Below are 57,671 nucleotides of genomic sequence, written 5' to 3' on the forward strand. Positions count from 1 at the left end.
CCTCGCCACCCTCACCGGCCACACCGGCTCCGTCTTCGGCGTCGCCTTCTCCCCCGACGGACACCACCTCGCCTCCGCGAGCGCCGACCGCACGGTCGCACTGTGGGACGTACGCCGCCACAGACTCCTCGCCACCCTCACCGGCCACACCGGCTCCGTCTTCGGCGTCGCCTTCTCCCCCGACGGACACCACCTCGCCTCCGCGAGCGCCGACCGCACGGTCAGACTCTGGGACGTACGCCGCCGCACACTCCTCACTGTCCTGACGGGACATCAGGACTTCGTGAACACCGTCGCTTTCAGTCCGGACGGCACGGCACTGGCGGCCGGCGGTGACGATCTGACGGTGCGGCTGTGGGACGTCGCGGACCGGGACGTCCGCGCGGTGCTCCGCGGCCACACGGGTTCGGTGCGCGGTGTGGCGTACAGCGAGGACGGGCGGACGCTGGCGAGCAGCGGCAATGACGGGACGGTGCGTCTCTGGGACACCGCGCACCACCGGCTCACCGCCACCCTCACCGGCCACAGCGGCGCGGTGCGGGCGGTCGCCTTCGGTCCGGAGGACCCGGGGGGCGGAGGGAGCGCTCAGGCGCTGGCGAGCAGCGGCAGTGACGGGACGGTGCGTCTCTGGGACACCGCGCACCACCGGCTCACCGCCACCCTCACCGGCCACAGCGGCGCGGTCTGGGGCGTCGTCTTCGACCCGCGGACGCACACGGTGGTGAGCAGCAGCAATGACGGCACCGTGCGGCTGTGGAACACCGACGTGAAGGCCGTTTCCCAGGACGTTTCCCGTTTCCTGTCGCACCGGGAGACAGCCGGCACCTCGACAGCGACCGGCTTCACGACCCAGTCTCGAAGGGCCGGACCGAACCCGGACAGCCGGAAGCCGGACGGAAGATGAACGGGGATCAGCAATGCGCAACCGATGGAGAGCGGCAGTCGCGGCGGCGGCCGTCGGACTGTCGCTCATCGCCTGGCCGGCGGGGCGGCCCGCACAGGCGGCGGCTCCGAGGACGGCAGCCGCCGAAGGGTGCGACGTCCTCGCACCCGGTGCCTCGGCGGCGGCGGAGAAGGCGGTACGGGCGGCCTGTTCGCAGATCGGCGTCTGGTACTCGTGGGGCGGCGGCCACGGTCCGGCGCCCGGGCCCACCTACGGCGTGGTGGACCCCACCGACCCGGCCAGCGAACACGACCCCGAGCGGCGCGGCTTCGACTGTTCGGGCCTCGTCCGGTACGCCTACGCCGAGGCGACCGGCCGGGACCTCCTGAACGGCACCGCCCACAGCCAGTTCAACACCCCGCACGCCACAGCACGTTTCGGCGCCGCGGACGGGACCGGGCCGCTGGTCCCCGGTGATCTGCTGGTCTACGGCAACGCCCGCAAGATCCACCACATCGCGATCCACCTCGGCGCGGGAAAGATGGTCGAGGCGCGGCAGTCCGGCACCCGGATCATGGTCAGCGATGTGCGCCTGGGGGGTGACTACTTCGGGGCCGTACGCATCAACAGCGACCCGCAGCACGGGACGTTCAGCACCTGGGGCACGGATGTGTGGACGCATGCCGAGCCGTCCACGACGAGCGCACGGGTGCACAAGTTCACCGGCCCGACGTCCGTGCGCGTCGAGTGCCAGGTCCACGCCCAATCGGTCACCGCCGAGGGCATCACCAACGACGCCTGGTCCTACCTGCCGGACTACAGCGCGTGGATCACCAACATCTACATCCAGGGCCCGGCCTGGCTCGACGGCGTGGCCACCTGCCCGTAACACCCCGGCTCCCTCACAGCTCACTCGTCACATCCCACTCATCACACCTCAAGGAGAACCTCATGAACCTGAACCTGGGCAAGAAGCTCGCGGTCACCCTCGCCGCGACCGCTCTGACGGCGGGCCTGGCAGCCGCCACGGCCCCCGCGGCCGCCGCGCCCGCCGGCCCCGCCGCCGAGTGCGGCGTCCGCTCGGACGGCAAGCTCTACTGCGGAAACCGGGCCGGCGCCAAGGGCTACGCGCACCGGTCGTACGGATCGGCGGTGCGGGGCCAGATGAACACGACCTTCAGCTGGTTCTCGTGCTGGGGCCGCGGCGACAACCACCCGGGCGGCAACAACGTCTGGTACTGGACGCAGCTGGACAACGGCCAGTGGGGCAACATGCCGGCCGTGGACGTCCATACGTCGGTGGACCCGGCGCCCGGTCTGCGGGAGTGCTGACCACGCTCCCCCGCTGATCCCGCGCTGACGGCGGGCCGCCCCTTCGGACGGGGCGGCCCGCTCACGCGCGTGCGGAGCGGGCGGGCCCCCGCCGAGGGACTTCGGCGGAGGGTCGCGCGGCAGCGCCTTCGCCGGCTCCGCCTGGTCACGCCGCGATCGCCACGGCCGTCCTGCTCAGCGCGGGCGCGGCCGTCACCGGGCGTTCGGCGAAGACCACGAGGCGCAGGACCGCGAAGCGGCCGATGCCCGCCAGCGCGGAAGCCGAGAGGTAGACGGCCTGTTCGGTCAAGGCCGACGGCGCAGACCGGACGGCGTACAGCCCCAGCAGCGCTCCCGTGGTGAACGCGTAACTCACCAGGACCGTGAGGCCGGACTGCAGATGGACCCTCCAGCCGCCGCGCTCGCTGCGGAAGGACACCCGGCCGTGCAGCTCGGTCGCGATCAGGGTGGACACGACGGTGACCAGAGCGTTGGCGACGGCCAGCGGCATCCGGTCGTGGAGCAGCAGGAGCACACCGCTCGAGGCCAGCCCCACGCCGCCGCCGCAGACGACGAAGCGCACGAAGGCCTCGGTCATCGGGCGGAGCGGTCGGCGCTTGTGCGTGCGGGTGGTCACGGGGTGCCTCCGGGGAGCGGTTGAACCGTTGCCGCTATTCCACTCCACGCCCCATGGGCCCGGCGTCGCCCGGACGGCCGGGCCCGCCCCCGACTTTTGTCAGGGTCGGCTCCCCCGCCGCCTCAGGGCAGAACCCCGGCAGGAGAGGGGTACGGCTCCACCCGTACGGCGGTCACCGGGCACCGGCGGACGCCGGGCAGGACGTCCGTCCCGGCCACCGCGCCCTGCCGTGGGACCCCGTGCCCACCGCCAGGAGCGACCCGCTCGTCACCGGCACCCACGGCCGGGAAACACGGCCGGGAAACAGTGCACTCGATCGTGTCGGCCGGTGTCCGAGCGGCGTTTGAGCAGCTGGGATCCGTCGCGAGGGCGGACCATTTCTCCCGTGACCAAGAGCCCCGCCCGGGGTCCGAGCGACCATGGGAGAGACACCATGAACCCACCCACCATGCGGGCCGTCAGCCAGGACGCGTTCGGCGGCCCCGAGGTACTGCGCCCTGTCACGCTGCCCCGCCCCGAGCCGCTTCCGACCGAGGTGCTGGTACGGGTCGTCGCGGCCGGCGTCAATCCGGTCGACTGCAAGACCCGGGCCGGTTCCGGCATGGCCGGGGTCCTGGGCGAACCGCCCTTCGTCCTGGGGTGGGACGTGTCCGGCGTCGTGGAGGCGGTCGGCTTCGGCGTCCACACGCTGAACGTCGGCGACGAGGTGTTCGGCATGCCGTGGTTCCCCCGCCGGGCCGGTGCGTACGCCGAGTACGTGACGGCGCCCTCCCGGCAGTTCGCCCGCAAGCCCGCCGGCGTCGGCCACGACGCGGCGGCGGCCGTTCCGCTGGCGGCGCTCACCGCCTGGCAGACGCTGGTGGACGCGGCGGGGCTCCGGGCCGGGCAGCGCGTGCTCGTCCATGCCGCGGCCGGCGGTGTGGGGCACTTCGCCGTCCAGATCGCACACCACCTGGGCGCACACGTCATCGGCACCGCGCGCGCCGCCAAGCACGACTGGCTGCGTGAACTCGGCGCCGACGAGGTCGTCGACTACACCGCGGTCCGCTTCGAGGACGTGGTCGGTGACGTGGACGTCGTCATCGACCTGATCGGCGAGGGCCACGACAGCACCAGCACCCGCTCGCTGGAGACCCTGCGCCCCGGCGGACTGCTCGTCGCCGTACCTTCCGGCGTGTCGCCCGAACTCCTCGAACGGGCCCGGGCGCGGGACCGCCGCGCCACGGCGTACCTCGTCGAGCCGGACGGGCACGCGCTGGGGGAGATCGCCCGCCTCATCGGCTCCGGCGCCCTGTCCGTGGAGGTCGAGGAGGTGTTCCTGCTGGAGGACGCCGCAGCCGCCCACCGCCACATCGAGTCGGGCCGCACCCGCGGCAAGCTCGTGCTGCGCGTCGCCCCCTGACCTCACCGCGCCACAGCCCCGCCGGGCACACGGCCCGGCAGCGCCGGAGCGGGGCAGTCCGGTGACGAAAAAGACCCGAAGCCTCAAACCGGCAGAAACAGGGAATCACACAGGGAGCACGTCCGAACGGCGGGCCGCCGGTCGCCCCCTGCGCGGGGCGGCCGCAGACTGGTCAGAAGGAGCCGGAATCATGACGACGAACGACAACCGCACGGTCATCGCGGACAGCGAGGCTCCCGTGCACCGGGAAGACGACCAGTCCTGGCAGACGTCGGACACGGAGGGCTTCCAGGCCGTCCAGGCCGTCCAGACCACGCTGGAAGCCGTCCGGCCCGCGGTGCCGGTGCAGGTGCAGGCGCAGGTGCAGGCGCCCGGGGAGCCGGTGCTGAAGAAGGAGCTCAGCCGGCCCCGACAGCCCCTGCCCCTGGAGACCCGCCCGGTGATCGGCATCGCGCGTGGCATCGTCATGACACTGGGAGGCTGCACCCACGAGGAGGCGTTCCAGGTCCTGATGGACGTCTCCCGGCACACCAACATCGAGCTCCGCGAGATAGCCCAGCGCCTCGTCGACAGCGTCGACGGACCGCCGCCGTCCGGGCCACTGCGTACGGCCCTGCGCAACGCCCTCGAACGGCTCGCACCCGCACCGCCCGGCACGGGCGGCACCGCTCTCTGAGCGGGTGCCCGCATCCGCCTGCGCATGCGGGCAGGCGGATGAAGGGCCGCACCGGACACCACGTGGCATCTTCTTGGAGGACGACGATGACAAGAGCGCTTCCCCTGCTGGGCCGCACCGCTGTGGTCACCGGCGCCGCGCGCGGCCTCGGAGAAGGCATGGCGCGCGCGCTCGTGCGGCGAGGAGCCGACGTGGCCCTGCTCGGCCACGAGGAATCCGAACTCGCCCGGGTCGCCGCCTCTCTCCCGGGCAGAGCCGCCCACTGGGCCGTCGACGTCACCGACGAGGCCGGGATGGCACGTACCGCCTCCCAGGTGGAGCAGCGCTTCGGGCCGCCTTCCGTGCTGGTGGCCAACGCCGGGGTGGCCGCGGGCGGCCTGTTCCTCGACAGCGACCCGGCGACCTGGCGACGGATCGTGGAGGTCAACCTGATCGGCAGCGCGGTCACCGCCCGGGCCTTCCTGCCCGGGCTTCTCCGGACCCGCGGCTACTACCTGCAGATCGCGTCGCTCGCGGCCGTCGCCCCCGCTCCCCTGATGTCGGCGTACTGCGCTTCCAAGTCGGGCGTGGAGGCGTTCGCCCTGACGGTACGTGCGGAACTGGCGCACCGCGGCGTGGGGGTGGGCGTCGCCTACATCAGCTGGACCGACACGGACATGATCCAGGACGCCCAGCACCACCGGGCCATGCGCGAACTGCGCGCCCACCTGCCGTGGCCCGCCGACAAGGTCTACCCGTCGCAGCCGGTGGTGGACCGCCTCGTCCGTGGCATCGAGCGGCGTTCTCCCGCCGTCTACACCCAGCCCTGGCTGCGCGCCGCCCGGGCGGCGCGCGTGTGTCTGCCGGGAATCGTCGCCCTCCGGTCCCGGCGCGTACTCGGCCGTCTGGAAGGCCGCGCCGACCTCTCGGCGACCGGTCTGCTCGGGGCGGGCGGGGAGGCCGACGCCGTCGGCGCGTCCCCGGGGTCCCCGCTCCACGGCGGCAACGGCTGAGCGGGGACGGGAGGGAGAGCGGCGGTCATTCCTCCGGGGAGGTTTCCGTGCGTTCGCCGCTCCTGTCGCGGCGGCTCAGAGCGCGCTGTGCACGGCTGAGTACACCCCCCAGGGAACGGCTGTGCAGCGCCGCCTGCGCCGCGTTGGCGCCCGGGGCACCGTGGACGCCGCCGCCCGGGTGTGCGCCGGCCGAGGCCAGGTACAGCCCCTTGACGGGCGTTTCCGGGCGGCCGGTGCCGGGGAGCGGGCGGAAGATGAGCTGCTGGTGCATGGCGGTGGTGCCGCCGTTGATCGCGCCCCCGCGGAGGTTGGCGTTCATCGACTCCAGCGTCGGAGGAGCGAGGATGCGGCGGCTGCGGATGCGGGACCGGAAGCCCGGCGCGTACCGCTCGACCTGGGCCTCCACCCGGTCCGCCATCGCTTCCTGCTCGCCCTTGTCCCAGGTGCCCGTCAGGCTGTCGTCTCCCGCGTCGCCCTTGATCCGGTGGGGGACGTGGGTGTAGGCCCACGCCGATTCGGTGCCCGCCGGTGAGCGGGAGGCGTCGGCGGTGGTCATCTGGCCGAACAGTACGAACGGCCGGTCGGGGACCTGGCCCGTCGCGATCTGCGCGGCGAACCGGGTCAGACCGTCCACCCCGTCGGCCAGGTGCACCGTGCCCGCGGTCGAGGCTTCGGCGGCGGTCCACGGCACGCGGCCGTCGAGGGCCCAGTCGACCTTGAAGGTGGCGAAATCCCACTGGAAGGTGCGCAGGTCGTCGAGGAACCGGCCGGGCAGGTGCCGGGCGTCCACCAGTCCGCCGTAGAGATCCGGTACGGACACGTCCGCCAGCACCGCCCGGGTCGCCGGCACCGCCTCGCCGCCCGCGGTCCGCACGCCCACGGCGCGCCCCGCCCGCACGACGATCTCGGTCACGCGCTCGCCGCAGCGCACAGCGCCGCCGCGCCGCTCCAGCCGCCGTACCAGCGCCGCGGTGAGTTCGCCCGCGCCGCCGGCCGGTACGGGGAACCCGTACCTCTGGCCGAGCATGGACATGAGCCAGCCGAAGCCGCCGCTGCCGGCCGCCTCCGGGGCGAGGTCCGCGTGCAGGGCGTTGCCCGCGAGGAGCAGCCGGCCCGCCTCCCCGTCGAACTCCTCCTCGCCCAGTCGCCGCACCGGCAGCAGCATCGTCCGGGCCAGGTGCAGCCCGCCCGCGCCGCGCAGCCGGGCCGCGACCCGGGCCGCGGAACGCACGGGCGGGAAGGGGGTGAAGAGGGAATCGAGGATGTCGGGGCCGAGCCGGTCCCATACGCCGCACAGCGCCCGCCAGGCGGCGCCGTCACCGGCGGCGAAGGCGTCGAGGCCGGCGGCGGTGTCCTCGGTGCGGCGTTCCAGGACCGCGCACCGCCCGTCGGGAAGGGGATGTGCCAGCACGCTGGGGGCGTGGCTCCAGCGCAGCCCGTGCTCGTGGAGCCTGAAGCGGGCCATGACCGGGGAGGCCGCGGCCAGTGGGTAGAAGGCGCTGAAGAGGTCGCTGACGTAATCGGGGTGGACGCCGCGGTCGCTGCGGACCGCGCCCCCCGGCTCGGGCTGGGCCTCCAGGACTTCCACCGTCCAGCCGGCGTCGGCCAGCAGGTTCGCGGCGACGAGTCCATTGGGTCCTGCACCGATCACTACCGCGTCCGGCATTCTTTTCTCCTGTCCGGCCCGGCGTCTCAGGACCGTTCGCTCGCGTGCCGCGGGGCGTGCTCGACGACTTTGGCCAGCCGGCCGAGCATGCTGCGGTGGCGCAGTTGCAGCAGGGCGTCGAGCGCCGTGTTGTGCAGCGTGCCGCCCACTCCGCGCAGCGGGTGCTCGTCGAGGATGACCAGGGCGTCGTCCCCCCAGGGGCGCACCTCGATGGCGATCCTCGCGGTCCCCAGCGGGCCGCTGTCGGCTTCGAGTTCGAGTTCGTACGGCGGTTCGCTGCGGCGGACGATCGTCTGGCCCGTCACCGTCCACGGCCCGAGGTTCACGGTGTACTCGATCGTGGCGCCGACCTGCGGCCAGTCGCCCTTTCCGGGCCGCGACTGCGCGGTTCCGACCACCCAGTCGCCATACCGCGACCCGTCGGCCAGGACCTCCCACACCGCTTCGGGGGGCCTGCGGATCAAGTGGTGCCGTACAGCCATCGGTCCTCCAACGTCTCAGCGGAACGGATCGTGATCATCAGCCCCTGGAAGGGCGGGCTCCGCACGCAGGTACACGCGCGGAGCCCGCCGCTCAGGCCGCTTGTGGTGCCACCGGCACCACCTGCGTCACCGGTGTCACCGCGTGACGACATGCCGTTCGTCGGGAACGCAGTGCGTCATGGTCAGACCCGTCACGTCGCGCGGAGGGTTGTCCCCCAGGTTGGCCAGCCGCTTGCGGTCCTCCTCGGTGAGGTCCTGACTGGCCAGCGGCTCCAGACCGGCGACGTCCTGCGGGCTGATGCCCAGCCCCTCGCCCACCCTCAGGCCGAGCTCGTTCTCGACGAGCAGGAAGTGCCAGACCATCCGCTCCTGCACGGGGCGGTCGCAGTCGGAGAGCATGGTGACGAAGTTGTGCACCAGGTCGTCCCGCTCCCAGTCCTCCATGAGCCGGAAGCGCTGTCCGGCCTGCATGTAGTCGTTGGTGCGCGGGATGCGCTTGCGCGTGAGCCTGCCGCGGATCTCCGGGCCCTGCTCGTCGTGCGTGGGGTACTGGTCCTCGCGCAGGCCGCCGGTGATCGACGGTTCGTAGTTGACGCTCGGGTTCTCCCCGGCCTGGTCCACGTTGTACGTCATCAGGCCGTCGCGCTGGTTGGTGCGCACGTCGGCGTTCTTGGCCTGGTTGACGGGCAGCTGGAGGTAGTTCGGCCCCACCCGGTACCGCTGGGTGTCGCTGTAGGAGAACGTACGGCCCACGAGCATCTTGTCGTCGGAGAAGTCCAGGCCGTCGACCAGTACACCGGTGCCGAAGGAGATCTGCTCGTTCTCGGCGAAGAAGTTGTCCGGCATCCGGTTGAGGACCATCTTCCCGACCGGCTTCGGCGGGAAGTCCTGCTCGGGCCAGGTCTTCGTGTCGTCCAGGGGGTCGAAGTCCAGCTCGGGGTGGTCGTGGTCCTCCATCATCTGGACGACGAGCTCCCACTCCGGGTAGTCGCCCCTGGCCACGGCGTCATAGAGGTCCTTCGTGGCGTGGCCGAGCCCCTCGGCCTGTACGTTCGCCGCGTCCTCCGCCGTCATGCTGCGGACGCCCTGCTTGGGCAGCCAGTGGTACTTGACCAGGACGGTGTTGCCCTCGGCGTTGACCCACTTGTAGGTGTTGACGCCGAACCCCTGCATGTGGCGGTAGTCCGCCGGGATCCCGCGGGGGCTGAACAGGTTCACGAGCATGTGCATGCTCTCCGGGGTCTGCGACATGAAGTCGAAGATCCGGCGCGGCTGCTGCTCGAAGGTGACCGGGTCCGGCTTGAGGGCGTGGATGACATCCGGGAACTTGATCGCGTCGCGGATGAAGAAGACGCCCAGGTTGTTGCCGACGAGGTCCCAGTTGCCGTCCTCCGTGTAGAACTTCACCGCGAAGCCGCGCGGGTCACGGGCCGCCTCGGAGGAGTCGCGGCCGCCGATCACGGTGGAGAAGCGCACGGCCAGGTCGGTGCGCTTGCCGCGCTCCTGGAAGAGCTTGGCCCTGGTGTAGCGGCTGATCGGCTCGTCACCCCAGGCGCCGTACGCCTCGAAGTAGCCGTACGCGGTGACGCCCCGGGCGTGGACGACGCGCTCGGGGATGCGTTCGCGGTCGAAGTGGCTGATCTTCTCCAGGAACTGGTAGTTCTCCAGGGTGGCCGGGCCCCGGGCGCCCACAGTGCGCTGGTTCTGGTTGTCGTAGACCGGGTGGCCCTGCCGGTTGGTCAGTACCTTCCGGTCATCGTCTGGGGACGGGCCCTTACCGGATACATCCGTCACGATCTTCAACCCCTTCTGTACCTATTTCGCCGGATAATCCACACTATTCCCCTTTGCCTGGAAGCCCGGCTCGTCCGATGGGGTTGCGAAGACGCGTCGCCGCCTTCCGCACGCCCCGGATCCGGGCTTCGCCGCCTGACCGGGTCCGGGAACCGTCCGGCGCGGCCCTCGGGGATGCCGGTTTCAGCGCATCGCTGCCCCGCCAGTACCCACCGGAAAAGAAGTCATACGGCCGTCCTGGCGAAAACCGCCAACAGCTGTCCGCGGGGGCCCGGCGGCGGCGACGGCCGTCCCGACGACTGCGCCGCGGGCCCGCCCGGGCCCCCGTGGACGCTCCACCGCCGGCACCCACGGCTCGTCCGCGCCCGCCCTGCCATGAGCGGGTCCGGCCCGATGGTCCACGCGCAGTGATCACCGAACTCGCTGGACGGCTTCGCCGCGATCACCGAGAATTCCGCCGGAAAGGCGCCCCGCACAACCGCGCCCGGGCGGGACGGCAGGACGGAGCTTTCCATGAGCACAGGTGTCAGGCTGGTCCGCGACGACCGGCTCGCGCAGACGGTGGAATACGCCTACGCATCGGTCGCCGACGCGCCCGTGCGCGTCATCTGGACCGCCGGTGCCTGCCCCCTCGACGCCGAGGGCAGGACCGTCGCCGTGGGGAGCTACGCAGGCCAGACCCACCAGGTAATGCGCAATCTCGCCACGGCGCTCGCCGGGGTGGGCGCGTCGCTGTCCGATGTCGTCAAGACCACCGTCCACGTGGCCTCTCCCCGGCAGAGCGACCTGGTCGAGGCGTGGGAGGTCTACCGGGAGTACATGGGCACGCACGACGCTCCGAGCACACTGCTCGCCGTGACGGTGCTCGGGTACGCCGACCAGCTCGTCGAGGTCGAGGCGGTCGCCGTGGCCACCGGTGCGCCGGACACCCGGGCGGCGCGAGAGGACGTACCCGCGCGGTGAACCGGGGCCGGGCGGGGGCGCTCCGCCAGGAGGCTCTCCGACAGCAGGCATCACCGGACCGGCGACGGGTAGGCGAGCCGTTATGACCACTCATCGGAACATACGGCAGGGCGGGAAACCCCGGGTGGGAACCCGGGGGTACGCCGACGTCGAGCGGGCCCAGGAGCAGCTGGAGGCCGCGGGGGCCGAGCGCGGGCGTTCGCCGTTCTCCAGTGGCGCCTCGGAGGCCTACCGCTGGGCCCTGGGCCGAGCGGAGCGCTCGCCGGTCACCGGGGCGGGCGGCGAGGAGGGCGTCCCCGACCTGTACAAGCTGACCGCCGAGGTGGACGCGGCCGTGGTGCAGATGGACGAGCCCGTCAGCCGGCCCGGTCCGCGGGATCACACCCGGGGAGTGCACGACGCGCTGGCGTGGGTGTGCGGATACCGCGACGAGGCTCCGTGACCCGGTGGACGGCCGGGTGACGGACAGCCCCGCGGGCGTACGCCCGCCGTCGGGGGCCGGTTACTGCACGCGCCCCGTGCGGGTCTCCTCCCCCCTGTCCTCCGTGTCCTCCTCGTCCGGCAGGTGGACGTCGTTGACGGATATGTTCACCTCCACGACTTCCAGGCCCGTCATCCGCTCCACCGCCGCGACGACGTTCTCGCGCACATCGGCGGCGACGTCGGTGATGGCGACCCCGTACTCCACGACGACCGCGAGGTCGATGGCGGTCTGACGCTCACCGACCTCGACCGTGACCCCTCGGGTGACGCTCGACCGTCCGCCGGGAACCCTGTCCCGTACCGCGCCCATGGTGCGGGCGAGGCCACCTCCCAGGGCATGGATGCCCGACACCTCCCGCGTCGCCATCCCGGCGATCTTCTCCACCACCCCGTCCGCGACGGTCGTCCTGCCCCGCGTCGCGGGGGCCGCGTTCGCTCCTGACTTGCCCTGCAGCGTCGTCGCACCGGAGGCACGGGGTTCGTTCCTGGCTGCGCTGGTCGCTTCCGACATGGGAAGCCACCTCCTTGAACAGGCGGGCCCCTCGGAGCCCTGCGAATGTATAAGGCCGCAGTATCCATTCGTACCCGATTGGGCCTGTATGCGCTCGTCCTGGCACGCCCCGGCCGGGGGGCGTCCGTGGGCGGCGCGCGGTCCGCGGCGGCCCGGAGCCCGGTGAAGCCTCGAACTTGTTGTTTCGTTCAACGTCCGGCCGGCCCGATGCGGGGCCGGCCGACGCGGGACGCGGTCGGCGTCCGGGCAGGCCCTCGTACGCGACAGGGCGTCAGCGAGCCCGTACGGGGCATCTCCCCGCCCCGGGCCGAGGACGTCGCCGCGTCCGGCGAACGCCCGGTTGGGCGGCACAGTCCGAGTCGCGCTTCGGGCCGGACCCCCGCACGGCAGGTCCCGGCACGCCCGAACGCGCGGTCGCGTGCGCTGTGTTCGGCCGGTGCGGCGGAAGCGGGCCGGAGCCGGCCCACCGGTGACCACGCCGGTCAACGCGGCCACGACGGCCCCGAGCCGCCCGGCGCTCATGGCGCGAACGCCGGCGGCCGGCTGGACCGGGGCGTGCGTACCCGCCGGCAGGGCGAGCCCGAAGCCTCCGGTCGGGGCGGCTCCGGGCACGGCGAGCGCATTGCGGCCTGGCATGAGGTGCCCCTCCTCCTCCCGCGACCGGACGTTGCCCGGTCCTGTCCGCCGGGCCCGGCGCCGGCCGTCCGGCGGACGCAGGCGATGCGCGCTGCCGCGGACGCCGCAGGAGCCGCGGAAGTACCGCGTGTGCGGCAGGCGGCCGCTCGTCCCCGAGCGGGACCCGCCCGGGCGGAGCCGGCTACCGGTCCGTGAGCAGCCGTTCGGCCGGCACGGCGGTGAAGTAGTCGGCGTCCTTGGGGCGCTTGAGCTCGGGGCCCTGGGGGCGGCGGGCCGGTTCGAGGTGGGGTATGTGCTTGGAGCAGTGGATGAAAGCCTCGGCGACGCTGACGTGGACCCAGAACTCGGGCTGCCGTCCCGGGGCTGTGTCGACCGGTATCAGGGGGTGGCGGGCGCGGAGTTCCTGCGCACCCACCAGCCGGGCCGAGCCATTGACGTGCAGCCCGATGTGGTGGTGGGTGAAGTCGACGAACAGCAGCCCCAGATGCGGGTTCTCCGTGATGTTCCCGGCGCTCGCCATGACACCGTTCCCGCGGTACTCGGGGTAGGCGAGGGTGTGCTCGTCCAGGACGGTGACGAATCCCGGCGGGCCTGCCCGGAAGCTGGCGTCGCAGTGGCCGCGGGAGTCGGCCGTGGAGAGGAAGACCATCGACTGCCGGCCGATGAAGTCCCTCATCACCTCGGTGAGGTGGGGTCGGACCTGCCGGTCGTAGAAGGCGTCGGCGCGCGGCGCGGTGCCGAGGTGGTCTTGCAGCATGCGCTCCCCGCGGGATGGGGCGGCGTCGTGACTGTTCACAGGTATTCGCTTTCCGGCCGGTGTCGTGCGAGTACGGGGGTGCGGCAAGGACAGGGACGCCTCATGCTGGCCTCCGGGCCCGAACTCTCGCAGCACTTGCGGCAAAGTTCCCCGTCTCCCGGCGATGTGCTGATGGGATACGGCGGCTCGTACGCGGAAGAGGCCGGCACGGCGGTGCGCACCCACGTCGCGGTCACTGGCGGCGGCCCCGGTGCCACGACGTCTCCGAGGGGTGCATTATGCACCAGGGCATGGGTCCGCGCTGAGGGTGAGGGGCGTCCCGGCCGCCCCTCTTCCGTCTCAGAACCTCCCGGGGCCCCGACGGGACCGGGCCCGCCGCACCGCGGCACGGATCTGCCCGCACGCAGACGTGAACCGGTCCGCCACCACCGGCTCGCGGTATCCGCCCCGCCCTCTCGCGATGGCGGCCGCGGCCAGGCACGCGGCGGCGACGAAGGCGCCCAGCAGGGCGTACGCGATCCCGGCGCCGGGCTTCTCGGACAGCGCGGCGGCCCGCGCGACGGAGTCCGGCCCGGCCGGGGACGCCCGGGGGGCGGCGGGCGGCGTCAGCGAGCCCACCGGGCCGACACGCCCGGCGGCGGCGAAACCCCAGTCGAGGAGGGCGCGGGCCTCCTCGTACACCGCGGCCCCACCGCCCCGCTGGGGGTTCATCACCGTCACCAGCAGGGTGCGCCCGCCCCGGTTCGCGGCGGCGATCAGGGTATGGCCCGCGCCGGAGGTGTAGCCGTTCTTGACGCCGATCAGCCCCGGGTACCGCTTCACCCCGTGGGACCCGGTCAGCAACCGGTTGGTGTTCTGGATTCCGAAGGTCCAGGTGGAGCTTCCGTCGGGGCGCGTCCCGCCGGGGAAGGCCGCGTCGACGGTCGCCGCGTACCGGGCGAACTGCGGGTCCGCCAGCCCGGCGCGGCCGAAGACGGCCAGGTCGTGGGCGGAGGAGACCTGGCCCGGGGCGTCGTAGCCGTCCGGGGAGACCACGCGGGTGTCCAGCGCGCCCAGGGCACGGGCCTTGGCCTGCATCTGGCGGGCCGTGACCTCCCAGCCGCCGTTCATCTCGGCCAGTACGCGCACGGCGTCGTTGCCGGAGCGCAGGAAGACCCCCCGCCAGAGGTCCGCCACCTGGTACGTGCGGCCCGGCGCCACACCCACCAGGCTGCTGCCCTCACCCACTCCGGTGAGCTCGTCCCTGGTGACCGTGTGCAGGGCCGCGCCGGAAAGGCGGGGCAGCGCGGTGACCGCGAAGAGCGTCTTGATGGTGCTGGCCGGCGGCAGGCGGCGGTGCGCGTCGTGGGCAGCGAGCACCTCGCCCGTGCGCGCGTCGGCCACCAGCCACGAGAGCGCGGACACGTCGCGCGGGAGCTTCGGCGCCCCCGGCCGGAGCCGCACATGCGTCCCCGGCCGGTGCAGCAGTGATGCCTCGGCGGAGACGGGATGTGGCGGCAGCGGCTCGGGGCGCGGGGCGGCCGTGGCCGGTGCGGCCACGAGGGCCGGCACCCAGACAGCAAGAGCCACCGCACTCACGAGGCGGGGGCGGAGAGAAGAGCTGATGACCATTCAGCCACCGTAGGAAGCGGTCCTGGTATGCGCAGGTCCGCCTGGGCCGACCGGCCGTATCGGAGTGGGGGTCTCCGGGCGGGCAACGGTCCGGTCGGCCCGGTCAGGCGTCGATGATGACGGGGATGATGAGGGGCTTGCGGCGGTAGGTCCTGAACGCCCAGTTCGCCACCGCGCGGGCGATGAGCTGTTCGAGCTGGTGCGCGTCTCCCACGCCTTCCTCGGCCGCGGTGGCGAGGGTCTTCTCGATGACGGGGATGACGGGCTCGAAGGTGGTGTCGTCGTGGACGAACCCGCGGGCCAGGAAGTCGGGGGTCTCGGCGAGGGCTCCGGTGTCGGCGTCGACGATCGCCACGACGGTGACGACGCCTTCCTCCGCGAGGGTGACGCGGTCCTTGAGGGACGCCTCGGTGGCTCCTCCGACCGTCATGCCGTCCACGTAGACGTTGCCCGCGGGCACCTTGCCGGTGATGGAGGCGCGCCCGTCGACGAGGTCGACGACGACGCCGTCCTCGGCGATGACGACCCGGTCGGGGTCGACACCCGTACGGATGGCCAGGTCGCCGTTGGCGCGGAGGTGGCGCCATTCGCCGTGCACGGGCATGACGTTGCGGGGCTTGACGATGTTGTAGCAGTAGACGAGCTCACCGGCGCTGGCGTGTCCGGAGACGTGCACCTTGGCGTTGCCCTTGTGGACCACGTGGGCGCCCCACCGGGTCAGACCGTTGATCACCCGGTAGATGGCGTTCTCGTTGCCCGGGATCAGGGAGCTGGCCAGCAGGACGGTGTCGCCCTTCCCGATGCGGATCATGTGGTCGCGGTTGGCCATCCGCGACAGCGCGGCCATCGGCTCGCCCTGGGAACCGGTGCACACCAGGGTGACCTTGTGGTCCGGCAGTTTCTCCAGTTCCCGCATGCTCACGACCAGGCCGGAGGGGACCTTGAGGTAGCCGAGTTCGCGGGCGATGCCCATGTTGCGGACCATCGACCTGCCCACGAAGGCGACCTTGCGGCCGTGCTGGTGGGCGGCGTCCAGGACCTGCTGGATGCGGTGCACGTGGCTGGCGAAGCTGGACACAATGACCCTGCGCGGAGCGGTGCGCATGACCTGCTCGATCGCGGGGTTCAGATCGCGCTCGGACGTGGTGAAGCCGGGGACCTCGGCGTTGGTGGAGTCGGTGAGGAACAGGTCCACCCCCTCTTCGCCGAGCCGGGCGAAGGCCCGCAGGTCGGTGATGCGCTCGTCCAGCGGGAACTGGTCCATCTTGAAGTCACCGGTGTGCAGCACCATCCCTGCACCGGTGCGGATCGCGACCGCGAGACTGTCCGGGATGGAGTGGTTGACCGCCACGAACTCGCAGTTGAAGGGGCCGAACCCCCGCCGGTCGCCCTCACGGACCCGTACCGTACGGGGCCTGATGCCGTGCTCCTTGAGCTTGGCCTCCAGGAAGGCCAGTGTCAGCTTCGAGCCGACGACAGGAATGTCCGACCGCTCACGCAGCAGGTACGGAACGGCGCCGATGTGGTCTTCGTGGCCGTGGGTCAGCACCACTGCCACGACATCGTCCAGGCGTTCCCGGATCGATGTGAAGTCGGGGAGGATCACGTCCACCCCGGGCTGGGTCTCTTCGGGGAACAGCACGCCGCAGTCGACGATGAGCAGCTTGCCGGCGTACTCGAAGACGGTCATGTTGCGGCCGATTTCCCCGAGGCCGCCCAGGGCGACGACCCTCAGGCCTCCGTCGGGCAGCGGAGGAGCGGCTTTAAGTTCGGGATGCGGATGACTCATATCTTGACGTTACCGGAGAGGTGACCGCGGTGATCCTTTGGTGGTCCCGTCCCGCAGGTTCACGCGGTACTCCCGATACGCGGGGGCAAGCAGCCGGGGCCGTCCTCACCCCGCGGAAGACCCTACCTTGACGTCAGAGTAGCTTTGGAGTCGGCGTGGGCGCCGGCGCGCGGAACGCGGCCGCCGCCCGACGTACGGGAGCGACTGCCGGAGCCGTCCGGTCCTTCACCCGGGGCCGACGAGGAGTACGGGGGGCGGGTGACCGGGCTCCGGTGACAGCGACAGACAGCGACAGCGACGAAGGCGGTTCGGTGAACACCATGGGCGGACCGGCAGCCGGCGAGGCGGCCCGGCGACGGACGTTCGCCGTGATCAGCCACCCCGATGCGGGCAAGTCCACGCTGACCGAAGCGCTGGCCCTGCACGCGCACGCGATCACCGAGGCGGGCGCGGTGCACGGCAAGTCGGGGCGGCGCGGGGTGGCGTCGGACTGGATGGAGATGGAGAAGGCCCGCGGCATCTCGGTGACCTCGGCGGTGCTGCAGTTCGCCCACCGCGGTTGCGTGCTCAACCTGCTGGACACCCCCGGTCACGCGGACTTCTCCGAGGACACCTACCGGGTGCTGGCGGCGGTGGACTGCGCGGTGATGCTCATCGACGCGGCCAAGGGGCTGGAAGAACAGACCCGCAAGCTCTTCGACGTGTGCCGCCACCGGGGCATCCCGGTGATCACGTTCGTCAACAAGTGGGACCGGCCCGGGCGTGAGGCGCTGGAGCTGCTGGACGAGATCGAGCGGGAGTTTCGCCTGCGACCCACCCCCCTCACCTGGCCGGTCGGCGCCTCGGGTTACATGCACGGCCTGATCGACGTGCGTGAACCCGGGCAGATGCTGCGTTTCACCCGTACCCCCGGCGGGTCCCACGAGGCCGTCGAGGAGCCGGTGCCGGCCGAGCGGGCCGCCCTCGAGGAAGGCGCCGACTGGGAGCAGGCCACGGAAGAACTCCAGTTGCTGCGGGCGGACGGGGCCGGGTTCGACCGGGCCTCGTTCCTGGCCGGCACCTCCACTCCGGTCTTCTTCGGCGCCGCGATCTCCAACATCGGCGTACGGCTGCTGCTGGACGCCGTCGTCGACCTCGCCCCGCCGCCGGGCCCGCGCGTACTGGAGGGCGGCGGCAGCCGGCCGGTCGACGCCCCGTTCTCCGGGCTCGTGTTCAAGGTGCAGGCGAACATGGATCCCTCGCACCGCGACCGGATCGCCTTCCTGCGGGTGTGCTCGGGCGTCTTCGAGCGGGGCGCGACCGTCACCCGCGCCGCTTCCGGCAAGCCGTTCGCGACCAAGTACGCGCACAGCGTCTTCGGGCAGGACCGCTCCATGGTCGACACCGCCTACCCCGGCGATGTGGTCGGTCTGGTCAACGCCGCCGCTCTGCGCGTCGGTGACACCCTCTACGCCGGGCCGCCCGCCCTCTTCCCCGCCATGCCCACCTTCGCGCCGGAGCACTTCGCGGTCGTACGTCCCGTGGACATCGGCCGCTCCAAGCAGTTCAGGCGCGGCATCGCCCAGCTGGACGAAGAGGGCGTCGTGCAGGTCCTGGTGTCCGACGTGCGCGGTGACCAGGCGCCGGTGCTCGCCGCCGTGGGGCCGATGCAGTTCGACGTCGTCTCCGCACGCATGGCGGGCGAGTTCTCCGCCCCGGTACGCCTGGAAGCGCTCCCCTATCACCTGGCGCGGGCCACTGACGCGGCCGGAGCGGCGGCCCTGAACGGCTCCCGGCTGGTCACGGGCGAGGCACTGACCCGCGTCCGGGACAAGGCGGTACTCGCGCTGTTCCCGGACCGCTGGCAGGCCAACTCCTTCGAGCGGGCCTTTCCCGGAGCCCGGCTGACCCCGCTCCTCGCCGCCCACGACTGAGGGGCGTCCGCCGGACGAACAGCGGGGCCTTCCGCGCCGGCGGAACACAGAACGCAGCACACGGACGGAGCCGGCCGGCGGCGCAGCCCCCGCACTGTCGTCGGTTCGCCGGACCGAGCCTGTGGCGCGGGGTGGCGGCGATGTCCTCGGCGGCGAGCCGGCCGGCGATCTCCAGCAGGTCGCGCGTCTCCTCCGGGGAGAAGTCCGGCGGCTTCGTCCGGCGGACCGCCGTCGGGCGCTCGACGTCGGCCTCGGTGCGGAGGCGGAAGCCGCCCTTGCCACGAGCGGAGGGAAAGACGAGGCCGGCTTCCTCGCGGTGCCGGATCGTGCGCAGCGACAGGCGGGTCCACTCGGCCGCCTCGCCGATCCGCAGCTGCCGCTCGGTCGTTCTCCGCGCCTTCGCCTTCTGCGCTCCGCCGCGTTCCGAGCGCTTGAATCGCTTCAGAAGATGTGCCCGGGATCACGCGCCCCGACAACCCGTTCACCTGCGCACTCCACAAGCCGCACCTCACACTCTACCCTGACGTCAGGGTAGAGTGTGAGGTGCGGGCCCCTGGCCGGACAGGTTCAGCCGGGGCGACTCCGCCAGCAGACTTCCGGGCGATGACGCCCGACCGGCAGCCACGACGGCCGCCGCTCCATCCGGCAGGGCCCCCGGCGAGGCCGGGCCGCCGGGGTTTCCGTCCCTTGGTGCGAGTACGACGCGTGTGCATCCAGCGGACGGGTGCGTGCGCACGAACAGAAACGGTTGCATGTCCTCACCGCTGTCCGCAGCCCCCGGGCTGCGCATGTCCAAGCCCGACTGGCTCGACTCCCCGAAGGTCTTCCGTACCGAGGTACTGGCCGGCCTCGTGGTCGCGCTGGCCCTGATCCCCGAGGCGATCTCGTTCTCGATCATCGCCGGCGTCGACCCCGGCGTCGGCCTCTTCGCCTCCTTCACCATGGCCGTGGTGATCTCCGTCGTGGGTGGCCGCAAGGCCATGATCTCGGCCGCGACCGGCGCGATCGCCCTGGTCATCGCCCCGCTCAACCGCGAGTACGGTCTGGGCCACCTGATCGCCGCGGTCATCCTCGGCGGCCTCATCCAGGTCCTCCTCGGCGCCCTGGGCGTCGCCAGGCTGATGCGTTTCGTGCCGCGCTCGGTGATGACCGGTTTCGTCAACGCCCTCGCCGTCCTGATCTTCATGACCCAGGTGCCCGAGATGCGGAACGCGCCCTGGCCGGTCTACCCGCTGATCGCCGGCGGCCTGGCACTCATGGTCCTCTTCCCGAAGCTCACCAAGGCCGTCCCGGCCCCGCTGGTCTCGATCGTCGTCCTGACCGTCATCACGGTCGCCACCGGCATCGCGGTGCCGACCGTGGGCGACAGGGGCGACCTGCCGTCCTCGCTGCCGGTGCCCGGCCTGCCGGACGTGCCCTTCACGATGGACACGCTGACCACCATCGCTCCGTACTCCTTCGCCTTCGCGCTGGTCGGGCTGATGGAGTCACTGATGACCGCCAAGCTCGTCGACGACATCACCGACACGCGCTCCGACAAGACCCGCGAGTCGATCGGCCAGGGCATCGCCAACATCGTCACCGGCTTCTTCGGCGGCATGGGCGGCTGCGCCATGATCGGCCAGACCATGATCAACGTGAAGACGTCCGGCGCCCGCACCCGCCTGTCCACGTTCCTGGCCGGCTCCTTCCTCATGGTCCTGTGCATCGTCTTCGGCCCGGTCGTCTCGGACATCCCGATGGCCGCGCTGGTCGCGGTGATGATCCTGGTCTCGGTCGCCACCTTCGACTGGCACTCCGTCCGGCCCAGGACGCTCAAGCGGATGCCGGTGGGCGAGACCACCGTCATGGCCGTCACCGTCGCCGCCGTGGTCGCCACCCACAACCTCGCCGTCGGCGTCGTCCTCGGCTCGGTCACCGCCATGGTCATCTTCGCCAAGCGCGTCGCCCACCTGGCCCAGGTCTCCGGGGTCGTCGACCCCGACGGCAACCAGGTCGTCTACGCGGTCACCGGCGAGCTGTTCTTCGCCTCGTCCAACGACCTCGTCCACCAGTTCGACTACAAGGGCGACCCGGACGACGTCGTCATCGACCTCTCCGACGCCCACATCTGGGACGCCTCCTCGGTCGCCGCCCTCGACGCGGTGGAGACGAAGTACGCCCAGCGCGGCAAGAAGGTCACCATCGTCGGCCTGAACGAGCCCAGCGCCGAGCTGCACGACAAACTCGCCGGACGGCTCACCGGCGGCCACTGAGAACCGCCCGGCCGCCGGCCCGCCGCGGCGGCCGGTGCGGTGAGCGTGCGCGGAGAACTCCGCACCCGATGGGGAGGTGTCCGGACCGGCTGGTCCGGACACCTCCCCCATCGGTTTTGCCGCTCAGCGAACGAGCCGCTCCGGCATCAGCCGCTGCTCGCGCAGGGCGTCGAGGACCAGGCGTGCGTACTCAGTCGCGCCACGCACCGAGGTGTGCGTGTTGTCGCGCTTCTCCGTCGTCAGGTAGAGGGCCTTGGACGCCTCCGGGCCGAGCTCCTCCACCCGGTTCTTGGTGAGGGCGGTGAGGTCGACCAGCGGGGTCCCCAGCTCCACCGACAGGGCGCGGATCTCCGCCGGGTGGTTCACGCCGAGACCGTTGACCAGCAGAGCGGTGTCGTTGTTCAGGGTGGCGTCGGCGTTGAACCAGCGGCGGACGACGGGCGTCACCAGGACGGGGCGGCCTCCACGCGCACGCACTCCCTCGACGAGCGCGGTGAGGTTGGCGCGATAGGACGCCGCGTCGGTCTGCTTGTCGTTGTGGGCGAGCTGGATGAGCACCAGGTCGCCGCGCCGGACGAGCGGCCGGACCGTCGGGAAGAGCGCGGGGTTCTCCAGATAGCTCACACTGCTCTCGCCGGAGTCGCCGTAGTTGGCGACGGCGGCGCCGCGCTTCAGGTACTGCGGCAGCTGCTGGCCCCAGCCCGAGTACGGCTCCCCCGGCTGGTCGCACACCGTCGAGTCCCCGACGAGCAGTATCTGGCGGGCGCGCGGCGCGGGGGTCACGCCGACCGCGGCCGGGGCGGGAGCGGCTCCGGCGAAGGTGAGGGTGAGGCCGGGCGTTCCGGCGGGGCCGGTGGGCTCGCCCTCCGGGGTACGGACGTTCACCGTGAAGGTACGGCGGGCACGCTGCCCCGGCGCGGTGGCGGTCTCGGCGAGCAGGGTGCGGCGGGTCTCGGCGACGACGGAGGTCCTACCCGCCGACGCCCCGCCGAGGGTCACCGCGACGTCGTACGTTCCCGGCGCGACGTCGAAGTGGCACACGACGGGTCCGGTGCCGGTGCAGTGTCCGAGGCCGCTTCCGTGCCCGCGCCCGGTTTCCTGTCCCGGCGCCGCACCGGCCGGCACGGTGGTCAGACAGCCGACGGCCGCCGTCAGCGCGACCAGCATGGCAGTGCGTTTCATACGAGCTCCTTCAGGAGGGTGCGTGGTGCCTGTCGCCCGGCGCCGTCATGGGTTCCCGTCTCCGAGCGGGCCACGTCGTGTGGACATGCGCGCCCGCGCCGACGTCATGAAACGATTCATTCATTGTCCGCACGGCACTTCCGCGAAGAGAAGATCCGAGGACGCGCCAAGAGGCAGAAAGCGCTTGCTGAGCGAGGGAAGGTTCCCAACAGACACACCGCCGGGTCAACCCCCCGCGCACCCGCGGCCTGCTCCCCTCACGAAGACGGCGCTCCCGCCCGGACGATGTCCGGCCGGGGTCTTCTCCGCTCAGCGGTCCCCGGCGGGGCGGGTGGCCCCGATCAGCCAGACCGTGGCGGCCAGGCACGCGGCGGAGAGGACGCACAGCAGCAGCGGTACGGCGCGGACGCCGGACAGCTCGATGGCCCTGCCCAGAACGGGCCCGGCGGCGACCCCGCCCACCATGGACGCGGCGATCACCAGGGCTCCGGCGCGGCGGGCGCGGGGTGCGGCCCTGCTGAGCCACGGCAGGCCGGTGGGGAAGATCGGGGCGATGAACAGCCCGGCACCCGCATACGCGTACGGCGCCAGTCCCGGTACTCCCGCCAGCAACAGGCATCCCGTCATTCCCGCGCAGGAAACGGCGATGATGGACTGCGCGGAGAAGCGCAGGGCGATCGGTGCCACCAGGAACCGGCCGACGGTCATCATCAGCCAGTACACGGAGGTGGCGGTGGCGGCGGCACCCGCGCTGTAGCCGACCGTTTCCAGGTGGGTGGGTTCCCAGCCGCCGACACCCGCTTCGACGGCCACGTGCAGCACGTAGAGGGTGACGAACACCGCCAGCACCGTGCCCAGGCTTCTGCCGCGCGCCTGCGGGCGCGTTCCCCCTGGGGAGGCTTCGCCGCCCGCCGTCCGCGCGGTCGTCCGGCGTATCCCGCCCAGGCACAGCATCAGCGGCAGGGTCACCAGCGCGAAGACGAGAAAGACGGCTCCGTAGTGCGCCGCTCCCACGGCGGCGATCAGCGCGGGGCCGAGGACGGCGCCCACGCCGAAGTGCGCGTTGAGGATGTTCAGCATCGCGGTGGAGCGCTCACCGAACCCGACCGCGAACAGCTGGTTGAGCCCGTAGTCGATGCCGCCGAATCCGAAGCCGGCCAGTAACGCCGCGAGCAGGGCGGCGGGCCAGCTCGGCGCGAGTGCGAAACCGGCCGCCCCGCCGGCCATGAGCAGGTACGAGGCGCCGATGACAGGGCGGTTGCCCACCCGCCCGTACAACTGGTCGAACAGCAGCACACCGACGACCCCGCCGACGAAGTGGGCGCTCAGTGCGAGTCCCGCTCCCGACGGGGAGAGTCCGAACTTCTCGCGCAGGGCCGGGATGGCGGGCCCGTAGAAGGCCTGGAGGGCGCCGATCAGGACGAAGCCGGCACAGGAGGCCACCACGGCCGGACCGGTGAAGATCCGTGTCCCGGGGGCTTCGGCGGGGGCTCCGGCAAGGCGCTGTTCCAGGGTGTCGTCGCTCATGTGGACTCCGTCTGCCGGCCCGCGCTCGCGCGGGCGAAGGACATGGTTGTTCCTTGCGAGTGGACGCGCGGGTGTGCGGCGCGGCAGGCACGGAGGCATGGCCTCCTGGCGCCGGGCGGGCAGCCCGGCGCCCGTTCGCCGACGAGGACGGGTCGACTACTAGGGCGGGTCGACGCGGGCGGGTCGACGCGGGCGGGCGGTCACACCGTGCCCCGGCTCACCAGCTCCGTCGGCAGGATCACCGCCGAGGTGTCCGCGCCGCCGATCTGCGCGAGCAGGAGGCGGACCATCTCGGACGCGATACGGTCCCAGGGCTGGCGGATGGTGGTGAGTTCCGGAGTGGTGGCGAGCGCCGCGGGCGAGTCGTCGAAGCCGCCGACCGCGATGTCCTCGGGCACCCGGCGGTCCGCCCGCTTCAGTGCCGTGAGGGCCCCCTGTGCCATGAGGTCGGAGGCGACGAACAGGGCGTCCATGTCCGGTACGGCCGCCAGCAGCCGCTCGGCCGCGTGTTCCCCGCTCACCCGGCTGTAGTCGCCCGTGACGACGAGCCGGTCGTCGGCCTCCAGGCCCGCTTCCGCCAGGGCCTGCCGGTAGCCGGCGAGCCGGTCGATGCCGCCGGGTGTGTCCAGCGGTCCGGTGATCGTGGCGATGCGCCGGCGCCCTGAGGCGTACAGGTGACGCACCATGTCATGGGCGCCGTCGCGGTCGTCGGCCGCGACGTAACTCACCTTCCCCGCATGGCCGATGGGCTTTCCGCAGGCGACGAGGGGCACGCCCGCCTCCCGCAGCTGGTCGGCGGCCGGGTCTCCGGTGTGGCTGGAGACGAGGAGGACCCCGTCGACGTGCCCTGCGGTGATGTAGCGCGTTATGCGGCGGCGTTCCGCCTCGGTACCGGCGATCATCAGCAGCAGGGGGATGTCGTGGTCCGCGAGGGCCTGCGTGCAGGCCCTCAGCAGCACGTTGAAGTTGGGGTCCTCGAAGAACCGCTCCTGCGGCTCGGTGAGCAGGAAGGCGACCGAGTCGGAGCGGCCGGTGATGAGCGACCGGGCGTGCCGGTTGACGACGTAACCCGTCCTGCTGATCGCGGCCTCGACCGACTCGCGTGCGGCGGGACTGACGTAATGCCCGCCGTTGAGGACGCGGGAGACCGTCCCCCGTGAGACGCCGGCCTCGCGGGCGACGTCGTGGATCGTCGGCGGCTTGGCCGCCCTGCGCCGGCCCCCGTTGGTGTTCATGGTCACGACTTTACGGCTCCGGACAGCAGGTCCAGGCTCCAGAAGCGCTGGACGACCAGGAACAGGGCGATCAGCGGGACGACGGCCAGCAGGGCGCCGGTGATCACCAGGGTGTAGAGGGACGGCTGGTTCGATCCCTGGGCGAGGAGGGTGAAGAGCCCCAGCGTGATCGGGAACTTCTCGTCGTCGCCGAGCATGATGTACGGCAGCAGGAAGTTGTTCCAGATCGCGGTGAACTGGAAGAGGAACACCGTCACCAGGCCGGGCACCATCATCGGCAGCCCGATGCGGGTGAAGATCCGCCACTCCCCCGCTCCGTCCATCCGCGCGGCCTCGACGACGTCGGCGGGCACCGCGGCGGCGGCGTAGATCCGCGCGAGGTAGACGCCGTACGGGGACAGGATCAGCGGCAGCAGGACCGAGAGGTAGGAATCGGTCAGCTCGACCTTGGCCAGCAGCAGGTACTGCGGTACGGCGAGGATCACGGGAGGCATCAGGACGCCGGCGAGCAGGACGTTGAACAGCGCCTCGCGGCCGCGGAACCGGTACATCGCGAGCGCGTAGCCGGACACGGCCGACACCGCCGTGGACAGCAGCGCGCCGCAGCCCGCGTAGAAGCCGGAGTTGAGCATCCACTGCCAGAAGACACCGTCGCGGTACGCGGTCAGGTCGCCCAGGTTGTCCGTGAGACCGGTGCCCGGCAGGAAGGTGAAGGTGGAGAACAGCTCGTCGGAGCCCTTGGTCGCGGCCACGACCACCCAGATCACGGGCAGCAGGCAGTACGCGGCTCCCAGCAGCAGGGCGGCGCTGGGCAGGAGTCCGGCGCGGCTGCGGCGCGGGCGGCGGGGCGGCCCCTGGGCCGTACCGGGTGTGGAGCCGGCGGCGGGCGCGCTCTTGCGTACGGCTACTGCGGTCACTGGGATGCCCCCTGCTTGGTGCGGGAGTTCGCCAGGCGCAGGAACCCGAACGAGAGCAGGAGCGTCGCCGCGGCGATCAGCACCGCCTCGGCGGCCGCCGCGTGGATGTCTCCCTTGACGAACGCGTCCTGGTAGACCTTCATCAGCGGACTCCAGGTGGTGGAAACGGAGTTGGTGAGCGGTTTCAGCGTGGTCGGCTCGGCGAACACCTGCAGGGTCGCGATGATCGAGAAGAAGAAGGTGAGCACCAGCGAGGGCGCCACCATCGGGATCTTGATGCGCAGTGCGATCTGCAGCGGCGTACAGCCGTCGAGCCTGGCGGCCTCGTACACCTCGACGGGGATGGCGCGCAGCGAGGTGTAGATGACGATCATGTTGAAGCCGGTGCCGCCCCAGACGGCGATGTTGGCGAGCGCGCCGTACAGCGGGACGCCGTCGAGGAGGTCGGGCTGGGACAGCCCCACCCCTTCGAGGAGGTACGCGAAGGGGCTGACGGAGGGAAGGTAGAGGAATCCCCACAGCAGCGCCGCGACCACACCCGGGATCGCGTACGGAAGGAAGATCGCGAGCCGGGAGAAGGACGCGAGCCGTATCCGGTCCGTGTCGAGCAGCAGGGCGAGGACGAGGGCGAGACCGAGCATCACGGGGACGACGATCGCGCCGTACCCGAGGACCCGGAGCGCGCCGTCCAGCAGTTCGGAGTCGGTCAGCGCGTCGGTGTAGTTCGCGAGTCCGGCCCACACCTCCTGGCGTGCGCCGCGGCCCAGGCCCAGCCCTTCGATCTCGACCTTGCGCAGGCTGAGGTAGCCGGCGTAGCCGATGGGCAGGGCGAAGAAGAGCAGGAAGAGGACCACGGCGGGGGCGAGGAAGGCGTAGGGGGCCGGCCCCGGCCCTCCTGTCCGGTGGCGTCGTCGCCGTCCGGCCGGCGGGTGGGTCCGGGAGGGCAAGGCCGAAGGGGACGGCAGGGGCGACGGGGGTGATGGGGGTGACGGGGCCGTGCGAGGCGTCGGGCGGGTCACTGTGCGACTCCGAAGCCGTTCTTCTTCAGGTCCGCGACGGTCTTGTCCTGCATCGCGGTGAGCGCCGCGCCGAAGCCCGCCTTGTTCTTGGCGGCCCGGCCGAAGGCGTCCTTGAAGGTGGTGTAGGCGACGTTGACGTTCGGGCCCCAGGCCGCGGGTGCCGTGGTCTTCGCGATCGCGGCCGCTTCGGTGTAGAAGTCGGGCTGGTTGGAGAAGTAGCCGGGGGCCTCGTCGAGCGCGCCGCCGGTCTGGGCCGCGGTGGCCGCCGGGTAGATGCCGCTCTCCTCGACCAGGGCCGCGAGCGCCTTCGGGTCGGTGTTCAGCCAGGTCGCGAACGCGGCGGCGGCCGCCTTGTGCTCGCTGTCGTTGGTGACGGCGGTGGTGGAACCTCCCCAGCTGCCGGTCGCGGGCTTCGACGCGGACCACTGCGGCAGCGGCGCCATGGCCCACTTCCCCTTGGTGTCGGGGGCGGCGGTGGTGAGGGTGCCCGGGGCCCAGACGGCGCTGACCCAGCCGATCTGCTGTCCGGTGTTGAGCGCCTTGTTCCAGGCCGGGGTGTACATCGGCTGGTTGTCTATGACGTCCTCCGCGACCAGGCCGCCCCAGAAGTCGGCGACCTTCCTGGTGGCGGCGTCGTCGATGCCGACCTTCCACTTGTCGCCCTCGGTCGTCCACCACCGGGCGCCGGCCTGCTGGGCGAGACCGGCGAAGAGGCCGGAGTCGTTGGCGGAGAAAGTGGTGAGGTCCTTGTCCGGGGCCTTCTTCTTCAACGCGCGGGCGGTCTCGGCGAATTCGTCCCAGGTGGCGGGGACCTTCAGGCCGTACTTCTCGAACAGGTCCTCGCGGTAGTAGAACATCATCGGCCCGGAGTCCTGCGGTATGGCGTAGACCGCGTCCGAACCGAGGGTGACCTGCTGCCAGACTCCGGGGGCGAAGGCGCCGCGCGCGCCGTCGGCCTCGCCCGAGATGTCGGCGAGCACGTCGTTGCTGACGAGGGTCGGCAGGGCCTGGTATTCGGCCTGCACCAGGTCAGGGGCCTGCTTCGCCTTGGCGGCCGTGACGATCTTGGTCACCAGGTCGTCGCCCGACGCCTGCTTCTTGACCGTGACGGTGATCTGCTCCTTCTTGCCCGGCCCCTTGTTCCACAGGTCCGCGACCTTGTCGAGCCCGGGCGCCCAGGCCCAGTAGGTCAGCTCCACCGGGCCGGACCGCGCGCCGGCGTCGCCGTCGTCCGACGAGCCGCAGCCGGCAAGAACCGAACCCCCCAGCGCGACGGCGGCCGACATGGCCAAAAAGCGGCGATACGAGGCGTACGACATGGGCTTCTCCCTGGGCCGGACGGCGCCCGAGACGAATGCGGGCGGCGCAGCACTGTTCTGTGAACGTTCACAGTAGAGAAACAGGCTCGACACTTGTCAATGGATTCGATGCATCGTTTTTACTACTGGACGAGCACGAAGAGTTCTGTGTACGTTCCCAGTCCATCACCAGACGAACCGCTATCCCGCAGGGGGACATCGATGCCGGAGACCACGCCCAGGGGCCTCACCCGACTCGCTTTCGGCGGTGACTACAACCCGGAGCAGTGGCCGGAATCCGTCTGGAACGAAGACGTACGGCTGATGCGCGAAGCCGGCGTCACCATGGTGAGCGTCGGGATCTTCTCCTGGGCGCTGCTGGAGCCGGATCCGGGAGCGTACGACTTCGGCTGGCTCGACCGGGCCCTGGACCTGCTCGACGCGAACGGCATCCGCGCCGACCTGGGCACCCCCACGGTCGCGCCGCCCGCCTGGTTCTACCGCGCCCATCCCGACGCCCTGCCCGTCGACCGGGACGGGCGGCGTCTGGCGTTCGGCTCGCGCGGCGCGATCTGCCACAGCTCACCGGCGTACCGCCGGGCCGCGGCCCGGATCACCACCGAGCTGGCCCGGCGTTACGCCGGGCACCCGGCACTCGCCCTGTGGCACGTGCACAACGAGTACGGCGTCCCGGTCTCGGCCTGCTACTGCGACACGTGCGGCGCCCACTTCCGGCAGTGGCTGCGCGCGCGGTACGGCACCGTCGACGCGGTCAACGAGGCCTGGGGAACCGCCTTCTGGGGCCAGCACTACCGCGGCTTCGAGGAGATCGACCCGCCGCGCACCACACCCACCACCGGCAATCCGGCCCAGCAGCTCGACTACCGCCGCTTCGCCGACGCGACCCTGCGCGAGAACTTCGTGGCCGAACGGGACATCCTGCACCGTCTGGCGCCGGGCGTGCCCGTCACCACGAACTTCATGACCGCGCTCAGCCAGTGCGACTCGATCGACTACTGGGCCTGGGGGCGGGAGGTCGACATCGTCACCAACGACCACTACCTGATCACCGACGGACGCCGCACCCACGTCAACCTCGCCATGGCGGCGGACCTCACCCGCTCCGTGGCCGGCGGAGCGCCCTGGCTGCTGCTCGAACACGCGACCTCCGGCGTCAACTGGCAGCCGCGCAACCCCGCCAAGGCCCCCGGTGAAATGGCGCGCAACTCGCTCGCCCACGTGGCCCGCGGCTCCGAGGGCGCGATGTTCTTCCAGTGGCGCCAGTCGCGGCGCGGCGCGGAGAAGTTCCACTCGGCGATGGTTCCGCACGCCGGTACCGACTCCCGGGTGTGGCGCGAGGTCGTCGAACTCGGCCGCGCGGTCGATTCGCTGGCACCCCTGCGCGCCACCCGGACGGTCGCGGACGTCGCCGTGCTGTGGGACTGGCAGTCCTGGTGGGCCCAGCAGCTCGAATGGCGTCCCAGCGAGGACCACGACGCCCGCGAGCGCGCCGACACGTTCTACGCGTCGCTGTACGACCGTCACCTGACCGTCGACTTCGCGCATCCGGAGTCCGGCCTGAGCGGCTACCCGCTGGTCGTGGTCCCCGCGCTCTACCTCACGACCGAGGCGGCCGGCCGCAACCTGCGCGATTACGTCGAGCGGGGCGGCACGCTCGTGGTGTCGTACTTCTCCGGCATCGTCGACGAGCACGACGCCGTGCACCCCGGCGCGTACCCGGGCGCGCTGCGGGACGTACTGGGCCTGACCGTCGAGGAGTTCTCACCGCTGCTGGCGGGCGAGACGGTACGGCTGACCGGCGCCGGCGGCCCGGACCTGACGGGCGACGTGTGGTCCGAGATCGTCGTACCGCGTGGGGCCGAGACCCTGTGGACGTACGCCGACGGCATCCCGGCCGGCCGCCCCGCCGTGACCCGCAACCGGCTGGGCGAAGGCACGGCCTGGTACATCTCCAGCCGGCTGTCCGGCCCTCACCTGGACTCCGTACTCGAGCGTGCCTGCGAGGACGCGGGGATCGCTCCGCGCACCGGGCTGCCGCGCGACGTGGAGGTCGTCCGCCGCTCCGGCGAGAGCGGCACGTACGTCTTCGTCATCAACCACACGGCAGCGGACGCCAAGGTGGCGCTGGACTCCCCCGGCACCGACCTGCTGACCGGTGAGCGCGTCGCGGGCGCGCTCACGGCGCCGGCCGGCGCCGTCCGTGTCGTCGCCCTTGAGGCGTGACACCTCCTCGCAGCCGACCGCCCGCGACTTCGCCCCACCCCAATCCCCACCCCCATCCATATCCCCCGCCGAAGGGACAACGGTGTTCCCACTCAGGCTCCACCCAAGACCTCGCACCACGCGCCGGACGGTACGAGCCCTGCTCCTGCCCCTGTTCGCCGGCCTGGCCCTGGCAGCCCTTCCCTCCACCACCGCGCAGGCCGCGGCCTCGCTCGGCAACGGAGGTTTCGAGGCCGGCTCCGCCCCCACACCCACCCCGGCAGGCTGGTCCACCTACTCCGCGGCGAACCAGCACGCCGCCTCCTACACCGAGGCCGGCGGCCGTTCCGGCGGTCACCGGCTCAGTCACTGGTCGTCCTCCGCCTACAAGGTGGAGACCTACCAGTACCTCTCCGGCATCGCCAACGGCCCCTGGACGCTCACCGCCTGGGTCCGCTCCAGCGGTGGCCAGAACTCCGCCCACCTCGCCCTGCGCAACTGCGGCTCGGCCGAGCAGCGCACCGCACTGCCCGTGTCCACCGGCTCGTGGGTGCGGATCGTCACGTCCGTCAGCGTGACCGGCAACCAGTGCACCATCAGCATCAACTCCGATGCCAGGGCGGGCAATTGGATCAACGTCGACGACATCACCTTCACTCCGGGGCGGACCGGCGTTCCCGCCAAGGGAGCGGACGTCTCCTCCCTCCCCAAGAGCGAAGCCCTCGGCGGGGTCTACCGCAGCTCCGGCGGCGCCGCCGGTGACGGGCTCGCGATCCTGAAGTCCCACGGCATGAACTACGCCCGGCTGAAGGTGTGGGTGAACCCCGCCGACGGCTGGAACAACAAGCCCCGCGTCCTCGCGATGGCCAAGCGCGTCAAGGCGCAGGGCATGAAACTGCTGGTCGACTTCCACTACTCGGACATCTGGGCCGACCCCGGGGCCCAGAGCAGGCCGGCGGCGTGGTCCGGTCACAGCTACGAGCAGCTCAAGGCGGACGTGCGCACCCATACGCACGACGTGATGAGCGCGCTCAAGGCCCAGGGCACGACGCCGGACATGGTGCAGGTCGGCAACGAGATCAACGGCGGGATGCTCTGGCCGGACGGTGCCACCTCCAACTGGCCGCAGCTCGCCGGGCTGCTCAACGCGGGCCATGACGCGGCCAAGGCGGTGTCACCCACGACGGCCGTCGCCCTGCACCTGGCCGAGGGCGGCGACTGGGACGGCATCCGGTGGTGGTTCGACAACGCCGTCGCACAGGGCGTGCGCTTCGACGTCATCGGGCTCTCCTTCTACGGCTACTGGCACGGCACCCTCGCGGAGCTCCAGACGACGCTGGACGGCAGCGCGGCACGCTTCGGCAAACCGGTGTTCGTCGCGGAGACCGCCTACCCGTTCCGCCTGGGAAGCAAGGACGCCCACACCGACATCATCGACCAGGAGAACGAGCTGATCCCCGGCTACCCGGCCACACCCGCCGGACAGGCCGCCTGGCTGGCGGACATCACCAGCGTGGTCGAGGCCGTCCCGAACGGCCGCGGCCTGGGCGTCTTCTACTGGGAAGCGCCATGGACCGCGGTGCCCGGCAACGGCTGGGACCCGACGGACCCGAAGTCCGGCAACGGCTGGGAGAACCAGGCGCTGTTCGGCTACGACGACCGCGCGCTGCCGGCCGTCGACTGGTTCAGGCACCGCTGAGCGCGACGCCCCGGTGACGCGGGCCCGGTACGGACCCGGTGGGGGTCCGTACCGGGCCCGCATCCGGGTCCGGGTCCGGGTCCGCGGAGCCCGGGGCGAAGGAATCCGGTCAGCCCGCCGCTCCCTCCAGGACGCACACCCCGTGGCCGCAGACGCCCGCACGCGGCCGTCCCGGCCCCGGCCGGCGCCCGAAGCCTCATCCGCGCTTGCGGAGATACGCCTCCAGCTCGGCGGCGCCGGCCAGCATCGCCCGCCCGCGGGCGGACAGCCGGCCGCGCCAGTCGCACAGTGCGGCCTCCAGCGGCTCCAGCCCGCCGGCCGCCCGCACCTGGGCGATCAGCGGGGCGATCTGCTCCAGCAGGTAGCCGCCCCGCCTGAGCTGGTGGGCCAGCCGGGCGTCCCGTACGTCGGCCTCGTCGTAGACGCGGTACCCGGTCAGCGGGTCGCGGCGCGGGCGCACCAGTCCGGCGCGCTCCCATGCGCGCAGCGTCGCGGGCCGGATGCCGAGCTTCTCGGCCAGCGGCCCGATGAACGTGCCGCCGGGCCCGGACACCGCCGCGTCGGGACCGGACGCCGTGGTGGGCGCCAGGTCGCGGAGGGCGTTCTCCACGGCCTGGAGTGTCCGCCGGTCGTCGAGGAGCTGGGCATGGCTCTCGTCGACGAGACGGAACGCCTCGTCGACCGCGCCCTCGTTCACCGCCCGCATGATCGACGCCGCCGTCCGGTGGCCGTGGCCGGGCACCAGGGCGAGGAACGCGCCCAGGGCCCGCGCGTGCAGCGGGGTGTAGGTGCGGTAACCGTGGGGCGTGCGGCCGGCGGCCGGAAGGATGCCGGCCTCCTCGTAGTTCCTGACCGCCTGCGTGGACAGACCGTGCCCGCGCGCCAGGTCAACCGGCCTGAGCCGCTCACCGTTTTGAAGGTCTCGTCCCATGGTCCTGTCGTTATCGCGGAAAAGTTTCAACCGAGGGTTCAACGATACCGTTGAAGGCATGGCTACTGACATCAAGGACACCGTCCGTGCCGTCGAGGCCGCCGCCGTCATGGGGCTGCTGCCGGCCCGGCCCCGGCTGCTCGCCCTGGGCCAGCCCACCCACGGCGAGGACACTCTGCTCGACCTGCGCAACGAACTCTTCCGGCAACTCGTCGAGCAGGAGGGCTACCGGACGATCGCGATCGAGAGCGACTGCATGAGGGGCCTGGTCGTGGACGACCACGTCACCTCGGGCACGGGCACCCTCGACGAGGTCATGGAGCACGGATTCAGCCACGGCTGGGGCAGCTCCGCGGCCAACCGCGAACTCGTGCGCTGGATGCGCGCCCACAACGACGGCCGGCCCGCGTCCGAGCGGCTCCGCTTCGCCGGTTTCGACGGCCCGCTGGAGATCACCGGCGCCGCGAGCCCCCGGCAGGCCCTCATCGCGCTCCACGGCTGCCTCGCGGCACGGGTGGACGCGGACCTGCTCCCCTGCACCGCGGAAACGCTCGACCGCCTGCTCGGCGCCGACGACCGGTGGACCGATCCCGCCGCGATGACGGACCCGTCCCGGTCCGTGGGGCAGTCGGCCGAGGCCAGGGAGCTGCGGCTGCTCGCCGACGATCTGGTGGCGCTGCTCGACGCGCAGGCGCCGCACCTGGCCACGGTGTCCTCGCGGGACGACTGGGACCGGGCGCGCCTGTACGGGCGCACCGCCACCGGCCTGCTGCGCTACCACTCCTGGATGGCCGACGCCTCACCGGCCCGCATGACCCGGTTGTGCGCGCTGCGGGATCTGATGATGGCCCGCAACCTCCTCGCCCTCGCCGAACGGGGCCCGGTACTCGTCCACGCCCACAACTCCCATCTCCAGCGGGAGAAGAGCACGATGCAGATGTGGCAGGGGCCGGTGGAGTGGTGGAGCGCCGGTGCGCTGGTGAGCGCCCGGCTCGGCGAGGGGTACGCCTTCGTGGCCACGGCCCTCGGCACGATCCGGCACCAGGGAGTGGACACGCCGCCGCCGGACACCGTCGAAGGACTCCTGTACGCGCTCCCGGAGGACCGCTGCGTCATCGACGCCCGGCGGCTGGCCACCGCCCTCGGCGACTCGCGGCCCGCGCCCCGCGTGTCCCCCTGGTTCGGCTACTCCCCGTTCGACCCGGCCCACCTGGCGGACAGCGACGGAATCGTGTTCGTCAAGGACGTCCCGCAGAGCCAGTGCCCGGCGACGGCTTGAAGTACCGCTTCACGCTTTCCGGCCCGCGATGCCTGCGATACCTCGGTCCGGCCATGAGCATCAGCGGGCGGCAAAAGGAAAAGGCAAGGAGGTCGTCCGCTCCTTGCCACTCTCAACATATAGCGCACCGGGGGGCTTGCGGCAAGGCCCAGGTGGTGCCGCAGAATTGCCGGCCAAGGCCAGAGGCTGCGGAAAGGGCAGGTTCACGCAGTGCGTGTGCTGTTGCCGGCGTACGGGCAGCGCGGGAACACCGAACCGCCGGTGGGACTCGCCGTGCGGTCGCGGGTGCCCGGCGCGGAGGTGTGGGTGTGCGCGCCGCCGGACCGTGCGGAGCCGCTGGCCGAAATTCCCTCTCGTCGAACGGGCGTTCCGAATGATTGACGTGATCGTGGCCGGCGGCGGGCCGACCGGTCTGATGCTGGCCTGCGAGTTGCGGCTGCACGGCGTGCACGTGGTCGTGCTGGAGAAGCTGACCGAGCCGACCGCGCAGTCCCGTGGGCAGGGCCTGCACGCGCGCAGCGTCGAGATGATGGACCAGCGCGGTCTGCTGGACCGGTTCCTCGCGGTCAGTGAGAAGTTCCAGGTCGGCGGTCTCTTCGGCGGAATCGCCAAGCCGTGGCCGGACCGGCTGGACACGGCCCATCCGTACGGCCTCGCCACCCCGCAGCCGGTCACCGAGCGGCTGCTCAACGAGCGCGCCCTCGAACTCGGTGCCGAGATCCGGCGCGGCTGCGAAGTGGTCGGGCTGAGCCAGGACGAGGACGGGGTGACCGTAGAGCTGGCGTACAGGGATCCCTCCGCCCGTGGGGGCGCAGCCGGCGGGGGAGACACGCGCCTGCGCGCGCGCTACCTCGCCGGGTGCGACGGCGGCCGCAGCACGGTGCGCAAACTGCTCGGCATCGGCTTCCCCGGCGAGCCCGCCAAGGTCGAGACGCTGCTGGGCGAGATGGCGGTGACCGAGGATCCGGCGACGGTCGCCGCCGTCGTCGAGGAGGTCCGCACGACGCAACTGCGGTTCGGCGCCATCCCTCTCGGGGACGAGGTGTACCGGCTCGTCGTGCCCGCCGAAGGGGTGTCCGAGGACCGTGCGACCGCGCCGACCCTGGAGGAGTTCAAGCAGCAGCTGCGGGCCTTCGCGGGCACCGACTTCGGCGCGCACTCGCCGCGCTGGCTCTCCCGGTTCGGCGACGCCACCCGGCAGGCCGAGCGCTACCGGGCGGGCCGGGTGCTGCTGGCCGGCGACGCGGCGCACATCCACCCGCCGACCGGCGGACAGGGGCTCAACCTCGGTGTGCAGGACGCGTTCAACCTCGGCTGGAAGCTGGCCGCCGCGGTCGACGGCTGGGCGCCTGATGGGCTGCTGGACAGCTACCACGACGAACGGCACCCGGTGGGCGCCCGCGTGCTGGACAACACCCGCGCGCAGATCACGCTGCTGGGGACCGATCCGGGTGCGACCGCGCTGCGGGAGCTGTTCTCGAAGCTGATGGACTTCGAGGAGGTGAACCGGTACGTGACCGGGATGATCACCGCGGTCGGGGTCCACTACGACTTCGGCGAGGGCCACGAACTGCTCGGCCGGCGGCTGCGGGACGTGAAGCTGAGGCAGGGGCGCCTCTACGAGCTGATGCACGGCGGCCGCGGGCTGCTGCTCGACCGGGCCGGCCGGCTGTCGGTGGAGGGCTGGGCGGACCGGGTCGACCACGTCGTCGACGTCAGCGAGGAACTGGACGTGCCCGCGGTGCTGTTGCGGCCGGACGGTCATGTGGCGTGGGTCGGTGAGGATCAGCAGGATCTGCTCAGCCGGCTGCCGAAGTGGTTCGGCGCCGCCGCCGGCTAAGCGGGCAGTCATGCCCGGAGCGGCGGGGCCCCGGCCGAGACGCCGGAGTGGCTGGTGGGGAACTGCGTGCGCACGGCCGAGGCCCCGGACCTGCCGCCGGGCGCCCGCCTCGCCGAACCGGAACCGGCGGTGGCCACGGCGCCGGTGGTGGCGGTTGTGCCGCTCCTGGCGCCGCACCGGCCCCCGACGAAATCGAAGACGATTCGTTGAGCCGAGGAAACGCCGAGCGATGTGGGAGCGGCCCCGGCGCCGCCCCACAGCCCCCGGTCGTCCCGGCGGGGAGGTGGTGGAAGCGGGGTGGACAGAGCTCCGCGCCCGTGCTCTCATGCTGCACGACACCAAGGTTTCCAACGTAGTACAACGACGGCACCGCACGCCGGAATCCCTCACCGGGCCGCCCATGGGCACCGCCGTGCGCGCCTGGGCGGACAGCCGCGACGCCGTGTCCGTCGGCCACGGTCCGCTCACCCGCTCCCTTCGGACCGCCGAAGGACCGGAAGCGGTTCGCGGGGAGCGAGGAGTGGCCCGGGTACGAGGTGCGCCCGGAACCGCTCTGGAACGCGGACCGGTTCAGCCGGGCGGCCTTCGCGCCGGTGTCCACCACCGCGCTGCGCCTTCAGGTGCGGTTGCGGTTGCGGCTGCGGCTGCGGCTGCGGCTCAAGGCAGCCCATGACGCCCTCGTCGAGGGCGCCTCCGAAGGCAGCCTGTCCTGCTCCGCCTCCTGACCCCCCACGGGTGACGGCGCCCCTCCCTCCTTCTCTCCAAGGGGCGGGAGGCGCTGTCGCGTGCCGCCGGCCGGCACCAGGGACAGTGCGCGATCGTCACCGGGCCGCCGCCGGAAAGACGCCCGGCAGCCGCCCTCCGGACCCCGCTCTCGCCGGAAGCTGTACGGCAACGAGTTTCCAGCCGCTCTCGAAAGGCACGGCATGGTGTTCCCTCCCCCGACCGCCCGTCCCGGGCGCTTTGCCCGGCGCCGGCTCGCGGCGGCCGCACTCGTCGGTCTCTCAGCCGTCGGAGCGGTGGCTCCGGCCGGTCCGGCGACGGCCGCCGACAACAGTCGGCAGGGCCGGCCTCACGCGTTCGACCTGCAGGCTCACCGCGGAGGACTCGGGCTCGTCGTCGAGAACACTCTCGCGTCGTTCTCGAACGCGCTCGAAACCGGGGTCAGTACGCTGGAACTCGACGTACAGATCACCAAGGACGGCAAGGCCGTCGTGACCCATGACCGGCGGATCGCCGCGGCCAAGTGCCGTGACACGGGCCCGGCGTACGCGGGGGACCCGCAGTACCCGTACGTCGGCAAGTACATCGCCGGTCTCACCTTCGCCCAGGTGCGGACACTGGACTGCGGGACGCGGACCCTTCCCCAGTACCCCGGTCAGCGTCCCAGCCCCGGCGCGAAGATGCCGCTGCTCTCCGAGGTCTTCGCCCTCGTCGAGCGGTACAGGGCCCGCAAGGTCACGATGAACGTCGAGACCAAGGTCGAGGCCGGCGCTCCGCACGAGACCGCGCCCCGCGAGCAGTTCGTCCGGGTCGTGGCGGACGAGGTGCGCAGGGCCGGTGTGCTCGGCCGGGTGACCGTCCAGAGCTTCGACTGGGGCGCGCTCATGCGGATGCGGCAGGTCGAGCCGCGGCTGCCGATCGTGGCCCTGACCAACGGACAGCAGTTCCTGCAGGCCGGCATGGAGGGCAGGTCGCCCTGGCTGGGCGGCCTGGACATCGACGACTTCGACGGCGACCTCGTCGCCGCGACGAAGTCGTTCGGCGCGGACGCCATCTCCCCGGTTCACGGCGACCCCCAGGGCGGCACGGTGAACGATCCCGGCTATGAGCCGTACGTGACCAGGGCCATGGTGGCCAGGGCGCACGCGGCCGGGATGAAGGTGGTCCCGTGGACGGTCAACGACACGGCCACCATGAACAAGCTGATCGACGACGGAGTGGACGGCATCATCACCGACTACCCCGACCGGCTGCGCACCGTGATGAGCGACCACGGGTTCAAGCTCCCGAAGGCATACCGCGCGCCCTCCCGGCCCGGCGCGGCCGCATAGCGGGCCCCCGGCCGGAAGGGGCGGCGGTGACGCGCAGGGTGCAGCCCCGGCCGCGTCGTACGGTGACGCCCTGGTCGAGTGCGGCGCGCTCGGCGGGCTCCGGTTCGGCGGCGGGATCCACGGTTCCGCGATCTCCCGCAGCCCGTCCGGAGCAATCCAACTCCACGTACCCCGCTCCAGGACCGACCCGACGAGCCGAATCCGCATAGGACACGGTCTCAACCCATTCTGTGCTCGTCTCCTCGGTCGGGTCGCCGGACGAAGCGACCAGATGCCCCCTGGCAGTGAGCTCGATGGCGCCGGTCGCCTCGCCGGATCTTCCCCCTTTTCCCGAACGCGGCAGAACATCGCCGGCATCCAAGGGCGGGCTCACCATAAGGCAGGCGGGCATCGGGAGCGCAATTAGCGATATACGGAACGGCGGAATGCATGGTACGCCGTACGGTCAGCCGTCATGGATTCAGTCGCAGGGCCATGGCTTACCAAGTAAGTCAAGACTTATCTTCAGGAAGCTTCGACCGTATGGTGTGGCTCGAATCGAAGGAGCCCCCTGTTGTCGAAAACGAATGATCCCGCTGTGCGTGCGGTTGAATCGGAGCGGGATTATGTGTCCTCCTTATACGAGTTGCTCACCGAGCGGATTTCCGAGGCGCGAGTACACCGAGCGAGTGTGCTGAAGGCCCCGGCGGAAAGCGCCGGTGAGGCATATGAGAGAGAAATCGCCGCCGAGCGTCTGGCCAAGGAAATCGGCCGGCTGGAGGGCGCCGAAAAGGGGCTGGTCTTCGGGCGCATCGACTGGACGGATGGCACGGCCCTGCGCATCGGGCGGATCGGACTGCATACGGAGGAGGACGATCTGCCCCTGCTCGTGGACTGGCGCGCGAACGCGGCGCGGCCCTTCTACGAGGCGACACCGGTCCACCCGATGGGCCTGCGGCGGCGCCGGCACCTGCGCCTCGAGGAGCGCACGGTCGTCTCGGTGAGCGACGAACTGCTGGACGGGACCGCCCCGACCGACGAGGACGTGGTGGGGGACGGCCCGTTGACCGAGGCTCTGTCGGCACGGCGTACGGGCAGGATGCACGCGGCCGTCGCGACGCTGCAGGCCGAGCAGGACGAGATCGTCCGCTCCGCCCACCGCGGGGTGACCGTGGTGCAGGGCGGGCCCGGCACCGGCAAGACGGTGGTCGCCCTGCACCGGGCGGCCTATGTCCTGTACGCGTTCCCGCGCGCCGCGGAGGAGGGCGTCCTGGTGGTGGGCCCGAACGCCCGCTTCCTCGACTACATCTCCCAGGTCCTTCCCTCGCTTGGAGAGAACGACGTCGTTCTGGCGACCTGCCGGGAACTGGCCGGAGTGTCGACGGACACGGTGGACCCGTTCGACACGGCGCGTCTCAAGGGCAGCTCCGACCTCGCCGACGCCTTGGCCGGCCTGCTGCGCGTCCACCAGGCCCCCGCCGGTGATTTCACCGTGCGGGTCGGACGGGAACTGGTCCACCTGTCCGGCGCGGAAGTCGCCACGGCACGCGACGCCGCCGTGGCAGCCGCACCGGGGCACAACCCCGCGCGCCAGGTGTTCAAGGAGCTCTTGGTCGACGCCGTCACCGACGCGGTGCAACGAGGCATGGGCGACCTCCTGGAGCAGATCGACGCCGATACCGAAAGGATGACGGGCATCGACCTCGACCGGTTCACGGGATTCGCCCAGCGCCGTGCCGAAGGCGCGGCCGATCCGGGTCCGGTCCACGAGCTGGACCTGGACGCCATCCGAGCCGATCTCCTCGACGACGCCGGCGTCGACCGAGCGGTCGAGGTGTTGTGGCCGCGGCTGGTACCCGGTGACCTCGTGAAGGCGCTCCTGACGAACGCCGGCGCTCTCGCCGAGCGCCTGCCCCGCCTGACCGCGCAGGAGCGGTCCCTTCTGCTGCGCGGTCGGGACGACCCGTGGACCGATGCCGATGTGCCGTTGCTGGACGAGGCGGCGGGCCTGGTCGACGGCCCTCCCGAGCGGACGTACGGGCACGTCGTCGTCGACGAGGCGCAGGAACTGACCGCCATGCAGTGGCGGATGATCGTCCGCCGCTGCCCGTCGAGGGGGATGACGCTGGTGGGTGACTTCGCCCAGGCAGGCCCGGTCGCGACAGCACGCGACTGGAAGGAAGCACTGAGCCCCCACGTCGGACCGCGGTTCACACTGCACAACCTGACCGTCAGCTACCGCACCACGCAGGAGATCCTGGAGAGCGTCCGGGACCTGCTCACGCGGATCGCTCCGGACCAGAAGCCCACACGGTCACTGCGAAGCGGTGAGAGCCCTCGCACCGTGACCGCACCTCCGGACGGGTCGGTCACCGCCGTCGTTCAGGAACTCCGCGCCCAGAGCACCGCGCATCCGGGCGAGCTTCTGGGAGTGATCTGCGCGGACACCAGGGTGGGCGAGCTGACGGCCCGAGGCATCGCTCACCACGCACGCATCGTGCCGGCGTCCGAAGCACGCGGCCTGGAATTCGACGGGGTCGTCGTCATGAACCCCGAGGAAATCATCACGGCCCGCCCCGGTGGGGAAAGGGACTTGTACGTAGCCCTGACCCGGGCCACCAAGCGTCTCTGCACCATCACCGTCCAGCCCGCCTGACGACCCGGCGCCCGCGTCGTCGCCGCGGGCGCATCCGGCGCGGTACAGACACCGGCCCGCGCGCACGGGGCCGCTCGCCGCCTCACCGCTCGTGGCCGCACCCGGCGTCACGCGGCCTGGTCCAGGCGGACGACGTTCAGGTCCCCTTCGCGCAGCAGGGTGGAGTCGACGTCGAGCTTCGGGTCGTACGCGTCGGGTTCGGTGCCCAGTTCCCGATCCTGGGCACGAGGCCGGAGCCCAGGAGGTGTGCCGGGGTAAAGACAGGCAGCGACTGGCCCGGGGTGTCCGCATGCACGGTGGCGGGCTCGGCCTCGGAGGCGTTCCTGAGCAGCCTCTCGATGATGTCCCTCGACGATGCAGACGGCCTCCCCTGCCCCGCACGGGACGAAGTGTGTGAACAGCGCGATGGAGAAGTGCCGGTTCGCCACGTACGACAGCTCGTGCCCGGACACCCCGGGGACGTGCTTGGCCGCCTCGTACGGGCCCATGTTGCCTCCTCCCGCGTCGGCGCGAAGAACAAGTGCAGCTCGTGCGCGGTGATCAGCCGCTTGAACCGCGGGTACGCGGTCCGCTCGATCGAGGTCTCAAGTCCCGCCCCAGGCCCAGAGGCCAGTCAGTACCAGCACCACCGGCCTCCGGCCGAATGGGTGACGGCCGGCACCGGTCGGACATCAGGATCACGTATTGGCGGCTTCTGGCCTCACCCCGGCGCTGCCCCGTACGCGGACGAGCGGCACCGGGGCGATGCCCGCCGGGCTGCTAGCGCGAAGGCGGCGGCGCGGTGCTGTCGCGCACCACGAGTCGCGTGGGGACGAGCGTGGTGCCGTGTTCTGTCGCGTCGTGACGCATCTGCCGCAGGACGCCCTCGACACAGCGTCGTCCCACTTCGGCGAAGTCCTGGTGAACGGTGGTCAGGGGAGGCAGGAAGGAGCCGGCCTCGGGGATGTCGTCGAAACCGATGACGCTGACGTCCTCCGGCACTTTCCGGCCCCGCTCGTGCAGGGCCCGCAGGAGTCCCAGTGCCATCTGGTCGTTGGCGGCGAACACCGCCGTGCAGTCCTCCCGGGAAGCGAGTTCCAGGCCGGCCCGGTAGCCGGACTCCGCCGACCAGTCGCCCCTCACCAGGGGCGGCGGGGTGCGGCCCGCCCCGGTGAGTTCGGCGCGCCAGGCGTCGGTGCGGCGCTGCGCCGCGTAGGACTCCTCGGGACCCGCGAGGTGCCAGACCGTGCGGTGGCCGAGGTCGAGCAGATGGCGCACGGCGGTGCGGGTTCCGCCCGCCTGGTCGGTGTCGACCACGGTGTACCGGTCGCCGGCGTCCGAGTCGGCCACGACGACCTGGACGTTCGGCGGCAGGGAGAGGGCCACCGCGTCGAGCAGGTGCACCTCCAGGATGACGATGACGGCGTCCACGGCCAGTTCCCCCAGCCGCGAGAACGCGCCGCGCACCTCGTCCTGCGTGGGGACGGCGACGGGCAGGAGCGTGACCGCGTAGCCCTCGTGCGCCGCGGAGAGGGCGATCGCCTCCAGGGTGCGTACGTTGCCCGTGGTGGAGAGGCCGAAGGTGATGACGCCGATGGTGCGGAACTCGCCGCTCTTGAGGGCCCGGGCGGCGCTGTTGGGCCGGTAGCCCAGCTCCTTCATGGCCGCCAGCACCTGCCGCCGGGTCTCCTCCGTCACGCCCGCGTACCCGTTGGAGACGCGGGAGACGGTCTGCGAGGAGACCCCGGCCAGGTGGGCGACGTCCGCCATGGACGCGCTCTGGCCGCGGCCGGCGGCCCGCTTCCCGGTGCGCGCTCTCACCCGCGGCCTGCCCGCCGAGGTGCTGTCCGCTGTCTCCACCCGTATCCCTCGCTGCCTGAACCGCGGTTTCCCGAACGACCCTTGACCACCGTCTTCGGGGCAGTGTAGACATGCCGCCATCGGATGTTTGCGCAAACATTACAGCCTTCGAGCCCTCTTGCGGAGCGTGATGTTTACGTAAACATCACGGCGGTGCACGACGCCGGTTCCGGGACGGACGAGCGAGGAACGACATGACGACGCTACAACCGCCGGTGGCCACGGGACGGCGCCCGGACCCGGCCCCGGTGAAACGGAGCCGCCGCTCCTGGACGGGATGGGGTTTCATCGGCCCCTTCGCGGCGGTCTTCGCCCTTGTCTTCCTGGCCCCCATCGGCTACTCGGTCTACCTCAGCCTCTTCCGTGACCGGCTGATCGGCGGCACCACCTTCGTCGGCCTGGACAACTACCGGCAGGCGCTGGCCGACGACCAGTTCTGGGCCTCGCTCGGCCGGGTCTCGGCGTTCCTCGCGGTGCAGGTCCCGGTCATGCTGCTCATCGCGCTGTTCGTGGCCCTCGCTCTGGACAGCGGACGCCTGTACGGCAAGGACTTCTTCCGGATCTCGGTCTTCCTGCCGTACGCCGTGCCCGCCGTGGTCGCCACCCTGATGTGGGGCTTCATGTACGGCACCCGGTTCGGCCTGGTGGGCGACATCAACGACGCTCTCGGTGTCTCGCTGCCCGACCCGCTCTCCACCGGCCTGGCCCTGGCGTCGATCGGCAACATCGTGACGTGGGAGTTCGTGGGCTACAACATGCTGATCTTCTACTCCGCGCTGCGGGTCGTCCCGCACTCGCTGTACGAGGCCGCGGAGATCGACGGGGCCGGACAGTTCCGCGTCGTCACGGCCATCAAGCTCCCCGCGATCCGCAGCGCCCTGGTCATCGCGACGATCTTCTCCATCATCGGCAGTTTCCAGCTGTTCAACGAGCCGGTCATTCTGCGCGACCTGGCACCCAACGCCATCACCACCGACTACACCCCGAACTTCTACACGTACGCGCTGTCCTTCGACGGCCAGCAGCACAACTACTCCGCGACGGTCGCCATCGTCATGGGCCTGATCACGATGGTGATCGCCTATGTCGTCCAGCTGCGCGGCATGCGCAAGGGAGCGTGAACGATGAGCAGCCCCGCCACCACCGCCTCCCTGCCCACCCGTCCGCCGGCCGGCACATCCGGCTCCGCGCCCCGCCTGCGCACACCCCGGGGAAAACGGCACTCTCCCGGGCGCCCCCGGCGCAGCGTGCTGCTGACCGTGCTCACCGGCCTGGTCGTGCTCTACGCCCTGGTGCCGCTGCTGTGGCTGGTCATCAGCGCCACCAAGACGCAGGAGGGACTGGCCGGTTCGTTCGGGCTCTGGTTCGACGGCGACTTCGCCCTCTGGGACAACATCGGCACGACGTTCACGTACAACGACGGCGTCTTCACCCGCTGGCTCCTGAACACCCTGATGTACGTCGGTCTCGGCGCGGGCGGGGCCACCTTCCTGGCGGTGCTGGGCGGTTACGCGCTGGCGAAGTTCGCCTTCCCCGGCAAACGCGCCGTCTTCGCCGTCGTCATCGGCGCCGTCGCCGTGCCGGGAACAGCCCTGGCCGTGCCCACTTTCCTGATGTTCAGCAAGATGGGGCTGACCGACACCCCGTGGGCGGTCGTCATCCCCTCACTGATCTCGCCCTTCGGCCTGTACCTGATGTGGGTCTTCGCCACCGAGGCCATCCCCACCGAACTGATGGAGGCCGCCCGCATCGACGGCGCGGGCGAGGTGCGCACCTTCTTCCAGGTCGGCCTGCCCCTGCTGGCGCCCGGGATGGTGACCGTGCTGCTGTTCACGATGGTCGCCACCTGGAACAACTACTTCCTGCCGCTGATCATGCTCAAGGACCCGGACTGGTATCCGCTGCCCCTGGGCCTGAACAGCTGGAACGCCCAGGCCACGACGGCCGGCGGCGAACCCGTCTTCCACCTGGTGATCACCGGCTCGCTGATCACCGTCCTGCCGCTGATCGCAGCGTTCCTGCTGCTCCAGAAGTACTGGCAGTCCGGCCTCGCCGCCGGAAGCGTCAAGGAATAGTCCGAATTCCGCCACGAAGAAGTGGAAGCGCCACCATGCCCATGAACACCCGCCGCCTGCTGCGCGGCATCGGCGTCGTCTGCGCCCTCAGCCTCGGGACGACCGCCTGCGGCGGCTCCGAGGAGGGCGGCCCGCACCAGAAGCAGGTCTCCGCCGAGAGCATACGGGCGGCCCTGAAGAAGGGCGGCACGCTCACGGTCTGGGCCTGGGAGCCCACGCTGAAGCAGGTCGTCGCCGACTTCGAGAAGAAGTACCCCGCCGTCGACGTCGAGGTCGCCAACGTGGGCACCAACAACGACGCGTACACCGCCCTGTCGAACGCCATCTCGGCGAAGAAGGGTGTCCCCGACGTCGCGCAGATCGAGTACTACGCACTGGGTCAGTACGCACTGACGAAGGGCCTCGACGACCTGGCCCCTTACGGCGCCGACAAGCTGGCCGGTACGTACTCGCCCGGTCCGTGGAACGCCGTCACGTCCGGCAAGGCCGTCCACGCCCTGCCGATGGACTCCGGGCCCATGGCCATGTTCTACAACAAGAAGGTCTTCGACAAGCACAAGGTCAAGGTGCCGGCCACCTGGGACGAGTACGTCGAGGCCGCCCGCGACCTGCAGAAGGCCGACCCCAAGGTCTACATCGCCAACGACACGGGCGACGCGGGCATGGCCACCAGCATGCTGTGGCAGGCCGGTTCACGCCCCTACACGGTCGACGGCACCAAGGTGAAGATCGACTTCTCCGACACCGGTGCCAGGAAGTACACCGAGACCTGGCAGAAGCTCCTCGACGAGAAGCTGCTCGCGCCCGTCACGGGCTGGACCGACGCGTGGTACAAGGGCCTGGGCGACGGCTCCATCGCGACCCTGACCACCGGCGCCTGGATGCCCGCGAACTTCACCACCGGTGTGAAGAACGCCTCCGGCGACTGGCGCGCCGCACCGCTGCCGCAGTGGACCGCGGGCGACAGGGCCAGCGCGGAGAACGGTGGCAGCGCCCTGGCCCTGCCCGCGCTGGGCAAGAACAAGGAACTCGCCTACGCCTTCACCGAGTTCGCGAACTCCGGAGAGGGCGTGCAGACCCGCATCAAGGGGGGCGCCTTCCCGGCGACCACCGCGGATCTCCAGTCGGACGCGTTCCAGAACGCCGAGTTCCCCTACTTCGGCGGGCAGAAGGCCAACAAGATCTTCGCCGAGTCGGCCGCGAACGTCGCCGACGACTGGTCGTACCTGCCCTACCAGGTCTACGCGAACTCGATCTTCAACAACACCGTCGGCAAGGCCTACGTCTCCGGCACCACGCTCTCCCAGGGCCTGAAATCCTGGCGGGACGCCTCCGTCAAGTACGGGAACGAGCAGGGCTTCACCGTTGAGAAGTAAAGGGACCGCCATGATTTCCACCCTCCTGTCCCAGCTGAACGGGCCTGACGGTGACTCCGCCCCACGCCTCGCGTACGGCGCCGACTACAACCCCGAGCAGTGGCCGCGCGAGGTGTGGGAGGAGGACGTCCGGCTGATGCGCGAGGCCGGCGTCAACATCGTCTCCGTGGGGATCTTCTCCTGGGCCCGTATCCAGCCGGCCGAGGACGTGTGGGACTTCGCATGGCTCGACGAGGTCATGGATCTCCTGCACGCGGGCGGCATCGGGGTCGACCTGGCCACCGCCACCGCGACTCCGCCGCCCTGGCTCACCACGGCGCACCCGGAGATCCTCCCGGTGACCGCCTCCGGCGAGACGGTGTGGCCGGGGGCTCGGCAGCACTGGCGCCCCACCTCGCCGGTCTTCCGCAGGCACGCGCTGCGCCTGGTGCGGCGGATGGCGGAGCGGTACGCCGGCCATCCCGCCCTGGTGGCCTGGCACGTCTCCAACGAGCTGGGATGCCACAACGTCTACGACTACTCCGACGACGCCGCCACCGCCTTCCGGGACTGGCTGCGCGCCCGCTACACCACCGTGGACGCACTCAACCACGCCTGGGGAACCGCCTTCTGGTCCCAGCGCTACAGCGACTGGGACCAGGTCCTGCCGCCCCGGCTGGCCGCGTCCCACCCGAACCCCACGCAGCAGCTGGACTTCAAACGCTTCTCCTCCGACGCGCTGAAGGAGCATCTGCGCGCGGAACGGGACATCCTGCGCGAGATCACGCCGGGCGTGCCCGTCACCACGAACTTCATGGTGATGGGCGGCACCAAGGGCATGAACTACGCCGACTGGGCGGGCGAGATCGACTTCGTCTCCAACGACCACTACGTCCACCCCGGCCCCCAGGACCGGGACGAGCTCTCCTTCTCCGCCAACCTCACCAGCGCGATCGCCGGCGGACGCCCGTGGTTCCTCATGGAGCACTCCACCAGCGCCGTCAACTGGCAGCCCGTCAACCTGCCCAAGGGTCCGGGCGACCTCGTCCGCGACTCCCTGCTGCACGTCGCGCACGGCGCCGACGCCGTGTGCTTCTTCCAGTGGCGCCAGTCCGCGGCCGGCGCCGAGAAGTACCACTCGGCGATGGTGCCGCACGCCGGAGCCGACAGCGATCTCTTCCGCACGGTGACCGGCCTCGGGCGCACCCTCCAGGCGCTGGCACCGGTCGCGGGGACCGAGCGGGAGCCGGCGCGGGTGGGGATCGTGTTCGACTGGGAGTCGTGGTGGGCGAGCGAGCAGGACTCGCACCCCACCTCCCGCCTCGACTACCACCAGGAGGCCCTCGACTGGTACTCGGCGCTCCTCGCCCTCGGTATCCGGGCCGACGTCGTCACCACCAAGGACGACCTGGACCGGTACCAGCTGCTGATCACGCCCGTGCTGCACATGGTCCCCGCGCCCCTGGCCAAGGAGCTCACGCGGTACGCCGAGAACGGCGGCCACCTGGTCACCACGTACTTCTCCGGTGTGGTCGACGAGAACGACCACGTCTGGCTCGGCGGCTATCCGGGCGCTCTGCGCGACCTGCTCGGCATCCGCATCGAGGAGTTCGGCCCGCTGCCGGCCGAGGACGCCGTGGAGCTGGACGACGCGAGCACGGGCACGCTGTGGACCGACCGGATCACCGTCACCGATCCGGGGGTGGAGGTACTCGCCCACTACCGCACGGGGACGTACGCCGGCCGCCCCGCCGTCACCCGCCGCGCCGTGGGCCGGGGATCGGCCTCGTACGTCTCGACCCGGCTGGGAACGGACGGCCTCGCCGGCCTGCTGCCGCGGCTCCTGGCCACCGCCGGAGTGGAGAGCGAGCTGCCCGATGCCGCGCGGGGGCGCGTCGAGCAGACCGTACGCCGCAGCGCCGACAGCCGCTACCTGTTCCTGGTCAACCGGACCGACGAGCCGGTGCCGCTGCCCGGACTCACCGGGGAACTCCTGGTCGGCCGGACCCACACCCACGACGCCCTCGTCCTGGCGCCCAGGGAGGTCGTCGTACTGCGACAGCCCGCCCTCTGACACCCCGAACCACGAGTTGGGAGCACACGATGGCACGCCGCACCCGCACACGACGACTCCTGGGGGCCGTCGGCATCACCGCGCTGGCCACCGGGGCCGCCCTGGTCACCGTTCCTCAGCCGGACGCACAGGCCCGGACCGCAGCACCGGCCTCCGCGCCGGCCTCTTCCGTCACCGTCCGGCCCGACCCCTCCTACCGGCACGAGAGATTCCAGGGCTGGGGCACCAGCCTGGTCTGGTTCGCCAACGCCACCGGCGACTACCCCGAGGAGATACGCCAGAAGCTGGCCGGACTCCTCTTCGGCGACGACGGGCTCGCCCTGAACATCGCCCGCTACAACATCGGCGGCGGCAACGCCCCCGACGTCAAGGACTACCTCCGTGCCGGAGGAGCGGTCGAGGGCTGGTGGAAGGCCCCGGAGGGCACCACCCGCGAAGACACCGACTGGTGGAGCGCCGAGGACCCGGCCGACTGGAATCCGGAGGCGGACGCCGATCAGCGCTGGTGGGTGGACCGGATCAAGGACGACATCGACCACTGGGAGACGTTCAGCAACTCACCGCCCTGGTTCATGACCACCAGCGGCTACGTCTCCGGCGGCTTCGACGCCACCACCGACCAGCTCAAGACCGGATCCGTCGATGACTTCGCCGCCTACCTGGCGGGCGCGACCGAGCGGCTGGAGAAGGCGCACGGCATCGACGTCGACACCGTCGACCCGTTCAACGAACCCAACACGAACTACTGGAGCACCCGCCTGGGAGCCGACGGCCAACCGGTCGGCGGCCGCCAGGAAGGGGCCCACATCGGCCCCGGGCTCCAGCAGAAGGTGCTCCTCGCGCTGGCTCCGGCGCTGAAGCGGTCGACGACCGACGCGAAGATCTCCGCGATGGACGAGACCAACCCCACCCTCTTCGCGCAGAACTGGAACACCTACCCCCAGGAGGTGCGCGACCTCGTCGACCAGATGAACGTCCACACCTACGGCACCGGCGGCCGCACCTCCGTGCGCGACCTGGCCAAGGCGGCCGACAAGCCGCTGTGGATGAGCGAGGTCGAGGGCGACTGGGGCGACGGGCAGGACTTCGAGGACATGTCGCCCGGTCTCGGACTGGCCCAGCGCATGGTCGACGACCTCCGTGAACTGGAGCCCCGGGCCTGGGTGTTCTGGCAGCCCGTCGAGGACTACGACAACATGAAGCCCGGCGGGGAGTCGGCCGGGGGCGGCAACTGGGGCAGCATCCAGCTCCCGTTCAGCTGCACCGCGAAGGACACGCTCGCGACGTGCCCCATCCGTACCAACACCAAGTTCGACACCGCGCGCAACTTCACCCACTACATCAAGCCCGGTGACCGGCTGGTCAACGTCGACGACACCTCCAGTGCCGCCGCCGTCTCCGGGAAGGGCGACGCGGCGACGGTCGTCCACGTCAACAGCACCACCGGCGCCCGTACGGTCACGGTCGACCTGTCCAAGTTCGGCCACGTCTCCCGCAACGCCACCGTCACCCCCGTCGTGACCAGCGCCGAAGGCAAGCTCGAACGGCACCGGGCCGTCGCGGTCAGCGACCGGAAGGCCACCTTCACCGTGCCCGCCGAGTCGGTGACCTCCTTCGTCGTCAACGGTGTGTCCGGCGCCGCCAGGGACGCCGCCCTGTTGCAGAAGGGCCACACGTACCGGCTGACCGGCGTCCAGAGCGGCAAGGAACTCACCACCGCCGGCAACGGCACCGGCCTTGTCATCAGGGCCGCGGGCGCGGACACGGCCGACACCGGCCGGCAGTGGCAGCTGCGGCAGATCAGCGGTGACACCGGCAACCGGAAGCGGTACGTGTTCACCAACCCGGCGGAGGGAAAGCGCCTGGCCGCCCGCGACGGCGCCCCGGTGCTGGAGGCCGACAGCGGCCGCCGCGACGAGGCCGCCCAGTGGATCATGTCGACGACCGGCGACGGCACCTGGACCCTCGTCAACGCCGCCACCGGAAGAGTGCTCGAAGTCGGCGGCCAGGCCACGCACGACGGAGCCGCCGTCACGCTGTGGACGCCGAACTCCGGATCCCACCAGCGCTGGAAGGTGTCCGACGTAACGGACCGCACCGGTTCCCGGCCGGAGTAGCCACCCGGGCACGCACCCCGGCACACGCCGCTGTCTCCGCCGAGTGTCCACGGCGGAGACAGCGGCGTGTGCCCGTTCTCGCCCGTCCGGGCGGTGCGGCGCGACGGCGTCAGGGGAACCGACGCACTAACGACGCGAGTTGCGTCCCTTGGGACCGAGGACAACCCTCGGTGTGTCATCGCGCCCGAACGGCGCGGGCTCATCAAGGGACGAGGAGCCGGCCATGCCTCAGTTCGGCCCCGGGACCACCACGTGTTCCGCTGTGCTCACGCGAACGTCGCACGTCGTGCGGCCCGCCGAGGAGAGTCGTGACGACGAGCTGCTCGCCACCGGTTTCGTCGCGGGCGACGAGCGGTGCGTGGAAGCGGTGTACCGCTGCTGGGGATCGCTCGTGCACACCCTGGCCCGCCGGGCCCTCGGCGACGACCACGAAGCCGAAGACGTCACCCAGCAGGTCTTTCTCGCCGCCTGGCGCGGCCGCCACGGCTACCGCCCGGGGCAGGGCGGCCTGGCGGGCTGGCTGGTGGGCATCACGCGCCACAAGATCGCGGACGCTCTCGCCGCCCGGGCGCGCCGGGCGGAGCTTGTGGCGGCGGCTTCCACACGGTACGAGCGGTCTCCCGCGCCCGGCACCCGCGGCGGCGCGGACGAAGCGCTCGACCGTGTTCTCGTCACGCGGAAGCTGGAACGGCTCCCGTCGGCTCAGCGACGCGTGGTGGGCCTTGCTTTCTACGGCGACCTCACACAGACGCAGATCGCCGACCGCACGGGGCTGCCCCTGGGAACGGTGAAGAGCCACATCCGCCGGGCGCTGTGTTCCCTGCGCCGGTCCATGGAACCGGATCCGGGTACGACACGCGCCCGGTGAGTGCGTCCGCCGCCGGGTCCCCTGCGGAAACATCGGTATCCGATCGGTGGACGGCGCGGATCCGCGGACGCCCCGGGGAGGGAGACACGGTGTGGGAGATGCGGTGTGGGACACCGATGTCGTCGTGATCGGCGCCGGCGCGGCCGGTCTGTCGCTGGCGCACCGGCTGAGCGGAGCACCTTCTGCGCGGCGGCCGTTGTCGGTCGTCGTCGTGGACGCCCCCGCGGGCCCGCTCCGGCCGGCCCGGCGTACATGGTGCTTCTGGGAGGAGCCCGGCGGGGAGTACGACGACGTCCTGTCCGCCCGCTGGGACCGGCTGCGGGTGACGGGACCCGACGGGGCCCGGGTGCTGGGCGAACCGTCTCCGCTCCAGTACAAGATGCTCGCCTCGGAGAACTTCGAGCGGCTGATGTCCGAGCGCCTGCGCCGTGCCGGGCACCGCAGGTTCGAGGCCGTCGTCGAGACGGTCCAGGACGTTGCCGGCGGCGCCGAGGTGCGCGGGCGCGACGCGGCGGGCCGCGATGTACGGATCCGGGCGCGCTGGGCCTTCGATTCCCGTCCGCCCCGTGAGCCGTATCCGGCGCGCACCACCCTGCTCCAGCACTTCCGGGGCTGGTTCGTGAAGACCGGCCGTCCGGTGTTCGACCCCTCGGTCGCGGACCTCATGGACTTTCGCACACCGCAGCCCGGCCACGGCCTCTCCTTCGGCTACGTCCTGCCGTTCAGTGCCCACGAAGCGCTGGTGGAGTACACGGAGTTCTCCCGGCGGGTTCTCACCGAGGAGGCCTACGAACGCGCCCTGCGCCACTACACGAGGGACGTGCTCGGCCTCGGCGATCTGCGCGTCACCGCCACGGAGCAGGGGGTGATCCCCATGACCGACGCCGTTTTCCCCCGCAGGACGGGCCGGTGCGTCTTCCTCATCGGCGCGGCGGGAGGGGCGACCCGGCCCTCCACCGGCTACACCTTCTCCGCGACGCAGCGTCAGACGGGGGCCATCGCCGAGGCGCTGCTGGAGGGACGCACACCGCTCGTCCCCGCCCCCCACCCGGCCCGGTCCAGAGCGCTGGACTCCGTCATGCTGCGGGCGCTGGACACCGGGCGCGTGGACGGCGCTTCGTTCTTCACGCGCCTGTTCCGCGAAGTCCCGACGAAACGGCTGCTCCGTTTCCTCGACGGCCGCACCCCCTGGTGGGAGGACGTCCGTATCGGCCTGCACACGCCCGTGCGCCCCATGCTCCGTACCGTCCTCGAAGTCCCGCGTCTGCCCAGGCGCGCACCCGCCCCATGAACGGCCCACCCGGGCGAACCGCCTCCCCCACGAAGAGGACCGCATGTCCCTCCTGCGCGATGCCGACCTGTCCGCCGCCTTCGACCACGCCTCGCGGACGTACGACCGGATGACCTCGGCCAGCCCGGGCTACCACCGCCACCTGCGCCGCTCGGCCCGCAGGCTCGGTCTCCCGGCCGCCGGCAGAGGTCTGCGCCTGCTCGACCTCGGCTGCGGCACCGGTGCCTCCACCGCCGCACTGCTCCGTGCCGCGCCCCTCGCCGAGGTGACGGCCGTGGACGCCTCCGCGGGCATGCTGGAGCGGGCACGGGCCAAGCCCTGGCCACCCGGTGTCTCCTTCGTGCACAGCCCCGTGGAGCTGCTGGACACAGCGGGTGTCCGCGGACCGTTCGACGCCGTCTTCGCGGCGTACCTGTTCCGCAATGTCGACGATCCGGACCAGGTCCTGGCAGCGGTCCGCTCCGCTCTCGCGCCGGGCGGGCGCCTCGCCGTCCACGAGTACACGCTCAGCGGCCGCCCGGCGGACCGCGCGGTGTGGACGGCGGTGTGCAGGGCGCTGGTGATGCCGCTCGGCCGGTGTCATGGAGACACCGAGCTGTACGACCATCTGTGGCGCAGCGTCGTCGCGTTCGACACCGCGGACGCGTTCGCGGCCAGGCTGCGCGGGTCCGGCTTCGCCGGAGTGCGGGTCCTCCCCCTGCCCGGGTGGCAGACCGGGATCACGCACACCTTCGTGGCGCACGTGCCCGGCGCGACGGACACGACGGACACGACGGAGGAGTGCGCGTGAGGCGCGACAGGAGCCCGCTGCGGCACGGCCGCGACCCCAGGGCGCGGGTGCTTCCGGCACGCCCCGGCCGTGAACGCGCTCCGGAGCCCGCACCGCGGGTCGCGGTCGTCGGCGGCGGCATCGCGGGCCTCGCCGCCTCGGCCGCTCTCGCCGAACGGGGCGTCGGCGTCACCCTGTACGAGCGCGACAGCGGGCTCGGGGGACGGCTGGCCGGCTGGCCCGTCGAGCTGACCGACGGCTCGACGGCGACGATGAGCCGTGGTTTCCACGCCTTCTTCCGGCAGTACTACAACCTGCGGGCGCTGCTGCGACGCGCCGACCCCGGGCTGCACACCCTGACGGGCCTTCCCGACTACCCGCTGCGCCACAGCGGCGGCATGTACGACAGCTTCGCGAAGGTGCCGCGCACTCCCCCGCTCAGCGCACTCGGATTCGTCGCCCGCAGCCCGTCGTTCGGATGGGCGGACCTGCTGCGCATGAGCCCGCGGGCCGCGCTGCCGCTGCTGGACGTCCGCGTGCCCGGTGTCTACGAGCGGCTCGACGGCGTCAGCGCGGCGGACTTCCTCGCGGACATCCGGTTCCCGCAGGCCGCACACCACCTCGCCTTCGAGGTGTTCTCCCGCAGTTTCTTCGCCGATCCCCGCGAACTGTCCGCGGCCGAGCTGGCCCTGATGTTCCACATCTACTTCCTGGGGTCGAGCGAGGGCCTGCTGTTCGACGTGCCGCGCGAACCGTTCCCGCAGGCGCTGTGGGAGCCGCTGGCCGGCCACATCGACGGCCTGGGCGCCCGCATCCGCACCGGGACACCGGTGGAAGCCGTGCGTCCGGTCGACGGCGGCACGCTGGAGGTGACCGCCGCAGGGCGCGCCGCCCGCCACGACGCCGTCGTACTGGCCCTGGACACGGAGGGACTGCGGCGGGTGGTGGCCGCCTCGCCGTCGCTGGGCGACCGGGCCTGGCGCGCCGGGATCGCGGCCCTTCGCACCGCGCCGCCGTTCCTGGTGTCGCGTCTGTGGCTGGACCGGCCGGTGGCCGCGGACCGGCCCGGCTTCCTCGGCACGAGCGGGTACGGCGACCTCGACAACGTCAGCGTGCTGGAACGCTGGGAGGGCGAGGCCCACCGGTGGGCCCTGCGCACCGGCGGATCCGTCGTCGAGCTGCACGCCTACGCCGTGGCGCGGACCGGTGACCGGGAAGCGGTCCAGGACCGGGTGCGGCGGCAGCTGCACCGGGTGTACCCGGAGACCCGCGACGCGAAGGTGGTGGACGAGCGGCACGAGTGGCGGCACGACTGTCCGCTGTTCCCCGTCGGCGGCTACCGGGGGCGCCCGGCGGTCCGCACGCCCGACCCGTCCGTCATGGTGGCCGGCGACCTGGTGCGTACGGAACTGCCGGTGGCGCTGATGGAGCGCGCCGCGACCAGCGGCTTCCTCGCGGCGAACGCCCTGCTCGCACGGTGGGGGCTCCAGGGGCACACCCTGTGGACCGTGCCGGACCGGGGCCGCTCGTCCGCCCTGCGGGCGCTCGGGCGGCTCGGCACGCGCTGACGGCCGGGGCCGGCGCGGAGCGCCGCCGGCCCGGGGCCGCGGCGTCAGCCCGGGAACCGGCCGGTGCTGCGGAGCTGCCACCGGCGCTGCGCATAGGCGAGGTCGTCGCGCCACAGCCGTCCGGCGGCGGCGCGCATCAGCGGCCGCAGCACGGGGGTCAGAGCGCGGGCCGCGGCGAACCCGGGCCGGTCGGACGCGGCGACCACCGCCTCGGTCACCGCGGTGCGCGGCCGGCCGTGGAGGTCCGGCTCCAGCGGGGTGGCGTGCGTCTCGACGACCGATCCCGCCCCCTCCCCCTCGGTGATGTGCATGACGACGGTGCGGGGTTCGGGCGCGGTGAAGACGGCGGTCACGGGGACGACGACGCGGCCCGCGAGTCTGAAGGACACCCGCACGGCGAACGCGTCGTCGCCGTCCTCCACTTCACCGCCCGGGGCACTGACGACGCGGAGGTCGACGAAGGAGTACGGGTGGAACCACGCACCGTGCCAGGGGTCGAGCCTGTTCGCCACGATGTCCTGCGGCTCGCACACACCCGTCCCGGTGTACACGGCGGCCACGGCGGACCGCGGACGCGCCGGTACGACGGGCAGCTCCAGCGGTGCCTCACCGCCCGCCTCGTCCAGCCGCACCCACACCAGGACACCGTCGTCGTACGCGGGGAACGGCTCCCAGCCCGCGTACGCCTTTCCGTCCAGGGCCAGCCCGTGCCAGTGGCAGACGAGGGTGCCGCAGCGGACGGGGCTGCGGCCCAGTGGCGCGCCGAGGTGCGGACACGCTCCGGGACCCGCGACCGGCCGCCCCCGCGCGTCACGCCAGGCGACGACCTCCACGCCGGCGACGGTGCGCCCGAACGAGCCCTTCGACGTGATCTCGCGGGCGTCCGCGAGGACGTACCAGTTCCCGGACGGACGGGCGAGAGCGCGTTTGAGCGCGGCATCGATCACGGCGGGGCGGGCGTCGCGCCAGGTCGGACGCTGCTTCTCCCAAGGGGTCGGCGTACGGCGGAGACTGAGGGGGAAGCGGCGGCGGCCGGCGGGTGGCGGGGACGTCATGCGAGCTGCTCCTCCACGGGCGTGGCGGCCGGGCCGGCGGGGCGCCCGGTTCTCGTGCGCGACGCCCTGCTCCTGGCCACGGCCAGCCGGCTGAGGCCGTCGAGAGCGACCACTGCCCTCCGCAGGGGCGGGACCACCGCGCGCCGGTGGACGCACGCGTACCCGTCGTCGGCGATGGCTTCGAGGATGCCGCCGTACAGGGTGAAGGCAGTCCGGATGCAGGGGCGGGAGACGGGGTCGAGCATCGGCAGTCCGGGGGCTGCCTTGCGGTACACGCCCTTGGTGACATGCGCCGCGGCCTTGAGCGCTTCGACGATCCGGGGGTCGTTCCGGCCGGCCGCCCGGCTCCAGAGCAGCAGCTCGCGGTCGACTCCGTGTGCGGCCAGCAGATCCGCGGGCAGATAGACCCGCCCGCGGTCGAGGTCCTCGCCGACGTCCCGCAGGAAGTTCGTCAGCTGGAACGCCACTCCGAGGGCCGCCGCGTGCGGTGCGGCCTCGGAGCGCGGCACGACGGTGCCGAGCACCGGCAGCATCTGCAGGCCGATCACGGCGGCCGATCCGTGCATGTACCGGTTCAGGTCGTCCATCGTCGGATAGTCCGTCACTTCGAGGTCGCAGCGCATGGAGGCGAGGAAATCGTCGAAGTGCCGGGGGTCGATGCCGTACCGGGCCGCGGTGTCGGCGAGGGCGTGGACGACGGGTTCGGGGCTGTGGCCCGTTCGCAGTCCCTCTCGCAGACGTGCCGCCAGGGCGGTCAGCCGGGCGCCGCGTTCGGCGGCGGACGCCCGGGTGCCCAGGTCGTCGACGATGTCGTCGGCCCAGCGGGCGAAACCGTACAGGGCGTGGACGGCCGGCCGCCGCTCGACGGGCAACAGCCGGGTGGCGAGGAAGTAGGTCTTGCCGTGGCGGGCGTTGAGGCCGCGGCAGTGCGTGTAGGCGGCGCGCAGGCGGGGCTCGGTGATGCCCGCGGCCGCCAGTTCCCGGCGCGTCATGGGGTGCCGCCCCCGGGGGCCCGGCGGCTGCCGCGGGTCCGGGCGGGTCCCGCGGCTCCGGTGATGCGGGCGGCCGCGAGTTTCCCGGAGATGAGGACGGTGGGCACGCCGACGCCCGGGGTCGTTCCGCATCCCGCGATGACGGCGTTCGCCGTTCCGCGGACCAGGTTGCGGGGGCGGAAGGGGCCTGTCTGGGCGAAGGTGTGGGCCGCCGAGAACGGCGTACCGGCCGCGTGTCCCTGCCCGGCCCAGTCGGCGGGGGTGATCAGGCACTCCTCCTCGATGGCTCCTGCGAGGCCGGTGAGCCCGCGTCGTTCCAGTTCGGCGAGCACGCTCAGGCGGTAGTGAGGGGCGAGGTCGTGCCACTGCTCGCGGCTCGGGCCGATGTCCGTGTTGGGGCAGGGCGCGAGGACGTAGTGCACGTGCCGTCCGGCCGGGGCGAGCCGCGGGTCGGTGGCGGTCGGCCGGGTGATGAGCAGGGACGGGTCGCTCATCAGCCGCCCGGTGCCGGTCAGCTCACGGAAGGTTTCCTTCCATTTCGCTCCGAACGAGATGGTGTGGTGGGCCAGTTGCGGCCAGGTGCGGTCGGTGCCGACGTGCAGGACGACGGCGGACGGGGAGTGCCGCAGGGCGAGGGGGCGTTTCGGCCTGCGGCCCAGCAGGCGGTAGGTGACGGGCAGGTCCGGTGTCAGCACGACCGCGTCGCAGGGAATGCGCAGCTGGTCGGTGACGACGGCCGTGACTCTCTCTCCCCTGCGTTCCAGCCGGGTGACGTGCTGGCCGTACCGGAAGACGGCGCCGGCCTCGGCGGCGGCATCGGCCATGGCGCGCGGAAGGGCGTGCATGCCTCCCATGGGGAAGTAGACGCCCGCGACCGTGTCCATGTAGGCGATGACCGCGTACGCGGCGAGGGCGCGGGCGGGCGGGACTCCGGCGTACAGGGCCTGGAAGGAGAAGACCCTTCGCAGCCTCTCGTCGGTGAGGAAGCGGCCGATCCGGGGGTCGAGGCGGCCGAAGCCGCCCAGCACCGCGAGACGGGCGAGGTCGGGGTGCAGGAGCTGGAACGGC

The 57,671-nt window shown here is 71.8% G+C and carries 45 protein-coding genes and 2 pseudogenes (1 of these 47 running past the window's edge); 26 read left to right on the forward strand and 21 right to left on the reverse strand.

Annotation, left to right across the window (positions count from 1 at the left end):
* The 3 genes from ACWD0Y_RS17765 to ACWD0Y_RS17775 all read left to right on the forward strand — a co-directional run.
* Window positions 1–904: WD40 repeat domain-containing protein (locus ACWD0Y_RS17765; protein WP_450261269.1), on the forward strand; the 904-nt coding region annotated here is incomplete at its 5' end.
* A 13-nt stretch (window positions 905–917) separates the two neighbouring features.
* Window positions 918–1,772, forward strand: a complete 855-nt coding sequence (locus tag ACWD0Y_RS17770; protein WP_450261270.1) for a C40 family peptidase — start codon at window positions 918–920, stop codon at window positions 1,770–1,772.
* 62 nt (window positions 1,773–1,834) lie between these two features.
* Window positions 1,835–2,215 carry a hypothetical protein gene (locus ACWD0Y_RS17775; protein ID WP_450261271.1) on the forward strand — a complete coding sequence of 127 codons (381 nt, stop codon included), beginning with the start codon at window positions 1,835–1,837 and terminating at the stop codon, window positions 2,213–2,215.
* A gap of 145 nt (window positions 2,216–2,360) precedes the next feature.
* On the opposite strand, the gene ACWD0Y_RS17780 is transcribed toward ACWD0Y_RS17775, so the two are convergent.
* Window positions 2,361–2,792 (reverse strand): hypothetical protein, encoded by a 432-nt coding sequence (locus ACWD0Y_RS17780; RefSeq protein ID WP_450261313.1) that lies wholly within the window; start codon window positions 2,790–2,792, stop codon window positions 2,361–2,363.
* 472 nt (window positions 2,793–3,264) lie between these two features.
* Between ACWD0Y_RS17780 and ACWD0Y_RS17785 the strand changes: the two genes are divergently transcribed.
* From ACWD0Y_RS17785 to ACWD0Y_RS17795, 3 genes are all read left to right on the forward strand, one after another.
* Complete coding sequence (locus ACWD0Y_RS17785) at window positions 3,265–4,233, forward strand: NADP-dependent oxidoreductase (protein ID WP_450261272.1); 969 nt, start codon at window positions 3,265–3,267, stop codon at window positions 4,231–4,233.
* 190 nt (window positions 4,234–4,423) lie between these two features.
* Window positions 4,424–4,909, forward strand: coding sequence for an ANTAR domain-containing protein (locus ACWD0Y_RS17790; RefSeq protein WP_450261273.1), 486 nt, complete (start codon window positions 4,424–4,426; stop codon window positions 4,907–4,909).
* Window positions 4,910–4,995: 86 nt separating this feature from the next.
* Complete coding sequence (locus ACWD0Y_RS17795) at window positions 4,996–5,901, forward strand: SDR family oxidoreductase (protein WP_450261274.1); 906 nt, start codon at window positions 4,996–4,998, stop codon at window positions 5,899–5,901.
* Between the two features lie 25 nt (window positions 5,902–5,926).
* On the opposite strand, the gene ACWD0Y_RS17800 is transcribed toward ACWD0Y_RS17795, so the two are convergent.
* From ACWD0Y_RS17800 to ACWD0Y_RS17810, 3 genes are all read right to left on the reverse strand, one after another.
* Window positions 5,927–7,567, reverse strand: coding sequence for a phytoene desaturase family protein (locus tag ACWD0Y_RS17800; RefSeq protein ID WP_450261275.1), 1,641 nt, complete (start codon window positions 7,565–7,567; stop codon window positions 5,927–5,929).
* 26 nt (window positions 7,568–7,593) lie between these two features.
* Window positions 7,594–8,049, reverse strand: coding sequence for an SRPBCC family protein (locus ACWD0Y_RS17805; protein ID WP_093802736.1), 456 nt, complete (start codon window positions 8,047–8,049; stop codon window positions 7,594–7,596).
* A 135-nt stretch (window positions 8,050–8,184) separates the two neighbouring features.
* A complete protein-coding gene (locus ACWD0Y_RS17810) occupies window positions 8,185–9,843 on the reverse strand; it encodes a catalase (protein ID WP_450261276.1) in 1,659 nt (552 codons plus the stop codon).
* A 513-nt stretch (window positions 9,844–10,356) separates the two neighbouring features.
* Here ACWD0Y_RS17810 and ACWD0Y_RS17815 point away from each other — a divergent pair.
* Together ACWD0Y_RS17815 and ACWD0Y_RS17820 are read left to right on the forward strand one after the other, a co-directional pair.
* Window positions 10,357–10,806 carry a RidA family protein gene (locus ACWD0Y_RS17815; RefSeq protein ID WP_450261277.1) on the forward strand — a complete coding sequence of 150 codons (450 nt, stop codon included), beginning with the start codon at window positions 10,357–10,359 and terminating at the stop codon, window positions 10,804–10,806.
* Between the two features lie 82 nt (window positions 10,807–10,888).
* Complete coding sequence (locus ACWD0Y_RS17820) at window positions 10,889–11,248, forward strand: hypothetical protein (RefSeq protein ID WP_450261278.1); 360 nt, start codon at window positions 10,889–10,891, stop codon at window positions 11,246–11,248.
* 60 nt (window positions 11,249–11,308) lie between these two features.
* Here the strand turns inward: ACWD0Y_RS17820 and ACWD0Y_RS17825 are convergent, their stop codons facing one another.
* The 4 genes from ACWD0Y_RS17825 to ACWD0Y_RS17840 all read right to left on the reverse strand — a co-directional run bounded on the left by ACWD0Y_RS17825 (window position 11,309) and on the right by ACWD0Y_RS17840 (window position 16,593).
* Window positions 11,309–11,800 (reverse strand): Asp23/Gls24 family envelope stress response protein, encoded by a 492-nt coding sequence (locus tag ACWD0Y_RS17825; protein WP_450261279.1) that lies wholly within the window; start codon window positions 11,798–11,800, stop codon window positions 11,309–11,311.
* Between the two features lie 817 nt (window positions 11,801–12,617).
* Window positions 12,618–13,193 carry a pyridoxamine 5'-phosphate oxidase family protein gene (locus ACWD0Y_RS17830; RefSeq protein ID WP_450261280.1) on the reverse strand — a complete coding sequence of 192 codons (576 nt, stop codon included), beginning with the start codon at window positions 13,191–13,193 and terminating at the stop codon, window positions 12,618–12,620.
* Window positions 13,194–13,532: 339 nt separating this feature from the next.
* Complete coding sequence (locus ACWD0Y_RS17835; RefSeq protein WP_450261281.1) at window positions 13,533–14,762, reverse strand: D-alanyl-D-alanine carboxypeptidase family protein; 1,230 nt, start codon at window positions 14,760–14,762, stop codon at window positions 13,533–13,535.
* A 145-nt stretch (window positions 14,763–14,907) separates the two neighbouring features.
* A complete protein-coding gene (locus tag ACWD0Y_RS17840; protein ID WP_450261282.1) occupies window positions 14,908–16,593 on the reverse strand; it encodes a ribonuclease J in 1,686 nt (561 codons plus the stop codon).
* A 272-nt stretch (window positions 16,594–16,865) separates the two neighbouring features.
* On the opposite strand from ACWD0Y_RS17840, the gene ACWD0Y_RS17845 reads away from it, so the two are divergent.
* Complete coding sequence (locus ACWD0Y_RS17845; RefSeq protein ID WP_450261283.1) at window positions 16,866–18,506, forward strand: peptide chain release factor 3; 1,641 nt, start codon at window positions 16,866–16,868, stop codon at window positions 18,504–18,506.
* 184 nt (window positions 18,507–18,690) lie between these two features.
* On the opposite strand, the pseudogene ACWD0Y_RS17850 reads toward ACWD0Y_RS17845, so the two are convergent.
* Window positions 18,691–18,951: pseudogene (locus ACWD0Y_RS17850) on the reverse strand (MerR family transcriptional regulator); the annotation flags it as partial.
* A gap of 307 nt (window positions 18,952–19,258) precedes the next feature.
* Between ACWD0Y_RS17850 and ACWD0Y_RS17855 the strand changes: the two are divergent.
* Window positions 19,259–20,761, forward strand: coding sequence for a SulP family inorganic anion transporter (locus ACWD0Y_RS17855; protein WP_450261284.1), 1,503 nt, complete (start codon window positions 19,259–19,261; stop codon window positions 20,759–20,761).
* A 123-nt stretch (window positions 20,762–20,884) separates the two neighbouring features.
* Here the strand turns inward: ACWD0Y_RS17855 and ACWD0Y_RS17860 are convergent, their stop codons facing one another.
* The 6 genes from ACWD0Y_RS17860 to ACWD0Y_RS17885 all read right to left on the reverse strand — a co-directional run bounded on the left by ACWD0Y_RS17860 (window position 20,885) and on the right by ACWD0Y_RS17885 (window position 27,960).
* Entirely contained in the window at window positions 20,885–21,943 is a 1,059-nt protein-coding gene (locus ACWD0Y_RS17860) for a rhamnogalacturonan acetylesterase (protein WP_450261285.1), read from the reverse strand.
* A 309-nt stretch (window positions 21,944–22,252) separates the two neighbouring features.
* The gene (locus tag ACWD0Y_RS17865; RefSeq protein WP_450261286.1) at window positions 22,253–23,470 is read right to left on the reverse strand and encodes an MFS transporter; all 1,218 of its coding nucleotides are present in this window, start codon (window positions 23,468–23,470) and stop codon (window positions 22,253–22,255) included.
* Between the two features lie 200 nt (window positions 23,471–23,670).
* Window positions 23,671–24,711 carry a LacI family DNA-binding transcriptional regulator gene (locus tag ACWD0Y_RS17870; protein WP_450261287.1) on the reverse strand — a complete coding sequence of 347 codons (1,041 nt, stop codon included), beginning with the start codon at window positions 24,709–24,711 and terminating at the stop codon, window positions 23,671–23,673.
* Window positions 24,708–25,622, reverse strand: a complete 915-nt coding sequence (locus ACWD0Y_RS17875) for a carbohydrate ABC transporter permease (RefSeq protein ID WP_450261288.1) — start codon at window positions 25,620–25,622, stop codon at window positions 24,708–24,710. The genes ACWD0Y_RS17870 and ACWD0Y_RS17875 overlap by 4 nt, the downstream gene beginning before the upstream one ends.
* Window positions 25,619–26,569 (reverse strand): carbohydrate ABC transporter permease, encoded by a 951-nt coding sequence (locus ACWD0Y_RS17880; RefSeq protein ID WP_450261289.1) that lies wholly within the window; start codon window positions 26,567–26,569, stop codon window positions 25,619–25,621. Before ACWD0Y_RS17880 ends, ACWD0Y_RS17875 begins: the two co-directional genes overlap by 4 nt.
* 68 nt (window positions 26,570–26,637) lie before the next feature.
* Window positions 26,638–27,960 (reverse strand): ABC transporter substrate-binding protein, encoded by a 1,323-nt coding sequence (locus ACWD0Y_RS17885; protein WP_450261290.1) that lies wholly within the window; start codon window positions 27,958–27,960, stop codon window positions 26,638–26,640.
* A 201-nt stretch (window positions 27,961–28,161) separates the two neighbouring features.
* Between ACWD0Y_RS17885 and ACWD0Y_RS17890 the strand changes: the two genes are divergently transcribed.
* Both ACWD0Y_RS17890 and ACWD0Y_RS17895 read left to right on the forward strand, forming a co-directional pair.
* The gene (locus ACWD0Y_RS17890) at window positions 28,162–30,183 is read left to right on the forward strand and encodes a beta-galactosidase (RefSeq protein WP_450261291.1); all 2,022 of its coding nucleotides are present in this window, start codon (window positions 28,162–28,164) and stop codon (window positions 30,181–30,183) included.
* 82 nt (window positions 30,184–30,265) lie between these two features.
* Entirely contained in the window at window positions 30,266–31,861 is a 1,596-nt protein-coding gene (locus ACWD0Y_RS17895) for a glycoside hydrolase family 53 protein (protein ID WP_450261292.1), read from the forward strand.
* Window positions 31,862–32,057: 196 nt separating this feature from the next.
* Here the strand turns inward: ACWD0Y_RS17895 and ACWD0Y_RS17900 are convergent, their stop codons facing one another.
* Window positions 32,058–32,792 carry a TioE family transcriptional regulator gene (locus ACWD0Y_RS17900; RefSeq protein WP_450261293.1) on the reverse strand — a complete coding sequence of 245 codons (735 nt, stop codon included), beginning with the start codon at window positions 32,790–32,792 and terminating at the stop codon, window positions 32,058–32,060.
* Between the two features lie 58 nt (window positions 32,793–32,850).
* Between ACWD0Y_RS17900 and ACWD0Y_RS17905 the strand changes: the two genes are divergently transcribed.
* The 5 genes from ACWD0Y_RS17905 to ACWD0Y_RS17925 all read left to right on the forward strand — a co-directional run bounded on the left by ACWD0Y_RS17905 (window position 32,851) and on the right by ACWD0Y_RS17925 (window position 40,600).
* Window positions 32,851–34,071, forward strand: a complete 1,221-nt coding sequence (locus ACWD0Y_RS17905; protein WP_450261294.1) for an erythromycin esterase family protein — start codon at window positions 32,851–32,853, stop codon at window positions 34,069–34,071.
* 373 nt (window positions 34,072–34,444) lie between these two features.
* On the forward strand, window positions 34,445–35,911 hold the full coding sequence (gene rox / locus ACWD0Y_RS17910) for a rifampin monooxygenase (RefSeq protein ID WP_450261295.1): 1,467 nt from the start codon (window positions 34,445–34,447) through the stop codon (window positions 35,909–35,911).
* 536 nt (window positions 35,912–36,447) lie between these two features.
* Window positions 36,448–36,636 carry a hypothetical protein gene (locus ACWD0Y_RS17915; RefSeq protein ID WP_450261296.1) on the forward strand — a complete coding sequence of 63 codons (189 nt, stop codon included), beginning with the start codon at window positions 36,448–36,450 and terminating at the stop codon, window positions 36,634–36,636.
* 201 nt (window positions 36,637–36,837) lie between these two features.
* Complete coding sequence (locus ACWD0Y_RS17920; RefSeq protein WP_450261297.1) at window positions 36,838–37,965, forward strand: glycerophosphodiester phosphodiesterase; 1,128 nt, start codon at window positions 36,838–36,840, stop codon at window positions 37,963–37,965.
* Window positions 37,966–38,572: 607 nt separating this feature from the next.
* Window positions 38,573–40,600 (forward strand): HelD family protein, encoded by a 2,028-nt coding sequence (locus tag ACWD0Y_RS17925; RefSeq protein ID WP_450261298.1) that lies wholly within the window; start codon window positions 38,573–38,575, stop codon window positions 40,598–40,600.
* A gap of 205 nt (window positions 40,601–40,805) precedes the next feature.
* On the opposite strand, the pseudogene ACWD0Y_RS17930 reads toward ACWD0Y_RS17925, so the two are convergent.
* Together ACWD0Y_RS17930 and ACWD0Y_RS17935 are read right to left on the reverse strand one after the other, a co-directional pair.
* Window positions 40,806–41,028: pseudogene (locus ACWD0Y_RS17930) on the reverse strand (Tn3 family transposase); the annotation flags it as partial.
* A gap of 331 nt (window positions 41,029–41,359) precedes the next feature.
* Window positions 41,360–42,349, reverse strand: coding sequence for a LacI family DNA-binding transcriptional regulator (locus ACWD0Y_RS17935; protein WP_450261314.1), 990 nt, complete (start codon window positions 42,347–42,349; stop codon window positions 41,360–41,362).
* Between the two features lie 284 nt (window positions 42,350–42,633).
* Here ACWD0Y_RS17935 and ACWD0Y_RS17940 point away from each other — a divergent pair, with 284 nt between their 5' ends.
* From ACWD0Y_RS17940 to ACWD0Y_RS17980, 9 genes are all read left to right on the forward strand, one after another.
* A complete protein-coding gene (locus ACWD0Y_RS17940; RefSeq protein WP_450261299.1) occupies window positions 42,634–43,560 on the forward strand; it encodes a carbohydrate ABC transporter permease in 927 nt (308 codons plus the stop codon).
* Between the two features lie 3 nt (window positions 43,561–43,563).
* Complete coding sequence (locus tag ACWD0Y_RS17945) at window positions 43,564–44,514, forward strand: carbohydrate ABC transporter permease (RefSeq protein WP_450261300.1); 951 nt, start codon at window positions 43,564–43,566, stop codon at window positions 44,512–44,514.
* Window positions 44,515–44,549: 35 nt separating this feature from the next.
* Window positions 44,550–45,890, forward strand: coding sequence for an ABC transporter substrate-binding protein (locus tag ACWD0Y_RS17950; RefSeq protein ID WP_450261301.1), 1,341 nt, complete (start codon window positions 44,550–44,552; stop codon window positions 45,888–45,890).
* 10 nt (window positions 45,891–45,900) lie between these two features.
* Complete coding sequence (locus ACWD0Y_RS17955; protein ID WP_450261302.1) at window positions 45,901–47,943, forward strand: beta-galactosidase; 2,043 nt, start codon at window positions 45,901–45,903, stop codon at window positions 47,941–47,943.
* Between the two features lie 29 nt (window positions 47,944–47,972).
* On the forward strand, window positions 47,973–50,060 hold the full coding sequence (locus ACWD0Y_RS17960) for an RICIN domain-containing protein (RefSeq protein ID WP_450261303.1): 2,088 nt from the start codon (window positions 47,973–47,975) through the stop codon (window positions 50,058–50,060).
* Window positions 50,061–50,283: 223 nt separating this feature from the next.
* On the forward strand, window positions 50,284–50,928 hold the full coding sequence (locus tag ACWD0Y_RS17965) for an RNA polymerase sigma factor (RefSeq protein ID WP_450261304.1): 645 nt from the start codon (window positions 50,284–50,286) through the stop codon (window positions 50,926–50,928).
* 103 nt (window positions 50,929–51,031) lie between these two features.
* Window positions 51,032–52,219, forward strand: coding sequence for a lycopene cyclase family protein (locus tag ACWD0Y_RS17970; protein WP_450261315.1), 1,188 nt, complete (start codon window positions 51,032–51,034; stop codon window positions 52,217–52,219).
* 43 nt (window positions 52,220–52,262) lie between these two features.
* Entirely contained in the window at window positions 52,263–53,009 is a 747-nt protein-coding gene (locus ACWD0Y_RS17975; RefSeq protein WP_450261305.1) for a class I SAM-dependent DNA methyltransferase, read from the forward strand.
* Window positions 53,006–54,556, forward strand: a complete 1,551-nt coding sequence (locus tag ACWD0Y_RS17980; RefSeq protein WP_450261306.1) for an FAD-dependent oxidoreductase — start codon at window positions 53,006–53,008, stop codon at window positions 54,554–54,556. Before ACWD0Y_RS17975 ends, ACWD0Y_RS17980 begins: the two co-directional genes overlap by 4 nt.
* Window positions 54,557–54,600: 44 nt before the next feature.
* Here the strand turns inward: ACWD0Y_RS17980 and ACWD0Y_RS17985 are convergent, their stop codons facing one another.
* The 3 genes in view from ACWD0Y_RS17985 to ACWD0Y_RS17995 are tightly spaced (each overlapping or abutting the next) and all read right to left on the reverse strand, a layout consistent with a single transcriptional unit that may run on beyond the window.
* Entirely contained in the window at window positions 54,601–55,611 is a 1,011-nt protein-coding gene (locus tag ACWD0Y_RS17985) for a DUF5914 domain-containing protein (protein ID WP_450261307.1), read from the reverse strand.
* Entirely contained in the window at window positions 55,608–56,603 is a 996-nt protein-coding gene (locus ACWD0Y_RS17990; RefSeq protein WP_450261308.1) for a phytoene/squalene synthase family protein, read from the reverse strand. Before ACWD0Y_RS17990 ends, ACWD0Y_RS17985 begins: the two co-directional genes overlap by 4 nt.
* Window positions 56,600–57,671, reverse strand: partial view of a phytoene desaturase gene (locus ACWD0Y_RS17995; protein WP_450261309.1) — the 3' portion only. Its footprint extends 461 nt past the window's final position; 1,072 of the gene's 1,533 nt are visible here — the last part of the coding sequence; the start codon falls outside the window, past its right edge — the gene reads right to left on this strand; it ends in the stop codon at window positions 56,600–56,602. The genes ACWD0Y_RS17990 and ACWD0Y_RS17995 overlap by 4 nt, the downstream gene beginning before the upstream one ends.

The organism is Streptomyces altiplanensis (genome assembly GCF_053591575.1).

Excerpts from the sequence above, each read along its gene's own strand:
- ACWD0Y_RS17885 (WP_450261290.1), bottom strand. The coding sequence starts at position 27,960 with ATGTCGTACGCCTCGTATCGCCGCTTTTTGGCCATGTCGGCCGCCGTC.
- ACWD0Y_RS17815 (WP_450261277.1), top strand. The coding sequence starts at position 10,357 with ATGAGCACAGGTGTCAGGCTGGTCCGCGACGACCGGCTCGCGCAGACG.
- ACWD0Y_RS17940 (WP_450261299.1), top strand. The coding sequence starts at position 42,634 with ATGACGACGCTACAACCGCCGGTGGCCACGGGACGGCGCCCGGACCCG.
- ACWD0Y_RS17855 (WP_450261284.1), top strand. The coding sequence starts at position 19,259 with ATGTCCTCACCGCTGTCCGCAGCCCCCGGGCTGCGCATGTCCAAGCCC.
- ACWD0Y_RS17865 (WP_450261286.1), bottom strand. The coding sequence starts at position 23,470 with ATGAGCGACGACACCCTGGAACAGCGCCTTGCCGGAGCCCCCGCCGAA.
- ACWD0Y_RS17780 (WP_450261313.1), bottom strand. The coding sequence starts at position 2,792 with ATGACCGAGGCCTTCGTGCGCTTCGTCGTCTGCGGCGGCGGCGTGGGG.
- ACWD0Y_RS17795 (WP_450261274.1), top strand. The coding sequence starts at position 4,996 with ATGACAAGAGCGCTTCCCCTGCTGGGCCGCACCGCTGTGGTCACCGGC.
- ACWD0Y_RS17820 (WP_450261278.1), top strand. The coding sequence starts at position 10,889 with ATGACCACTCATCGGAACATACGGCAGGGCGGGAAACCCCGGGTGGGA.
- ACWD0Y_RS17960 (WP_450261303.1), top strand. The coding sequence starts at position 47,973 with ATGGCACGCCGCACCCGCACACGACGACTCCTGGGGGCCGTCGGCATC.
- ACWD0Y_RS17990 (WP_450261308.1), bottom strand. The coding sequence starts at position 56,603 with ATGACGCGCCGGGAACTGGCGGCCGCGGGCATCACCGAGCCCCGCCTG.
- ACWD0Y_RS17975 (WP_450261305.1), top strand. The coding sequence starts at position 52,263 with ATGTCCCTCCTGCGCGATGCCGACCTGTCCGCCGCCTTCGACCACGCC.
- ACWD0Y_RS17890 (WP_450261291.1), top strand. The coding sequence starts at position 28,162 with ATGCCGGAGACCACGCCCAGGGGCCTCACCCGACTCGCTTTCGGCGGT.
- ACWD0Y_RS17800 (WP_450261275.1), bottom strand. The coding sequence starts at position 7,567 with ATGCCGGACGCGGTAGTGATCGGTGCAGGACCCAATGGACTCGTCGCC.
- ACWD0Y_RS17905 (WP_450261294.1), top strand. The coding sequence starts at position 32,851 with ATGGCTACTGACATCAAGGACACCGTCCGTGCCGTCGAGGCCGCCGCC.
- ACWD0Y_RS17935 (WP_450261314.1), bottom strand. The coding sequence starts at position 42,349 with ATGGCGGACGTCGCCCACCTGGCCGGGGTCTCCTCGCAGACCGTCTCC.
- ACWD0Y_RS17900 (WP_450261293.1), bottom strand. The coding sequence starts at position 32,792 with ATGGGACGAGACCTTCAAAACGGTGAGCGGCTCAGGCCGGTTGACCTG.
- rox (WP_450261295.1), top strand. The coding sequence starts at position 34,445 with ATGATTGACGTGATCGTGGCCGGCGGCGGGCCGACCGGTCTGATGCTG.
- ACWD0Y_RS17985 (WP_450261307.1), bottom strand. The coding sequence starts at position 55,611 with ATGACGTCCCCGCCACCCGCCGGCCGCCGCCGCTTCCCCCTCAGTCTC.
- ACWD0Y_RS17955 (WP_450261302.1), top strand. The coding sequence starts at position 45,901 with ATGATTTCCACCCTCCTGTCCCAGCTGAACGGGCCTGACGGTGACTCC.
- ACWD0Y_RS17945 (WP_450261300.1), top strand. The coding sequence starts at position 43,564 with ATGAGCAGCCCCGCCACCACCGCCTCCCTGCCCACCCGTCCGCCGGCC.
- ACWD0Y_RS17965 (WP_450261304.1), top strand. The coding sequence starts at position 50,284 with ATGCCTCAGTTCGGCCCCGGGACCACCACGTGTTCCGCTGTGCTCACG.
- ACWD0Y_RS17950 (WP_450261301.1), top strand. The coding sequence starts at position 44,550 with ATGCCCATGAACACCCGCCGCCTGCTGCGCGGCATCGGCGTCGTCTGC.
- ACWD0Y_RS17920 (WP_450261297.1), top strand. The coding sequence starts at position 36,838 with ATGGTGTTCCCTCCCCCGACCGCCCGTCCCGGGCGCTTTGCCCGGCGC.
- ACWD0Y_RS17825 (WP_450261279.1), bottom strand. The coding sequence starts at position 11,800 with ATGTCGGAAGCGACCAGCGCAGCCAGGAACGAACCCCGTGCCTCCGGT.
- ACWD0Y_RS17785 (WP_450261272.1), top strand. The coding sequence starts at position 3,265 with ATGAACCCACCCACCATGCGGGCCGTCAGCCAGGACGCGTTCGGCGGC.
- ACWD0Y_RS17830 (WP_450261280.1), bottom strand. The coding sequence starts at position 13,193 with ATGCTGCAAGACCACCTCGGCACCGCGCCGCGCGCCGACGCCTTCTAC.
- ACWD0Y_RS17840 (WP_450261282.1), bottom strand. The coding sequence starts at position 16,593 with ATGAGTCATCCGCATCCCGAACTTAAAGCCGCTCCTCCGCTGCCCGAC.
- ACWD0Y_RS17775 (WP_450261271.1), top strand. The coding sequence starts at position 1,835 with ATGAACCTGAACCTGGGCAAGAAGCTCGCGGTCACCCTCGCCGCGACC.
- ACWD0Y_RS17805 (WP_093802736.1), bottom strand. The coding sequence starts at position 8,049 with ATGGCTGTACGGCACCACTTGATCCGCAGGCCCCCCGAAGCGGTGTGG.
- ACWD0Y_RS17770 (WP_450261270.1), top strand. The coding sequence starts at position 918 with ATGCGCAACCGATGGAGAGCGGCAGTCGCGGCGGCGGCCGTCGGACTG.
- ACWD0Y_RS17860 (WP_450261285.1), bottom strand. The coding sequence starts at position 21,943 with ATGAAACGCACTGCCATGCTGGTCGCGCTGACGGCGGCCGTCGGCTGT.
- ACWD0Y_RS17790 (WP_450261273.1), top strand. The coding sequence starts at position 4,424 with ATGACGACGAACGACAACCGCACGGTCATCGCGGACAGCGAGGCTCCC.